This window comes from Gluconobacter albidus (assembly GCF_002723915.1).
GTDB lineage: Bacteria > Pseudomonadota > Alphaproteobacteria > Acetobacterales > Acetobacteraceae > Gluconobacter > Gluconobacter albidus.
In genome coordinates this window covers 1-57671 of the sequence record NZ_BEWL01000010.1, presented here as the reverse complement: position 1 = coordinate 57671, position 57671 = coordinate 1, and the positions used below count along the sequence as shown (strand labels likewise).

Sequence of the window (57671 nt, the reverse complement as noted above, 5' to 3'; positions counted from 1 at the left end):
GCAGGGCAAAGCTGTGCGACAAAAGCCGCGTCGTGACCCGCGCTGGATACTATTTGACGGTGTTTCAGTCCAAGCTGGCCGGCAGCCTGTTCGATCATGCGGATGAGTGTTGCATCGCAGGTAACCGGTTTCGTATCCGACAGACACCTGAATCGCTCTAACCGGACATGCGCCTCGGAGGCCAGTCTGAGGCTGGTTGTTTCAAGTTCCTTCAGAAACGCCTCGACGACGGCGCGTTCCGAAACCCGGATGTCCACCACGATCCGGGCGGAGCGGGGCACCACGTTGGACGCATTCGGTGAAACCCCGACGATCCCACATGTCGCGGTCATATGTCCCTGACCGGACCGAGCCAGTTCCGTCGCCCGGCGGCTGACGAATGTGATGACACCAGCCGCAGCGACGGCGGCATCCTGTCGGCGGTCCATTGGGGTTGTTCCCGCGTGGTCCGCCCGGCCTTCAAAGAGGATTTCAACGCGCGTGACACCGGCAATTGCCGTGACCGCCCCGATCGGCAGGCCGTCCTGTTCGAGAACGATGCCCTGTTCGATATGCACCTCCAGAAACGCCCGCAGATCTGTACGGCGCGGCGTATCAAGACGCTCCGGACGCCCCCCCATCCGTGCCAGCGCCAGCGCCAGCGTTTCTCCCCCAGGAGCGGCAAGCGCGCGCTGATCGGTTGTCAGCGCGCCTGCCATGCCACGGCTGCCGATACAGGACAGGCCGAAATCACTTGGCTCTTCAGCAAGGAAATCAACGATTTCGAGATCGTGCCGCAGGACCAGCCCCGCATCCCGGAAGGCGCGGGCGGCTTCAAGCGCGCAGAGCACGCCCAGAATGCCATCGAAACGCCCACCGTCGGGGACTGTATCGGAATGTGATCCGCTCATGATCGTTCCAGCCCCGTCAGCGGAACCGAGACGTCGGCCGATGAGATTGCCTGCATCGTCCAGATGGCAGGTCAGCCCGGCCTCGGTGAAGCGCTGCTCCAGCCAGCGGCGACCATCGAGAAACCGGTCGGAAAAGGAGCGGCGGGTATGGGGACGTTCCGGATCAGTGATGTCCGCAAGCGTCATGAGATCGGACCAGAGGCGATCGGGCTGGACGAATTCTGCGGCGTTCATGGCTGCTCCGGTTTTACGAAGCGCCCATGCCCCGGTTTTGCCAGTATGGCGCCGTCGGCAAAAATCCGCTCTCCCCGAAGCCATGTCTCGGCAATGCGCCAGTCCAGCGTCCGCCCTTCGTAAGGGCTCCAGTCTTCAAAGGCGTGGCCACTGGCTTTCGGATCGTAAATCCAGTCTTCACGTCGGGCGACCGTAATATCCGCGTCGCGTCCTGCGGCCAGACCGCCCTTGCGAGAGGTGAGACGGAACAGCCGGGCCGGATTTTCAGCCAGCAGACGTGCGGCATGTGTCCATGACAGGTTACGCCGCCCCAGCTCCGTGAGAAACAGGGGATAGATGACTTCCAGCGAAGGGGCGCCCGACGCATTTTTCAGCATGTCAGGATCGGATTTTCGCGTCAGGCTCCATGAAACATGGTCGGTAGAAACGACGGTTACGTTCTCGGCAGCAAGATGGTGCCAGAGCCCCTCGACCTGCGCCCGCGGACGGATGGGCGGATTGATCTTGGCGCGACCGCCCAGGCGGGCGACGTCATGCTCTTCATCAAGCACCAGGTAATGGATGCAGGCCTCGGCGGTCGTCTCGAAACCCTGCTGGCGGTAGGACGCGCATAAGGCATAGCCGCGCGCTACGGAACAGTGAACGACATGCGCCGCGCATCCCGTACCAGCCGCCGTTTCATAAATCTGCGCCATCGCCAGAGTTTCGGTCAGGGGAGGTCGTGACAGTCCGTGCGCGCGCCAGTCCGTAATGCCTGCTTCCGTTACCTGTGCCAGCCTCGCCCGGACCATTTCGTCGTCTTCATTATGAACGCCCGCAATCAGCCCGGTCTCGCGCACGGCGTCGAAACACCGAGCGAGAAGATCGGCCGGGATCCGTGGAAAGCGTTTGGGGTCCGTCCCGAACGTCGAGAACTTGAAGCCGCAGGCTCCGGCTGCCGCCATCTCGCCGATATGATGCAGACTGTCGCCGGGAGCGATCGTGCCCCAGAGCGCGAAATCGACGCGGGCCTGCTCTCCGGCTTCGGCGGCTTTCTGTTTCAGGCGGCCAGCGGTGTTGACAAGAAAATCCTCGTCATAGGGCATGTCTGCAATTGTCGTGATACCGCCTGCCGCTGCGGCGCGGGTGGTCCAGATGAAATCTTCCTGTCCTTTCTGGGAGCGCGAATGCACCTGCGCATCAATCCCGCCCGGCAGGATAAGACTTTCTCCATAGTCACGTATGTCCTGCACCGCAGGAGGCGTGCCCTGACCCAGTCGGCTGATTTTCGTGCCGTCAATGGCTACCCAGCCGTTTTCCAGAACGGCTGAAGGGGTCACGACCGTTCCTTTCAGCAATACGTCATGCATACAGGCACTCCATCGGATCAGGCTGGGAAGAATCAAATTCCGGGGCAGGAGGGAGGGGGAACTCGGCCAGAACAGCCTCGGTCGCCCGCAGTACGTCTCCCACCGCATGGCTGTCGTCGAGCCAGGGGATATCCTGCGACAGAGCCGCGATGATTGCGCCGGGCAGGCCTTCGGGCGTTGCGCCCGAGAGACGGACGGCCTGTCGTCCCGCCATGGCTTCCAGGGCCACCAGAGGCTCCAGAAGCGTGCATTGCAGACGCAGCGCGCGTGCAATGGACGGCAGATAGCTGGCCTCGTCCTCAAAACCGTTGGCGACGGGGACCTGATAAAGCGAAGCCGGCGTAGACTCCCGCAGGATGGACGTCGCCAGATCCGCGGCGAGCTTGGTCGCAGCTCCGAAGGCGACCTGACGCCCCGGTTCGAAGGTCAGGTTGCGCGACAGGCCGGACAGGTCGTTGCGACAGAGCGCCAGAATACGTCCCAGAACGCCCCGGACATAATGGCACAGGGCAAGAACGAAAGCCTGCGCATCCAGTGCCAGTGACAGCGGCAGCGAGGCTCCGGATGTCAGCGCCCGCCCATCCAGCAGGATCGGGTTGTCGTCGCAATGGCTGAAACTGTAGGCGAGGGAGGCCTCGACCCGCTCCAGCGCGGCCAGAAACGCCCCGCCGATCTGAGGCATGCAGCGGAAGCTCAGCGGGTCCTGAAGGTTCCTGCGCGGCGTCCAGCCTCCGTCCCCGCTGACGCGCTCGAGGAAACGCGCGATCCGCTGTTCCGTTGGCATTCCGGTACGCCGTGCGGCTTCCCATGGAATCCTGAACGCACCGAACCCTGCACAGGACACCGTATAGATCCCGAGCCAGAGCGGTAGACGGGCGCGGATTTCCGCCACGACCAGTGCTACGCCCGCCACACCGAGCGCGTTGCTCGACAGGACGGTCATCATATCCTTCGGGCCGGGGACAAATGCTCTGAGACCGCAACGCTTCAGAAGGACTGCGGCACTCAGCCGTTTTCCATCCGGCCCGAAGGCCTCGCCTTCACCCATCAGGACCGCGCCGACATGGCCCATCAGACCCACATCCGCGCAGCCGATGGAGCCGTATTCCGGAACGACTGGCGTGATGCCGGTGTTGAGCAGCGCCTCCAGGGCACGAGCCAGATCCGGCCCTGCGCCGGTATGACCGCTCAGGATACCGTTCAGGCGGATGAGCATGGCTGCGCGGACGGTGCGGACCGGAAGAGCTTCACCAAAGCCAAGCTGATGCGATCGCATCAGGCGCAAGGTGTGGTGTGGCCTGTCTTCCGGCGTTACAACAGCGTCCTTGAACGCGCCGACCATACTGGTCGTCCCGTAAACACCCTCGCCACGCGCCAGCGCATCGGCGAGAGCGCGTTGGCCCGCGCGTACCTGTCGCAAAGCTGCCTCTGAAAGCCTGATCCGTCGGCCGTCGGCAATGCTCACGAGATCGGCGAGCGGCAGGGTTTTGCCCGTCAGTGTGATATCGTTCACAACCGCTCTCCCCTGAGTGATTCTGCGATAACTGTCCCATCATCCGGCGATGCAGGCGTTATGCTTTTTACTGCATGTCCCATAGCTCCGGCTTGTTGAGGAGACGTGGTGCCCTGTCGCCACAACGGAAATCCCAGAGCCAGCGCAGCCGGAACTGCGGCCAGCAGGATGTAGAGTGCGGGCGAGGGTATCCCATGCCAGTGCGACCCGATTTCTGTCAGGAACATGGGGGCAAAACCTCCAAACATGGCAGCCGCCACGTTGTAAGACGCCGCGATTCCGGTCGCCCGCACTTCGGGAGGAAACAGGCTGGCCAGTCCTTCGGGGGCTGCCCCGGCAAACAGCCCGACCACTCCAAACAGCCCCATTATTACCAGTGTGATAACTGGCGGATCAGTGAATGCTCCTGCCAGCAACAGAAGAGGTGTGGGAGCAAGGAGCACCATCAGCATCCCGGCAAGAAGGACGAGGCGTGCGCCATATTGATCCGCAAGTTTTCCCGAAAGAAGCGAGGTTAGAACCAGAACGACATTCGCAGCCAGATAGGCCGCGTAGCTGACATGGGACGAAATGCCGAACGCCGTCTGCATTTAGAGCGGCAGATAGATCACCAGCGCGTATGGAGCTGCCGTCCACAGGATCGAGACCCCGAAAGAGACGCGGAGAGACGGGCGATACTTGCGCAGAAGGGTTTTGAGTACCGGCGTTTCGGACTGTTGTGGCGTTCGCGCTGATCCAGCAAAATCGGGAGAACGCCGCAGGATCAGTCCCATGGGAACGATCAGCAGCCCGACGATAAAAGGAAGGCGCCATCCCCAGGCGGTCATCTGCGTCTGATCGAGGCAGAGTGTTGCGAGGGTTGCCACCGTGGCGCCCAGTATATTGGACAGCCCCATTGTGGCCTGAAGGAAGGAGGCTGTTACACTTCGGGCGCCGGATGTGGCCTGCTCAGTCAGGAACGCTGCGGCTCCCCCGATTTCACCTCCTGCCGACAACCCTTGCAGCACACGCGCCACGCAGATGATGACGATCGACAGGCGCCCTCCTGTTTCATAAGGCGGGTCGAAGACGATCATGAGCGTTCCGGCCCCCATCAGCAGGCAGGTGAACGTCAGTGCAGCGCCGCGCCCGTTCCGGTCTGCGAAGCGTCCGATCAGGATGGCGCCGAGCGGGCGGACAACGGCCCCTAGCCCAAAGACCAGAAGGCTCTGGGCCAGTTGTGAAAAACTGTCGGAACTGTGGAAGATGGATGCAGCGATATAACGCGCAAACAGCGCATAGACCGCAAAATCATACCATTCCAGCAGATTGCCGATGCAGGCCGCTGCAATCAGCCGCCTGCGTGAGGACATGACCCTGTTTTCAGAAATGCGCACTGACGGTTCCGAAGAACTGACGCGGCGCGCCCATCAGGAAGTAATTATATCCGGTATCGACGAAGTTGTTTCCAAGCTCGTTGGTTGTCGAGACATAGGTCTTGTTGGCGAGGTTGTAGATATTCAGGCTCGTCGTCAGTCCCTTCAGGACGCCGATATTACCGAAATTGTAGCGGCCCCCGAAGTTGGCGAGGAAATAGCCCGGAACATGCAGGTCATTGGTATAGGTCAGCTGCCTGCTGGACAGGTAAGTCCCATCGACATGCACCTCGAAGCCGCCGAGGCGGTAGGTGATGTTCCCTTTGTACATGAACTGCGGATAGTTCGGCACGAGCTTGCCGCGCGTTGCCTGCACGCCGGAGGCTGTCGTGACATCCTGATCGTAGGTGGAATGCGCATAGGAAAAAGAGTTGTAAATGGAGAGCCCGTCGAGCGGCCGGATCGTGACACTCGCTTCCGCACCGTTCGTGGTGACACCGCCTACATTTTCAACCGCGGTGATCGGATTGATGCCGGACTGGCTGTTGATCAGCTGAAGACGGTTGGAGAAGTTAATCCGGTAGAGCGAGGCCAGCGCGCTCAGGAATGGCGTCGTATAGCGGTATCCCCCTTCATAGACCCAGTCTGTTTCCGGCCGCAGGGTGTTCTTGGTGCTCTGGAACGCTGTCTGTGACGATGTCCACGGCGTTGCGGAGACATTGGTCCCGTATCCGTCTTCGGGAAAGGAGCGCATGTTGTGCGAGACATCGAAGAACAGTTCATGATGGGGCAGGAAGCGCCAGTTTGCCGAAACCTGCGGCAGGAATGCATTGGAGGCTTCAAGCCGTCCCTGCGCGACCTGCGTCCCGTTGATGGCAAGGCTCTGCGTCGGAACACTGTTTCCCGCATTGACGATCATGGACTTGAAACCTGCATTGACCGTCAGGTTTTTCGTAATGCGGTAGGTATCCTGAAGATGGAAGACGAACGTGTTGGTCGAAAATGCTTCCTGCCAGGGCTGGGCAAAAACCTTGCTGGTCGGGAAACCCGTTGTCGGATTGCCCAGTGTTCCCTGTCCCAGAAGTGGCGCTTCCGTGAAATAGCGGCTCTCGTTGAAGTTGCCGTACTCGTACCAGACACCGGCATTGATCGTATGACGTGCGATTTTGTAGGTGAGTGCGGTCTGAAAACCGCCACGAGCGATTTCCGGCGTCTGAATGCGTTGTGACAGCGGCGCTCCGTTTGGAGACGGCATGTAGGGCGTCGTCCAGGTGCTGTAGCCGGTATCGGCATGACCATAGAGCGTGGTCTTCCAGTTCAGACGGTCCGTGAAGTTTTCGTCCAGGGTCAGGCCCCCCAGATAGTCAACCCGGTTGGCCGTACCGGCATAATAGGCCGCGTCATAGGGATCGTTGGTCTTGAGATATTCCGGCCGATAGATCCCCTGTGCCGCATGATAGGCTGCCGTATAATCCGGATAGTAATTCGCAAGGTTGAGACCGACCGTATGCAGGTAATTCATGGTCATGTCCTGGTAGTCGAACTGCTGTGTCGAGCTCCAGTCGAAGAAGGCCTTTATTGAGGAGCCCCGAGCCAGCGGCTGGACGATCTTGGCATTCACCTGATCCGAATAATCATAGCCGCCACCCTTCCACAGATTCATGTTCGTTCGGGCATAGGCGACATAAAAGCGCGTGCCGGACTTGTTGAGGTCTCCGCTGTCCAGTCGCACATAGGTCCGCATTGCAGAATTGCTGCCAAAGGTCTGGCTGACGGTGCCGCCGCGTTTGTGATCGGGGTCGAGAGAATGGATCTGGATTGCACCGCCCAGATTGCTGGTGGAAGCTACGTCGATCGCCCCCGCCCCCTGCGAAACATCCACGCCACCGACATCATCGGAGATGATCGAGCGCGTAACGCTGAGTCCGTTGTAATTATTGAACTGCTGGTCTCCGAGAGGGATGTCGTCAAGCGTGAATCCGAGCTGGGACTGGCTGAAACCGCGCATGAAAATCTGGCTGGAATATTCATAGGCTCCGAACGGATCGGCTGACTAGTAGACGACGCCGGGCAACTGGCTCAGGACCTTGAGCGGAGAGGTTCCCGGCGCGCTCTGCAGCATCATGCTGTGCGTGATGCTGGTCATCTGGCGCGTGGAGCCATGACCGAAGACGGTAATGGCCTCATCGCGTCCGAGAATTCCGGGTTCCTTTTTCGCAGAAACTCTCGGAACGCTCTTCTGAGCGGCCGGAGTATGTGCCTTCCGGGCTGTACCATCCGGAACCCGGTCGGCCGCCTGCGCCCCAGCAGACAGTATTCCCGAAAAAAATACGGGAATGATTGCCACGCCACTGAGAACGGTCGAAAGCGTGAGAGCCTGTCGCGTGATCATTTGATTGTTCCTTGGTTTGCCCGATCAGGCAGGGAGAAAGTGGACATCGGGAATGGAGCGTGGCTGCTCGACGCATCCGTTTCACGAAGTCCGAACTGGTAGATGGCGGCGCAGATGAGCCCTACGCCGCAGGCAACGAGCATCGAGGGGGCGAAGGATCCGAAATGGTCCACCATGATGCCGGTAATGACGGGGGCAAGCGCGCCACCAAGTGAGCCCCCCGTATTCTGGATCGCCTCAAGCGTCGCGACGCGATGCTCTGCGGCAATGACGGTTCCAAGCGTCCATGCCGCGCTCATGGCGAGACCTCCGGCAAACAGGGCGGTTGCCATGAAAGCCATCGAAATGATCAATCCGGTATGGAGTGTGGTCAGGCCCGTCATCACAGCCGCCGCGAGCATCGCAAGAACGACCGGCCGCCGGCAGGCTTCCAGCCGGCCCATGCCCCTTGCCATCAGGCGGTCGGAAAGCAGCCCGCCCGTCAGGTTACCGGCAAAACCGCAGATCTGGGGAAGGGCCGAGAGCAGTCCTGCCTGTGCGGCAGTGAGATGGTAGGCGGACTGAAGCCACGCGGGCAGCCAGGTCGCATACAGCCAGGTCAGGTAGATAATTCCGGCAAAACCCGCTGTCACAACCCAGCTTGACCGCTGGCGTAGCAGATATCCCAGGTCATCGCGAAGCACGGATGGCGCCTGTGCGGGAGTAGTAACAGGGCCTGTCGGATCACGGTAATAGAGTACCCAGATCAGCCCGAGCAGCAGGCTGAGGATCCCGATGCTGACGGACATTCCCCGCCATCCCTGAAACGCCATGATTGCCAGAAGCACCGGTGGCGCAAGAGCCGGGCCGAGGGCCGCAGACCCGTTGAACAGTCCGATAACGGTCCCTCGTTCCGCAGGCGGAAACCAGCGCACGAGAACGCGTGTTCCAGCCAGGAACAGCGGGGATTCCCCCATTCCGAGCAGAATTCGGCATATGAACAGTCCCGCCACGCCCGACACGAAGCCAAAGCCGATCTGTGCGCAGGACCACAGGCACAGACCAGCCCCAAGCAACAGCCGTCCACCAAGGCGGTCCGCCAGAAGTCCCGCGGGAATCTGGCTGACCAGATAGGCCCATGCGAAGACGGACAGCAGCCAGCCCATGCCGGTGTAGGACATGTGCATGTCTGACATGATGGCGGTATTGCCGATGGAGAGAGCGGACCGGTCAATATAGCTGATGCAGCCTGCCAGCACGAGCAGAGCGACACTCAGGCGGCGGCGCCACCCCGGAACAGCCGGAATGACTGTCATGCCGCAGACTTCCGGTGACGTCTGTTTTCCAGCAGGCAGGATTTCAAACGTTCAATGCTGGCGGGATTGGAATGGGTCTTTTTCCAGATCAGGCGCGTGATCATGCGATAGCGTGAGGGCAGCGGCAGAGAGTCCACATCCTGCGGGCGAAAGGAGCCGGCAGGCATGATGGCGCAGCATGTTCCATCAATGACGAGGCGAAGCATGAGAGAGATGGACTGCGTTTCAAACACCGATGCTGGTACCAGCCCTGCATGTTCCAGAAACTGGTCTGTCAGGCGTCGTAACCCCGTACCGAACGCGGGTATGGCCAGCGTGCCACCTTCGATCAGTGAAGAGAGCGTTACGCCGTTCAGAGTATGCCCCCGGGCAAAGACCAGATGCAGGTCCGATATTTCCAGATCCACGTGATCAAGAGTGGGGGGAACATCCAGAAGGTCGGTCAGACCAACATCGTAAGTATCTTCCAGAAGTCCTTCGACCATCGTGGGGGCTGCCAGCGTGGAAACCGTCAGGGCGGGCTGATAACGGCGTTCACGCCACAGACGCACAAGTCTGGCCAGTGTCAGCGTCAGGGAACTGTCGCTGCTGGACGGCATCATGGAGGCCAGTCGCAATGTGCGGAATTGGCGGAAATAGCTGAAATTTTCGTCCCGCATGATGCTGCGATAGGTTTGATCGGCCCGCTGGCATCCTTCCAGCAGCAATTGTGCTTCAGGCGTAAGCTGCATTCCGAAAGGAGAACGTATCAGAAGCTTCCGATTGAGGATTGTCTCTAGTTTCTGGATTTGACGCGACAGGGTTGGCTGGGAGATCGAAAGCTTTCGGGCGGCTTTTGCGACGCTCCCGACCTCGCAGACCGTCAGGAAATAGCCAATCATGCGAAGGGTCAGGCCCGTCTGCAGGAGCATCCGCAAGTCCGTAAGACTTAGGGATATTACTGATTTTTCCGGTGCGTCCTGCGGAGGTGACACGAGTTCAACACCCCAGTAAAGCAGAGACAGGGCAGATCGATAGAGGCTCTGTCCGCAAGCCGTTGGAACGGCTTCGGGGTATCGCCGCTTTGACGTGCGAAGGAGAAGCGGAAACTCCATCGACTGTTCAAGACCCTGCACCGCATGGTTGACGGTCGAGGAGCTGACGCCCAAGGCTTCAGCCGCTTTTGCCGGTGAGCCCACGTCAATCAGAGCCACAAAATATGTGAGCGCAGGTAATTCCATCGCCAACAGCCCTCACAAGACCCGGAATATATTGAACAATATAAAATAGTTCAATATAAAAATTAACTAATCAGATTGTATGAGAACACTGTCGTCACGGGGCTGCAATAAAAAAATGCTTTTATGCATACCTTATGCAAAAAAAAGCATTCCATGTTGCGCTATTCAGCAACGGCAATCCCGACTGACGACTGCTGAGGTCGGGTTATGGAGTGCATTTCACCGGACAGGTTTGTAGGGAAGATGCCTTTGGCAGGAGGCTGGTTCAGATATATAATATGATGTTGTCTAGAAGACCTATTTTGAAAATAAAACGTGTTTGTGGGACCGTATACTTGGAGAATGTATTTTAGATTCCTGTAGGCCTCATGGGATCTTTAAGCCCGACCTTGGCATGAATACATTGCTTTGCAAATCCAATCTGGGACAAATCGACACGTGAATAAGAATGCGGTTGTCTGAATGTTCGAAACAAAGATTCGCCATAGCGACATGAAGCGCCTGTTGAAGTCTGTCAGTCCGCTTTATAAAAAACATCCTGAAAAGAAGGTTTCTCTTCAGGATGCCTGTAAAATAAAAATGATTATTGCGGCGCTCTGAGGGTTAATCCGTGACGCCGGTGTCTGGTCCGAATGTTTCGTACCGAAGATGGTCGGCGGGAATACCCGTTTTGGAAAGACCCTGGATCGTATCACGCATAAAGCCCACCGGGCCGCAGAGATAGATCGTGGCGCTGTGCGGAATACGCGCGGCAATCCACTCCGCATCCGGGCGACCATCAATTGATGTCAAGCGTGTATCAAGGGTGATGCGACCGCCAGAATTACGAACGACCTCAGCAAGTCGGGTGGCAAAAGGCGCCGTCTCGCGGGAGTGGGCGATCTGTACGATGCTGACGGCAGGGCCTTGGGGACGGGCAGCCAGATCCTCGATCATGCCGATCATGGGTGTTGCCCCAATACCTGCGAAAACGAATGCCACCGAGGTATCGAAATGTTCAGGCAAAATGAAGTTGCCTGCAGGTGGAGAGAGCCGGACTTCATGCCCTTCGCAACTCTGGCTGTTCAGCCATGACGATACGGTCCCATCCTGAACATGGCGCACGCTGATGGTGTAGGAATCATGGTTCGGGCGGGACGTGATGCTATAGTTTCGGCGCGTCCGGCCATGATCCGGAATATCCAGATCCACACCGACATACTGTCCGGGTACAGCCTTGATAACAGGCTTGCCGTCCGTCGGCCTGAGTTCCAACGTAGTGACATTTTCACAGAGTGGGATGGCCTGAACGATCCTGAAAGTCCTCCATCCTGTCCAGCCCCCTTCAGCATGGGTACTGACATCGTAAAGCTGGTGTTCGCGGCCCATCAGGATATCTGCCAGAGCCCAGTAGGCGCGGCCCCAGGCATCGAGAATGGCGGGCGTTGCGGCGGCACCGAGGACATGCTGGATTGCCCCCAGCAGAGCGGTTGCAACATGCGGATAGTGTTCCGGCAGAATTTCCAGACTGACATGCTTCTGTGCAATCCGTTCTACGGCGCTCCCCATGACACCAAGATTGTCGATGTTCTTCGCATAAGCGAGAACCGCCATCGCAAGGGCGCGGGGCTGCGTGCCTTTGGACTGGTGGGTGGGATCAAACAATTCCGAAATGGCCGGATCCGCCAGAAGGCGATGATACATTTCCGTAGTGATGGCCAGTCCGTGCGCTTCAAGTGCAGGCACGGTAGCCTTGATGATGGCGATAACGTCTGGAGTAAGGCTGCGATCTGAAGTGGACATGATGGGCCCCCTTAAAGGTGTATATAATTTACATCTTTAAGGTCGTGACTTCTGTGTGTCAATCTGTCAAATGACTCGTATGCGCCTGACCCTTCATACCGATTACGCATTGCGGACCCTGCTGTATCTGGGCGCGCGCCCTGAAGTGCGGGTTTCGATCCGTGAGATCGCGCATGCTTACGGAATCTCCGAAAATCATCTTGTTAAAGTGGTGCATCGTCTGGGGCAGGGGGAATTCATCAAGACAATCCGTGGTCGAGGCGGCGGTCTGATGCTGGCGCGCCCTGCCGAAGAGATCAGGATCGGGACTGTGGTGCGGTTTACGGAAGAGGACATGATGTTGGTGGACTGCGATGGTCTGTCCTCAGGAGGCCGGCCCTGCATCCTGTCACCAGCCTGCAGGCTGCGAGGGGTTCTCGGTGAAGCGCTGGACGCTTTTATGGGTGTGCTCGACCGCTATACGCTGGCGGATATCCTTCAACCCACCGATCTCGCCAGGCTCTTTCCAGAACTCGCCAAGCCGTCTTCATAAAATACTTTCTGCTCTGGTTTTACGGGGCGCGTTGCATGGAAATTGGAGCGCGAACCAGCAGGAGTGAGAGCAATCCGGCTCCTATCAGGGCCGCCGAACACATATACCACGCCATATCGAAACGCCCGGTGTAGGACACGATATAACCCGTTACGATCGGTGCAAAAAGACCAAGAGAGTTGCTACAGGTCAGGGTAACGCCCGTCACCGTGCCGATTTTGTCTCCGTCTTCGACCAGGTCTGTAAGCAGAGCCGTATTCGCACCGTTCGCTGCAATCAGGCAGGCCAGCGAACCTCCAAGGATCAGGAGAATGGGTGTCATGGTATGGAACCGGGGGAGAAAGCCGATCGTGGCGGCTCCTCCAAGGCAGGCTGCAACGATGAACCTGCGGCGTGGTGGATGGATGCCGTTCCGGAAAGTGAAATGTTCAAGAATACGGCCGATGACGATCGCACCGGCAGCTGCGGCGAGATAGCAGAGTGCTGTCCGATTACCTGTTCCGGTAATATCAATATGAAGTTCGTGAATGAGGTAAAGGGGCATCCAGGACATGACCAGAAAATTCAGGTAGTTCTGGGTACACTGGACAACGAGAATACCCAGAAAAGACCGTGATCTGAAAAGGTTCCGGATTGATTCAAGGGAAAAGGGCGCGCGGGCAGGGAGAGACGTCCTGTGGGCTGGGGCGCGATAGACCAGCCACCAGATTGCGGCCCAGACCAGCCCGATCACCCCGAGTGCCATGAATTCGAAGCGCCAGCCGAAGAACGCGATCAGATAAGCCCCGGCGATCGTACCCCCGGCCAGTCCAAGCTGCATGCCGGTCAACAGGATCGTCATGACGGAGCCGCGTTCTTTGGGGAGCGCCCAGTTACGGACAACCGTAGCGCCGACACCAAAGGTCGGTGCCTCTCCGACGCCGAGCAGAACACGCGTCATCAGGAACTGGGTGATGTTGTGAGCCATTCCCCCCAGCAACATTGCAAAAGACCATATCGATACTGCGAGACTGCCGATCAGTCGCGCCCCTTTGCGGTCGAGGAGCATGGTTGAAGGAAGATTCAGCAGGAAATACGACCAGAGAAAGCTGGAGGAGACCCAGCCCATCTGTACAGGAGAAAGTGTGAATTCTTTCCCGAGCGTGGGCAGGGCGATGGAAAGCGCTGCACGGTCACCGTAGCTGATGACGTACATCAGAAAGACCAGAATAAAAAATATGTATCGAGACGGAATGTTCCGTTTCCGGGATATGAACGTTGTGGCTTGATCGGGTGTCACGCTGTCATTCTCCGGGAATTTTTGCTGTTGGGTACGGTGATAGGTATGGAAAGACGAGGAAAGCTCAGGAGCCCTCGGCGGCTTCAACTGTTGCGACGACTGCCGCTCTGGCTTTCGATGCCCGGTCATGGCGCAGCATCCAGACGCCTGACCCGATGATCAGAACTGCGCCGGCAGCCATGGCGGAGCTGGGAATTTCGCCAAAGCCGAGCCAGCCGATCAGTGCCGCCCAGAGCAGACCCGTATAGGCGAATGGACCAATGGCAGAGACCTGCGCCGAAGCAAAAGCCTCGGTCTGAAGAACCTGGGCAATTCCGGCAAAAGCGCCCACAACCACCAGACACAAACCGTCCTGCCACCCTGGTGTGATCCAGATGAAAGGGAGGGGCGCAGCCGTCATGACTGTCATGAGAATGGCCTGCCATAACGAAATCGTCGTACTGGCCTCGGTGGCCGAAAGCTGGCGGATCTGCATGGTCGTCAGCGCACCGACCGCTCCCTGTGCCAGCGCCAGCAGATAGATGATGGTGGACACCGATGTAGCGTTCGTATTGAGAAGCCCTTTTCCAAGAGCAACAACCACGACACCTGAAAACCCGATCAGAACCGCAATCCAGCGCTGAAGGGAAGGCCGCTCCTGCAGCAGCGGGATTGAAAGCAGCACAAGAAACAGGGGCTGGGTGTAGGAAAGGACCTGCTGTTCTGCCAGCGGCAGGCGTGTCACGGTGATGACGACCATGATCATGCTGATCAGTCCGACGACAGATCTGATCAGGTGACCACCAAAGTGATGCGTTCTGAGGACAATACCTGTTCTGGAGGCGATCAGAAGTACAAAAGGCAGAGAAAAGAGGTTACGAAAAAAGATGATCTCAAGAGCTGGAAGCCGCGTTCCGGTGAGCTTTTGAAGAGCATTGAGCGCCGCAACAAAAAACGTGGCCGATGCCAGAAGCAGGGCGCCGCGTTTCAGATCATGCTTCATTTTAACTCATACCTCGATGCACGATACTGACGCAGCAGTGTCTGAAGGACTGGTCAGGGGCATTATGATTGTCAGTCGTGAAGCCGGAACGCCGGTGTCAGGACTGCCCCGACAGCTTCAATTTCTGAGCGGATGGCTTTTGCCAGTTCCAGTGATCCCGGCGTATCGCTATGCACCAGAATGGACTGTGCCTTGACCTGAAGCCGCGATCCCACAGAGGTCGTGACAGACCCGTCTTCAAGAAACTGCCTGACACGCGCTCTGATGGCAGCCAGATCGTGGATGACGGCGCCCGGCTGGTCGCGCGGAACAAGCGTTCCAAGGCTTGTATAGGCCCGGTCTGCAAGAAACAGGGTCTGAACACGAAGCCCTGCCGTCTCGGCTGCACGCTCCGTCAGCTGTCCGGGCATACAGAAGACCGTCAGTTCACGATCCAGCGCGGCGATGGCGCGGGCAAGCCTCAACGCCAGATTAGCATCGGCATTGGCCATATTTCCGAAGGCGGCGTGATAGCTGACATGCGTGACGCGATGTCCATGCAAGGCTGCCACGGCCTGCAGCGCACCGATCTGGTAAACCATCATGGCCTCCATATCCGCATCCGAAATGGACATGGAACGGCGCCCGAAACCCATCAGATCCGGCAATCCCGGATGTGCACCAATTCCGACACCTTTTGTTTTCGCGCGCTGAACGGTGCGGTTCATGATGGCGTAGTCACCGGCATGAAAGCCACAGGCGATATTGGCTGACGAGATAACGTCCATCAGCCCGTCATCATCAGCGATACGCCAGCGGCCAAAGCCTTCGCCCATGTCGGAATTTAGGTCGATCTTCATGCTGTGCCTCGGGAGTTTGTGCCATTTCGTGACTGACAGGAGGCGCGGTAATGGGCGACCATCAGGCGGAGATCATCAAGGTAACTGTCGATTGGCTGCTGGGCCACGATGCCTGTCTTATGGCTGCATTCGACAAAGCGGATAGATGTTCCAATCCGCGCCTGGGCCAGACGCCACAGATCGGCCTCGATCACGGTTGCGATGCGAGGGTAACCCCCAGCGGTATTCGCATCTGCGAGCTGGACGATAGGCTCACCCGCCGGAGGAACCTGTACGATGCCCGGAATAATGCCGTATGATCGCAGCTCGATCCGTTCGAGCAGGGTAAGTGGGGTGCCGTTCAGGCGATATCCTACGCGATTGCTCTGGGGCGTGATGCGCCAGCCCTGATCCCAGAAATGCTCCCGGGACTCAGGTGTAAAACGCGCATAATCCGTTCCGGGCACCGCGCGCAGCAGAACGGTTTTCCCGTCGCCAGACTGATTTTCAAGAACGCGCGCTGGTGGAACCGCGCCATAACCTGAGAGCGAAGCCGACACGGGTTTCGTGGCAAGCTCATCACCGGCCTCGAGAAAGCGTCCATCCATTCCGCCGAAACCGCCTCGAAGTTGGGTGCTGCGTGAACCCAGCACTACAGGAACGTCGATGCCGCCTTCCACACAGATATATGCCCGGGCACCTGTTCTGGGGATGCCCACCCGCAGCACCTGTCCGGGAGCCGCGGTTTCCACAGACCACGCAAGAACAGGCCTGTCGTCCAGTGTTAGAGGTGCGTCAATCCCCGTGACGGCGAAGCTGCTTGGGGTGTCGAACCGGATTACGAAAGGATAGGTCTGAAGCTCGATGCAGGCTGCCTCTAACGCGTTTCCCAGAAGAATATTGCCAATTTTCAGGGCAAGCGGATCCATGACGCCCGAGCTTCCAACCCCGAGATTACGATAGCCCGGACGTCCCTGATCCTGAATGGTGTTGAGCGGTGCGGTTTCGAGGATCGTGATCACAGCTCAATGCTCTCCGGGCAAAAACGGATGCGATCGCCTATGGCGAACAGGGAAGGAGAGCAGCGATACGGGTCAAAAAGACAGATTTCGGTATAACCGATCGAATTCCAGCCATTGGGGCCAGTCAGTGCGGAAATCCCTGCCTGCATCCCTCCGATCGTTACGGTTCCTGCGGGCATGTTGAGAGAGGGAATGGATTTTCGCGGCGTTGCGATACGCGGATTCAGGCCATGAAGGTAGCCGAACCCGGGCGCGCTTCCGACCGCGCATACGGTATATTCGCCTTCATGATGCAGCCGGATAACCTCTTCGGGAGACAGCCCGGTATGAGCGGAGACCGCGGCCAGATCCTCCCCCAGTGCGCCACCATAGCGAACATTCACTTCAAAGAGACGTCCGGCGATCTGGCGGGGTGGAAGGCTCTCCCAGGCGTTACGGAGCCAGTCAGCAATCTGTTCCGGATATTCCGGGGCGTGGGTGAAGATCAGAAGCAGGTTGGTGACGCCGGGAACGAGTTCCTGAATGTCAGGACGGTTTTCGGCGTACTCAATGAGCGCCCAGATCCGCTGCTGTTGCTCCATGGTAAAGGCGCCAGGTGCTTCGAACAGTATGGCGCGCGTGCCCATCATGCTGATGACTGGCGCGCTGCTGGCGTGATGCCGGTCAGATGTGAGAAGCGTGTCTGCGGTCAAAACATGCAGTTCCCGGGCTGTGACGGATCCGTCTCATTGTCTCAAAGGCCGTTTTTGAGGCGGCATCGAAACGATATGACTGGCACGGGAATGATGACCAGAGGAATTCGGCGTTTGAGGTCATCGGATAATCTTATGGTTGAGTAAAGGAGTACGAGTTCCATCGGATAATGTTATGGGGCAAGAACGAACGGCTCTTGGTGTTTGTACACTAACTCCATTAGCGTCAGGCCGACATTCCGGTCTGATGCTCCGTCTTGCGGATGAAGCTGATGGCAGTCTTTTTTCATCTTCCAGCAATGGGTTTTCTTCGCATGAGCAATACTCCTTACCGCACAGCCCTCGTCACAGGTGCTTCTTCAGGCATCGGCGCTGCCATTGTCCGGCGGCTGAGCGAGAGCGGCATTGAAGTTCATGCTCTGGCGCGTGATGCGCAGCGCCTCGAAACGCTGGCAAGTGAAACAGGATGCATCCCCCATGCCGTCAGCGTATCGGATCAGGCGGGGCTCAAGGCTCTCATCGCCAGTCTGGAAATCGATGTTCTGGTCAACAATGCGGGTCAGTCCCGGACTGGGAACATCACAAGCACGACCCCTGAGGACATCGACGCGCTTGTGGACGTGAATCTGCGTGCCGTCCTGCAACTGACGCGTCTGGTGGTGCCGGGAATGATTGAGCGCAACCGCGGGCATATCGTGAATATCAGTTCGATTGCCGGTCACTACGCCTTTGCAGGCGGCAACACGGTCTATCATACCACGAAGGCCGGCGTGCATTCGCTGTCCCAGCAGTTGCGGTGCGATCTGTTCGGCCGTCAGATCCGGGTGACGGAAGTCTCTCCCGCACGGGTGGAGACCGAGGTTTTCGGCCGTCTGATCGGGGATATGGCCGAAGCGAAGAAGCGCTTCTTCGACGAGTATGATTCTCTGCTGCCAGAAGACATTGCCAACTCCGTGGCCTTTGCGGTTCTGGCGCCGCAGCGCATGAATGTCAGCTTCATGGAAGTGCTGCCGACGATGCAAGTCGTGGGTGGTCTGAACTTTGCAAAGAAAACTTCTGCTCCGGGCTGATATCAGTGGATCTCTCACAGATCAGACGTCTGATCGATCTCATGGCTCAGGCTCCGATTGCGGAGCTTGAGATTGAGGAAAATGGCCGCAGGATCCGCCTTGCGAGAGCGCACAACGGCCAGGGGGCTGGTGTCGTCTCTGTTGCTGCAAAGCCAGCAGAAACGGTACCAGCCGTCCCTCAGCCCTCCGTGATGACATCCGCCTCAGATGCGCAGGAGACCATTACCGCGCCGTCTTATGGCGTCTTTCACCTTGCGCCTTCACCGGATGCGCCGCCTTACGTTGCTGTCGGACAGAAAGTGGAAGCAGGGCAGCAGGTCGGATTGCTGGAGGCCATGAAGGTTTTCAATCCAGTCCGTGCGGGTGTTGCAGGAACGATTGAAGCAGTTCTGGTGGCGGGTGGCACTGAAGTCGATATGGGAACGCCTCTGTTCCGTCTGGTATGAATGAAATGCAGCGTTTCAAAAGAGTTCTGATTGCCAATCGCGGGGAAATTGCCTTGCGGATCCAGCGCGCCTGCCGTCAGCTGGGACTGGAGACTGTGGCCGTATATTCGGAAGCCGATGCAGACAGCCGACATGTCCGTGAAGCGGATGTGTCTCTGTGCATCGGCCCTGCGGCCGCATCGAAAAGCTACCTCGACAGGGACGGGCTGCTTCTGGCGGCGAAAGTGACGGGAGCAGGAGCCATCCATCCGGGATATGGGTTCCTTTCGGAAAATGCGGATTTTGCAGATGCGGTTGAAGCGGCGGGTCTGACATTCATCGGCCCGACCGGAGACTCCATCCGCATGATGGGAGACAAGATTACCGCCAAGCGGGCCATGCGGGAGGCAGGGGTGCCCTGCGTGCCGGGTTCGGACGGACCACTTCCGGCTTCTGCGGAAGAAGTTCGGGCTATTGCGCTCGAAGTCGGTTTCCCCGTGATCGTCAAGGCCTCCGGCGGCGGTGGGGGGCGTGGCATGCGGGTTGTGCATGGTGGAGACGAGCTGGAGAACGCCGTAGCACTGACGGCCAAGGAGGCCCAGCAGGCCTTCGGCAACCCAACGCTGTATCTTGAAAAATACATGCAGAAGCCGCGCCATGTCGAAATCCAGGTCCTGTGTGATACGCATGGGACGGCTCTCTGGCTTGGCGCAAGGGACTGCTCTTTGCAGCGGCGTCATCAGAAAGTTCTGGAAGAAGCCCCCGCACCTGGAATCCCGCCCGAAACCATCGCCGGGATCGGAGAACGCTGTGTTCAGGCCTGCCGACAGATTGGCTATCGCGGGGCAGGGACCTTCGAGTTCCTGTATGAAGACGGGATCTTCGCGTTCATCGAGATGAACACACGCGTGCAGGTCGAGCATCCCATTACGGAAGAAACGACCGGCATTGATATCGTGGCCCAGCAGATTCGGATTGCACAGGGTGAAACACTTGACCTGCGCCAGAACGATATTCTGATGCAGGGTCATGCGATTGAATGTCGTCTGAATGCGGAAGATGCGGCAACGTTCATGCCGTCTCCGGGAACGGTGACACGGTGGGACCTGCCTGGCGGTCCAGGCATTCGCGTGGATACGCATGTGGTCAGTAACTATACCGTCCAGCCTTACTATGACTCTCTGATCGGGAAAATCATCAGCTACGGCGCAACACGCGAACAGGCGATTGCCCGGATGCGCGTGGCGCTGGCTGAAATGCGGGTTGAGGGAATTTCTACCAATATTGCCCTTCATCAAGCACTTCTGGCCGATCCGCAGTTTCAGGAGGGAGGCGTCGATATTCACCATCTCGAACGCTGGCTTGCAGAGAGGTCGCCCTCATGAACGCCGTAGAAAATCAGGTTCCGGAGTTTGAAGGCATTCCGTCTGCAGAGGATCTTGCACGGATTGCGGATCTGCTGATCGAGGCCGGGCTGGAGACAATCGAGCTTTCCGATGGCAAGGGTGCACGCTGTTTTATGCGTGTAACGTCCTCTGTCGCGAAATCGGATAAGCAGGTTGCAGAAAATGTTACGCCTGTCGAGGATCTCTCGAGCCGTATTGCAGTCAGTGCGCCATATTTTGGCACTCTGGTCCTGACGGAACTGGCGAAAGTCGGAACATCGGTGCAGCCGGGAGATGTGGTGGCGCAGATGCGGATCGGAGCCTTGCAGATCCCGGTTCTGGTTCCGGTGACGGGGACGATCGTTGACGTCGCCGGGGAGGATGGTGCGCTGACGGGGTATGGAGCTCCGGTTGTGCAGGTTGAACCAACAAGCCGATAGCCACGATACCTTAAAGGGACGGGGAGGCTTCAGCTGCTTCCCCGCCGTCTTTTTCAGCTTAAAGAGCTTACAAAATCCGAGATAAGTCGGCAGCCTTCCTTCAGGGTTTCCCGGTCGGTTGCATAGGAAATACGGAAGAACGGACTCATGCCGTAAGCTCCCCCCTGAACGGATGCAACCTGCTGTTCTTCCAGGAGAGCCATGACGAAATCTGCATCCGTGGCGAGATGACGTCCCTTGGGCGTGGTCTTGCCCAGGCAGGCGCCGATTTCAGGGTAGACGTAGAATGCGCCCTGCGGTGTATGGCACGTGACGCCCGGAATGGCATTTAGCAGACCAACGACCAGATCGCGGCGGGACTGGTATTCGGCAGCACGCTCCTTGAGAAAATCCTGCGGACCTTCGAGAGCGGCAATGGCAGCGGCCTGCGCGATGGTGTTGATTCCGCTGGTGGACTGCCCCTGCATGTTGTTCATGGCGGCAATCAGGTTCCGTGGGCCGCCACAATAGCCGACGCGCCAGCCCGTCATGGCATAGGCCTTGGAGACGCCATTGACCGTCAGAACACGCTCTTTCAGGCGCGGTTCGACTTCGGCAATGGTGCAGAAGTCGAACCCGTCATAGATCAGGTGTTCGTAAATATCATCCGTCATGATCCAGACATGAGGATGCTTCAGCAGGACGGCCGCGATTTCTTCCATATCCTCGCGCGGGCAACATGCGCCGGTCGGATTGTTGGGGAAGTTCAGCAGCAGCCATTTGGTGTTGGGTGTAATGGCGGCATCCAGCGCTTTGGCAGACAGGCGGAAATTGTCTTCGGCCGGGCAGTCGATCTGCACAGGCCTGGCGCCACACAGACGCGCGATATCCGAATAGCTGATCCAGTATGGAGCGGCGAGAACAACCTCGTCGCCTGTGTTACAGGTCGCCATCAGGGCGTCGAAAATGATCTGTTTGGCGCCATTGGCGACGAGAATTTCGTCAAGGGCGTAATCGAGATGGTTTTCGCGCAGGAACTTGGCCTGAACGGCCTTTTTGAGCGCGGGTTTTCCATCCTGCGGCGGATATTTGGTATCGCCCCCACGAGCGGCCGCGATGGCGGCCTCCACGACGTGGTCGGGGGTCGGGAAATCGGGTTCGCCGGAAGACAGGCTGACGATTTTGAGGCCTTCTGCCTTGAGTTCGCGGGCCTTGTCGGTCATGGCGGCAGAGGCCGAGACTCCAATTCCGTTCAGTCGATCAGCAAAACCGGGCATTGATGTCTCCATTGCCGCATAAGGGTAGCGCATACGCGAATGAACGTATCGTAAATCGTTTCGCAGGCGTCGAGATACTGCCGAAAATTGTCTGACCCTATATCACAATCATATGGGGTTGAATCGAAGTCGCAATAATAGGCTCGGGGTCCATCACAGCTCTGGATACCCGAAATGACGACATCCGCATCCCGGTCCGACGTTGCGGCAGACATGATGCCGCCACTGGATGGCTTCAGGGTCGAGAAAGACCTGCTGGGAGAGGCTTGTATCCCGAAGAATGCCTTGTGGGGGGTTCATACCAGCCGCGCAGCAGAAAATTTTCCCATCAGCGGGGAGCCTGTCGGAGCATTTTCCGATTTCATCCGGGCATTTGTGACGGTCAAGCAGGCTGCCGCACGGACGAACAGGGCGCTCGGCTATCTGGATGAAGATCGGGCCAGTCTGATCGAGGCGGCCTGCAGGGCCCTGCTGACCCGTGACGATTATTGCAACCATTTTATTGTGGACGTCATGCAGGGTGGGGCAGGGACATCCACCAACATGAACGTCAACGAAGTCATCGCCAATGTCGCGCTGGAACTGGCCGGCCAAAAGCCCGGTGATTACCAGATCCTGCATCCAAACGACCATGTAAACATGGCGCAGTCCACAAATGATGTTTACCCAACTGCACTGCGCCTGGGGCTTCTTACAGCAACTGCGCCTCTGCTTGAGGCCCTGGAAGAACTGGCCCGGGCTTTCGGAAAGAAAGCCGATGAATTCTCGGACATTCTGAAAGTCGGCCGCACGCAGTTGCGCGATGCGGTACCCATGACGCTTGGACAGGAGTTCAGGGCATTCCAGCATGCGATGGAAACGGAAATCCGTCACATACGCAGCCAGTGTGAAGCTTTTCTGACGGTCAATCTTGGCGGAACGGCGATCGGGACAGGCCTGAACACTGATCCCCGTTATGCGGACGCCGTCATCCGGGAGCTTGGAAAACTGACTGGTCTGGCCGTAACGGGAGCCGCTGACAGGATTGAAGCGACATCGGATGTCGGAGCTTTCGTCCTGTTCTCCGGCGTGCTCAAGCGGCTGGCGCTCAAACTGTCCAAGATTTCAAGCGATCTGCGCCTGCTGTCGAGCGGCCCGCGGGCGGGCATTGGAGAGATTACCCTGCCGTCCGTGCAGGCAGGGTCTTCGATCATGCCAGGCAAAGTCAATCCGGTCATCCCGGAAGCCGTCAATCAGGTGGCCTATCTCGTTGCAGGTTATGATGTCACGCTGAGCATGTGTGCTGATGGGGGACAGTTTCAGCTCAATCCTTTCGAGCCGATGATCGGATACTGTCTTTTTTCGTCCCTGAAGACACTCACGGCAGCTATTAGTCTTCTGACCACAAAATGCGTCTCCGGAATTGCAGCGGACGCCGAGCAGTGCCGGTTTCTGTTTGAACGGAATATTGGTATCGTCACCGCGCTGGTTCCGCTTCTTGGCTACGATACCTGTTCCCGGATTGCCCGCCGGGCTCTGGCTGAAAACCGGAGCGTTCCGGAGCTTGTCCTTCAGGAAAAACTGGTGACTCAGGACGTACTCGCAGGTCTGCTTCGTCCGGAATTCCTGACGCGGCCCAATGTCGGACAGGTTGAAGCGGCTTTCAGGTAGATGCCTGCGTCCCCGGCCAGTTGCGTGATGATGCCATGGCCCTGGCCAGCTCGATGAGCCGCTCCCGGACGGCCACGGATGCCTCCGTTTCAGGAACCAGTTCGGGAATGCAGAGGGAGACATTCTCGCTGATGACCGGGTTGCGCAGGGCGTATATGCGCGACTGGCCTTCAACGGCAATTCTGCTCGCGACCGACCAGGGAAGGATGGTGCTCCCGATCCCTTCCTGAATGGCTCCCTGAAGCGTTGTCAGAGCTTCAATTTCCGCGACGATGTTCGGCTCCAGCCCTTTGCGCATGAATGCCATGTCGATCGCCTTGCGGACAAAGTTGTGCTTGGGCGGTACGAGAAGGGGAATCTCCGTGATATCTGCGAGCTGAACCGTGTTTTCGCCGTCGTGAGGAATGGCAAGCGCCTCCGGAGCAAGCAGGAAGAATTCCTCCTTCATCAGAGGCGTGAAGCTGACACCTTTCATGGGCCCCGAGCCATGTATGACGGCCATGTCCAGGCGTCCGGTCATGACGAGTTCGCTGTAAATGTCGTCAAAACTTTCGGTCAGATGCAGGACGATGCCTGGAAGTTCTTCCCGGATACGGCGCAGAAGCTCCACGGATAGCGTCGAGCCTGCGCTGTATGGAGACAGGCCGACCGAAACCTTGCCGACAAGGGGGCCAGCCCCTTGGGTGATTTCGACCATGGCCCGGTCGAACTGTTTGCTCAGGATCTGGACGTGACGGTACAGGACGGAACCGGCAATCGTAGGAGTGACGCCACTTTTGCTCCGGATCACCAGTTTCTGGCGGAACGCGCTTTCAAGGGCTGCCAGTTGCTGGCTGAGCGCGGGCTGGGCGATGTTCAGCAGATCGGCGGCGCGGGAAATGCTGCCAAGATCAATGATCTTCACGAAGGCCTGCAAACGCCTGATATCCAACGGGCCAATCTCCTGGTGTGACGAACTGTGAATCCAATACTCTGCCGATTGGGGAAAATGGTCAATGAATCCATCGGAATGCGATTGAACCCGGCCACGGTAGCAGCAGAAGGATTCCGGAAAATTCTCGTTGCGGGGTTGGAATATAAATAATCCATATGACGCCAAAACATAACGCATCCGTACCATAAACTCATACTTCGTATCGGAATTCCGGCGACTTGAGAGGGATGCAATGTTGATTGGGTCAAATTGGAAACTCTGTCTGGTCGCAGGAGCTGCACTGGGCGCGTTCATGCCGGACAGGGTTCTTGCGGCATCGGCTTCAGCAACGGCTCCAGTGAAACATCACAGGGTCGTTGCCAAAAAAAGGGCAGGTGCTTCTCCCGCCCAGAGCGAGCCTTCGGTTCATCGTGTTCCGACGTCGCTTCAGGCGATATCAACGGAAAGTATTCAGGTCGGTGGACGGCAGACGAATTCGGTTTTCTCTCCGGTTACGGCGCGCCACAGCACGACGCAGGTGACTGTGGTGACCGGCGCTGAACTGCTCAAGACAGGCCAGACGAACGTGCTTTCCGCATTGGCGCAGGCCAACCCGGCCATCACAACGGCCGCGCTTCCAGGCGGTGGAGCGAGTGCATTCGTTCAGACGATGCAGCTTCGTGGCCAGTCTCCTGATGACACGTTGATTCTCGTCAACGGGCATCGCCGTCATATCGGCGCCAACTTCAACTCGAATGCCGGAACGAACTGGGGCAGTGAACCGAGCGATATTTCGCTGATCCCGGTCTCTGCCATTGACCATATCGAGGTGATTACCGAAGGGGCATCTGCCCTTTACGGACAGGATGCCATTGCAGGCGCGGTCAATATCGTCCTCAAACGCGACACCCATGGCGGCAGCATCAATTTCAAGAACAATGGTTATTACGCTGGCGATGGGCAGGGTCTCGACGGATCAGCCAATTATGGCATGGCTCTGGGCAATAATGGCGGATACCTCGATCTTGCCGCGCAGGTTACCCATCAGCTCCCCACAACGCGTGGTGGTGATTTCTATGGCACGCTCTTCAGCGATTCCCGAAATGAGACGGCCAATCGGGATGTCCAGCGGGGGCTTGGTCTTCCAAAATCAACGCTGGAGACCCTGAGCGAGAACATGTCCCTGCCGCTTGGGCACGGCTTTAGTGCCTATAGCACCTCGACATTCTCGCACCGTCGCGCCAATGTCGCCGAGACGTATCGCAGTGCGGCCGATACGGACACCTGGATCAACACCAACCTGTATCCCAACGGCAACCAGCCCTATATCACGATGGACCAGTATGACTTCGAGACGGATAATGGCATCCGGGCTCACAAGTTTGGATTTGCCTGGGACGCCTATGTCACGTTCGGGCGTGATGCGCAGAAATACGGGACCAAGGATTCAGAAAACGTTTCCATCCCCGACAGCACGCAGACGTCCTTTTATGATGGAGCGTCCATCGCAACAGAACTGACGAGTGGCATTCGCGGCTCCCGGTCGTTCCAGACAGGTTTCCTGCCGCGACCGGTTGATCTGAAATTTGGCGCGGAATACCGCCATGATACATTCCAGATGACCGAAGGTGAGACGGCATCCTGGGAAGGGCTGGGAGCTACGGATCATCCGGGGAACGTGCCGATGGCCGTCACCAACCAGAACCGTGACGTTTACGAGGGCTTTGCGAATCTGGACTTCTACGTCACTAAAAAATGGGAGTGGACACTGGGTGGCCGCGTTGCGAGCTACAACAACCTCGCCACTGTCGAAACGGGCTCGGTCGGCACACGATACAACTTCAACAAACGATGGGCTGTGCGCGCCAACGTCAATACCGGTTATCGTCCGCCAACGCTGGGTGAGATGTCCTATTTCTATTCCGCGCCTTACCCCGGCTACACGGTGGATCAGGTTCCCGCAAACAGCACCATCGCCAGATATCTTGGTTCCGGCACGATGAAGGGTGAATATTCCCGGAGTTACAGCATTGGTCTCGATGCTACGCCGGTGAATAATTTTCATGTCACCGGAAATCTTTATTACATTGCCATCAACTCCCGTCTGGGAAGCACGAAAACCTATAGCGTTGATAAAGACGATTCCGTCCTCATGAACCTGCTGGCGCAGAACAATCTTGAGAGCGCGACATCGCTTTCCTATTACGCGAACCTCTATAATACCCAGACATTTGGCGGCGACTTCAGCGCAGATTATACGCTGCACACGCAGCGTCTGGGGCAGTTCCGGTTTGCGATGGGAATCAATTTCTCGGATACCGAAATCCGCTCCGCGAAAGACAGCTTCGTCAACGAATATACCAAGGAAATCGTCCTGCACGCTGCTCCAAAAAACCGCGAGCAGATCAGCGTGAACTGGACCTATGGCAAATGGTCCGCATTCGTGCAGGAAATGCGTTACGGCTCGATCATCTACATGGCGGCTCCAACGGGGCCGGGCAGCGTGCCGTTCATGCAGAATCCGGCACTGCTGACCAATCTTGAAGTGGATTACAAAATCCTGCCACGCTGGAGCATCGGAGTGGGGGCCAACAATGTCGGCAACAAGTATCCGACGCATGTGCCGTCTTCGATTTCCCATACGCAGCAGGGCCTGACGAAATATGCCTCTTATTCGCCTTACGGCTTCAATGGCGGCATGTATTACGTCAAAACATCCATCGACTTCTGAGTTACAGACAATCTGAAGCGGATTTCCCGGGAATGGCCTGAAGCAGGGTTCGGGTATAGTCCGATGCGGGGTGCGAAAAGATGCTTTCCGCACGCCCGTATTCTTCCTGCTGTCCGTGTCGAATGATGGAGAGGGTATCAGAGATCTGTCTGACAACCGCAAGATCATGGGATACGAAAACGAATGTCAGGCCAAGATCATTCTGTAACTCCGTCAGGAGTTCCAGAATGCGGGCCTGTACCGTGACGTCCAGTGCGGAAACGAATTCGTCCAGCACAAGAATGTCGGGTTCCGCAGCAAGAGCCCGCGCCAGAGCCACACGCTGGCACTGACCTCCGGAAATATCGGAAGGATACCGCTCAAGGATGTCGGGCTTCAGATGCACCCGCTCCAGAAGTGTGTGGATCCGCTGGAGACGCCATGAACGGTTTTCATCAAAATGGTTACGCAGGGGCTCCTCTATGATCCGACGAACCGTCAGCCGCGGGTCCAGCGAACTCCAGGGATTTTGATAGACAAGCTGCATGCTGCGGAACGGGCCCCGGTCGCCGGGGCGGCCACCAAAAGCATCGGCCCCATGGATCCGGACGCTTCCTGAAATCGGAGCAATCAGTCCCATAAGACAACGCAGGATCGTGGTCTTGCCGGAGCCGGATTCTCCGATAATGCCGTGGGTCGTGCCACGCTGCACGGTAAAGGAAACATTCCGCACGGTCGGACTTGTGCGCCCTCCGTGAGTCCTATGGGTGATGGTGAGGTTTGAGACTTCCAGGGCCGGAACCTGCGCCGGGGCGACCTTTCGCGCGGGAGGAATTCTGGGATGAAAGGCAGGAGAATCCCTCAGGAGTCTGCGGGTATACGGAGAATGGGGTGCACTGAAGAGGCTGTCTGAAAGACCGCGTTCCGCGACCACGCCGTGTTGCATGACAACGACGTCATGCGCCCTGTCACGGGCGATGGCGAGATCATGGGTAATCATGAGAACCGAACAGCCGTTTTCCTCGCGCAGACGGTCGAGCAGGTCCAGAATCTGACGCTGGACCGTGACGTCCAGAGCACTCGTGGGTTCGTCGGCAATAATGAGCCCGGGAGCGAGGGCAACGGCGATGGCAATGAGCACGCGCTGCTTCATGCCTCCCGAGAGTTCATGGGGAAACTGCGAAAAGCACCGTCCAGGATCGGGCAGCCCAACCTTCTCCAGAAGAGTCAGCGCATGGTCACGACGCTCCTGCCGACCTTCGGAGGTGTGCAGACGCAGAATTTCCCCCACCTGTCGGCCGATGGGAATGCAAGGATCAAGCGAACTGCCCGGATCCTGAGGGATGAACCCGATCTGACGTCCACGGATGGTATTGAGGGTGCGTGACGATGCCGCAAGCAGAGACTGCCCGTTCAGGGTGATACTGCCACGATCAATACGCGCGGAAGGCGGTAACAGGCGGATGACAGCCTTGGCGATGGTGGATTTTCCGGAGCCGGATTCTCCGATCAGGGCTGTCGTCTTTCCAGGCAGCGCCGTAAACGAAATGCCGTTCACGGCGATCCTGTCACCATAGAAAATGGCCAGATCGTTTACGTCCAGAACAGGGGCTGGAGAGGTCATGGCCGTTCTTCCCCTGCGTTCGTCATGGCCTGGCTCAGGCGGTTGGCTGCCAGAGCGACGGTCAGCAGGGCGAGGCCGGGGAATGTGGTCATCCACCACGCTGTGGCCAGATAATCCCGTCCTTCTGAAATCATGAGCCCCCATTCCGGCGTTGGCGGAGGCGCGCTGTACCCAAGAAAGCCCAGAGTGGCGAGGGACAGGATGGCCGTGGCATAGCGCAGGATCCCCATCCCGAGCAGCGGACGAAAGGTATTGGGAAGGATATGCCATCCGACTATGCCCCAGAAACCGGTTCCTGACAGGCGGGCGGCCTCGACATAGGTCTGCGACCGTAGCGTCCGGACGAGGTTGCGGACAATGCGCGCAAAGCCGGCCGTCTGGCTTATACCGACGGCAAGAGCGGCATGAACCGGGCCAAAACCCGTCAGAATGACGACCGTCAGAGCCAGAAGAAGTTCAGGAATAGCGAGAAGGACATCAATGACACCCGAAAGCAGCGTGTCCACCGCAGGCCCTGACAGTGCGGCAAATCCCCCGATGACCGAGCCAAGCACAATCCCGGTCATGGTCGCCACGAAAGCGGCTGGCAGCGTTTCGCGCGCGCCGTAAATGATGCGGGTCAGGACGTCGCGCCCGAGCTGATCGGTTCCGCACCAGTGCGCGCTGTCTGGCGGCAGAAGATGTTCCGGAGCCACGCCTGTCGCCGGATCTCCGCTTGTCAAAGCGGAGGGCCACAGGATTGCAACCACACAGATCCCGATGACAATGGCGGAGAGGACGGAGAGGGGAGAAGGAATGGAAAATCGCTTCATGATCCGGACTTGCCGCCTCCGATCCGATGGGACATGCGCAAAGTCGGGTCAATCAGGGGAATGAGAAGGTCAACAGCGAGGTTCGCGCCTACGAAACCTGCCGCACCAATCAAGACGACAGCCTGAAGAACGGCCACGTCCTGCCCCGAGACGGCATCCCGCGTCATCTGGCCCAGACCGTTCAGACCAAAAACGGTCTCGGTGACGATGGCGCCTGCAATCAGTTCCCCCAGCGACAGCCCTGCCATCGTCAGGGACGGAATGACGGAATTGGGGAGAATATGACGGAAGAAAACAGAAACCCGACTGGCCCCGCGTGTCCGGCTGGCCATGACGAAAGGAAGGCGCTCCGTTTCCTCGATTTGCTGGAGCAGAAGTTTGGCCTGAGGGGCTGCAACCGGCAGACTGACGGCCAGCCCTGGTAAAAGCACACCTTCCCATGCCCCCACTCCGACGACAGGCAGCAGGTGCAACCTGAAGGACAGAACCTGAATGATAAGAATGCCGGACCAGTAGAGTGGAATTGCGCTCCAGAGTCCGGGGAGGGCATGAACGGCCTGTCGCAGGGCCCGGAGCGGCAGAAGACTGGCCCCTACGGCAATCGCTAGGGTCCAGACGAGAGAGAGCAGAAACCCGACGCCTGCCAGCCGCAGAGTAACGGGAAGTGCCGTTGACAGCAGTTTCCCGACAGGAACGCCAAGCTGGACGGAATATCCGAAATTGCCATGCAGAACCTGCCAGAGGGTGTGAAAATACTGAAACACAGGGTTTGACGACCCGCTGTACAGAACGCGCATGGTTTCGATCTGCTCGGGCGACAGGCCGAGTTCAGGGTCCATGAAGCGGATCATGACGGCATCTCCCGGCATCATCTGCAACAGGATAAAAGTCAGCGTGAAGGCGCCCCAGAGGATCAGAAGAGCCCGACCGACCTGCACCAGGAAATGTCCGGCAAAGCCACGGCGTTCAGGGAAATGAGAGACATTCATGGGGCCGCAAACTCCAGATCCCGCAGAACCGGTCGGCCGACAGCCTCAAAGTGCAGGCCTTTCAAGTCCGGGGATGCGGCATAGACCTGTGGCTCTTCGAAAAGCGGGATGTCATAGGCATTGTCGATCAGATATTCCTGAACCGCGACAACCCGTCTGAGGCGTTCCTCACGATCGGTGATGGAGGCGATATCAAGCAGCATCGTGTCAAGAGTCTCGTCCCTGAAAGCACGGACTTTCGTGCTTTGTCCTCCCTTCTGAAGAAGGGAATCGCGGTTTCGTGGAAAGAATTCGCTCTTGAGAACATCGGGATCGGCCCGTCCCACTTCCGAAACGGTCAGGGGCGTTCTTTGCGGGTTGAGGTTGTCCAGAAGAACCCCTGCCGCAGCCCCGGACATGATGTCGAGCTGCACGCCCAGTCGACGCCATTGCTGGGCAATCAGTTCGAGCATGGTCTTGTTCTGGGGATGGGGCAGGGAGACATGAATTCCCAATCGTAACGTCTGTCCGTTGCGATGACGCAGGCCATCTTCGCCCATTCTCCAGCCCGCGCTGTCCAGAAGACTCGCAGCAAGGGCAGGATCATATTTCAGTTTTTGGGAGAAATCGGCATATCCTGCGGCCTGTGAGGACAGGATCGAACGGGCTACGGGATAGTTCCGCGAATACAGAACACTCACGATTTCCTGCCGGTCCGTTCCATGGAGGAGCGCCTTCCGAACCCGGATATCCGCTACCAGAGGGTTATCGGGCCGGAAGGCAAGGCCGGTGTTCACGCCACGAGTGGATGGTGCAAAAAGCCTGTATCCCGCACGGCGTATCTGTTCTTCGTCATAGGCTTCGACCTGCCGGATAATGTCGGCCTGACCTGCAAGAAGCGCTCCCACCCGAATACTGTCCTCAGGAACGACCAGAATCTTGATCCGGTCCACCGTGGCTCTGCCCTCTTCTGCTTTTGGCCCCCAGCGATAGTCTTGACGCGCGACAAGATCGACCTCCCGCCCCGGAATATCAGCTGAAACGACGAAAGGACCGGAGCCTATGATGCCTGTTGCCGTTCCCAGGTCATCGAACGGACGCCCCAGTGTCGCGGGAGAGACAATCCCCGAACCCAGAACAGACGTAGCCTGCAGAAAGCCGGGGGCAGGGTGCGTGAAATGGAAAATGACGGTTGTGGGACTGGCAACTTCCGCATGATCGAAATTGCTGATGGCTTCTGAAACCGGGAAATGAAGTGCCTGATTGCCTTTGCCGTATGTCTGGAAATTCAGGGCTACAGCCTGCGCATCGAGCGGCGTCCCGTCAGAAAACGTGACACCGGAACGCAGGTGGAATGTGTAAATCGTACTATCGGCATTCACGGACCAGTCGGTTGCCAGCCATGGTTTGATTTCAAGCGTTTCAGGATCCTGCCAGGTCAGACGATCCGTGATCTGGCTCAGAATGCCGCCGTTTGGGTAGAATCCGCCAGCGGGAGGGTAGAGATTGGTATGCTCCTGTGGGTCCAGGTAGATGATCGTCCGGTCCGGGACCCGGCTCCGGGCCTGCGGAAAAACAGAGAGCCCCGCAAGAAACACGGTTGCCAGCGCAGATCGTCGGACAGACACGGAGTGATGAACCGGCATTATCACCTTCAGGAGGGACTGCGTTGAAACGCGGGCGGGGAATAATAACTTAAATAAATAGTTGTTAATATGTATATCCTTAAATTCCCCATTTTGGAAAGATGTTTGATGAAAATATTTGTTGCGCTCCCAGAGCGTCATTAGGCGTCTTACCCACAGGACAAGAAGGGCGGAGCGTTTTTCCTGAAAAACAGGAAGCGAATCACAGACAAGAATAAACTATATATAATAGTTGTTATATTCATAAAACATTTCGGGTTGTTGTTTATGTCGAATCATGTTTATCAACATTGAAGACTGGTGATTCATCGCTGGCACAAACATCATATCCGATGGTGAAATAGCTATGCCGTATAGACGGACTCATGACTCTCTGCGGCGTTCCGGTTCAAGACCCGTATGGATTGCCACGACTCTTCTGCTGTCTCTGGGGGCGACCGGCGCCGCGATTGCCGCAGACGCAACAACTGCGTCGGAAAGCGAGCGGGACACACGGAAATACGTCAAGGCCAGACGCCCACAGTCTGCGGAACACAAGGCAAGTTCCCCCGCCAAATCACTTTCGCACACTGCGTCGACGGCGCCCGGAGGTGTTGAAGACCACAGCGGGGTCGAGCGGATCGTCGCGACAGGAAGTCAGGGCAATATCGCGCCTGCGTTCAGGGTTGCGACACCCACGAAAAGTACGGTCAGCGTCGCTATTGTTTCAGGGGCACAGCTTCTGCAGACAGGGCAGACCAATGTCATCGCAGCTCTTCAGCAGACATCGCCCGAACTGAATGCTCCGCCGGGAGGAGGTGGGGGCGCCTATTCCACAACGCCCACCCAGACGGTCATTCTTCGCAATCTCAATGCTGATGAAACGCTCGTCCTTGTCAACGGTGTGCGGCGGCATATCAGCGCTCTTGGTAACTGGGGCGATGGTCCCGCCAAAGGAACCGAGCCTGCGGATCTGAGCCTCATCCCGCTGAGCGCCATTGATCATATCGAAATCATTACAGAGGGTGCGACGGCTCTTTACGGGCAGGATGCAATTGGTGGTGCCATCAATATCGTTCTGAAGAGCGGTACAAAAAATGGTGGCACGGTCAACCTCATGAATAGCGGATTTTATGCGGGAGACGGACAGGCCGTTGAAGGCTATGGCGATATCGAGCACAAGATCGGTAATCAGGGGGGCGGAATTGATGTCGCCTGGCAGGTCCTGAACCAGCTTCCAAGCCATCGGGACGCGCTCAACACGGCCAAACTTTACGACCTGCCACAGGATGCCGAAATGCAACAGCGGGTCGGGCAGGATGTCAATCGTGTCGAGGGTGTCAGCAAATCTCTGGCTGAAGTCTTCAGCTTCAATGGTCATGTCCCCATTACCGACCGTGTGGAAGGCTATGCGACTGGCACTCTCGGACATCGCTCGACCGTGCGTGTCGGATTTTTTCGCGGGCCGGCTAATAACAATACCACCCGCGCTCTTTACCCTAACGGATACTCGCCACTTGAAACATTCGATGAACTGGATTTTCAGGTCAATGGCGGTTTGCGTGGGGTTCTGGCGCATGGGCTCGCCTGGAATACCTACGCCTCGTTCGGACGTGAGCGTGTAAACGAAAATGTCGAAAACGACGAAAACCCGACTTTCGGCGTGGATAGCCAGACGAACTTCCATCAGGGACAGATCATCGCATCCGAACTGATCGGGGGGGCGAAATTCTCAAAGAAGTTTGTAATTCCGCAGCTTGCGAAACCTGCCGAACTTAATTTCGGTCTGGAATATCGTCACGATACCTACCAGATCGGGCAGGGAGACTATCAGTCCTGGGCAACCGGACCTGTTCTTGTTGGACAAACGGGTGTCCAGCCGAGTTCAGGCGCCGCCGGTTATGCCGGCTTTGAGCCGCAGAACGCTGGCAACTGGTCCCGCGATATTTTTGACGGTCATGTCGGCCTCGATCTGTTCCTGACCCGGAAGTGGGAACTGACGATCGGCGGCCGTGCAGTTAGTTATTCCGACAAAGGGGCTGCTCCGACAGGTTCGATCGGGATGCGTTACAATTTCAACAAGCGCTTTGCTCTGCGCGCCAGCATCAATACAGGCTATCGGGCGCCGACCCTGGGAGCGGTTCATTACAACGCAACGTCAACTGGCCCCGGACAGGTGACGGAAAACCTGTCTTCGTTTGATCCGGTTGCCAGACTTCTCGGTGCAACCGGCGTCAAAGGAGAAACCTCCCGCAGTTATGACATCGGTTTTGATTGGACACCCATCGACTCTCTTCGCGTGACGCTGGACGGTTACCGGATCGACATCAATGACCGGATCGAGAGCACGACGGAATTTTCAGGCACCCGGATGAATGAATTCCTGTACAGCCAGGGAATTACCAGCAGTCCAACCGACAGAATATTCGTCAATTACATGACCAATATCGGCAACACGACCACCAATGGCTTTACGGCAAAGCTCAGTTACCAGTTTCCTCTCGCAAAACGCTGGGGCGTTCTGACAGGAAGTGTACAGGCCAATGTGGCGGACACCGAAGTGACGCATTACGCCGACACTCCCGGCGTTCTACAGCAGCTTGGGCAGACGTATTATGACAGCCTGTCGCGAAACAATCTGCTGAGGGCATCTCCAAAGAACAAGGAATCCTTTGCGCTGGACTGGAGCAGGGGGCGCTACAATCTCTATGTTCAGGAACAGCGCTATGCGGGGGTGGAATGGATCAATTATAGCGGTGATCCCTCCTCAACCTGGACACATATAAGACCACAGGTTCAGACCAACCTTGCTTTCAGCGCCCGCGTTGGGAGCGGTTTTACGCTGACGGCAGGGGCCAATAATCTGTTCAACAAGTTTCCTACCCGCGTAAAAACCAGTACCATTTCCGAAACCCAGGGCACAATCAAGTATCCGGAGACGGCCCCTGGCGGGTACGAGGGCGGATATTATTATGCCCGGATTGGCTATGTCTTCTGAACTTTCCCAGATACTTCAGATATTCGGATAGACTGATGACTACAATTTTTTCTTTCAAAGCAGATCCACCCCTAGATCTTATTGATTACGTGGTCGGAATTGATTCAGATTCCTGGCTGGATACCCTCAGGCGGGGGCGTGAGGTTTTGCGTGACAATGCGCAAAAGAGCGCTGAGCTGCTCCTCAATCCCCTGGAGGACGGAGAATTCCTGCAGACGCATCGACTGGCCGTCGCCGCCTTTGTTGCGGGGCTACATGGCGATACGGCGATCTATCGCCTTTATCTGGACCTTCTTGAACGATCGGAACAAGAAAAGGAGCTGTCACCGGTTATCGAAAATCTGTCCCGGCAGGGAAGAACACTGGGGCCTTATGGAGCTTATCCAGCCGGTCCACTTTCAGGTGAGGAACTCAAGGGCTCTGGATTTGAAGTTTCGGACGTCAATGTTGACAGATCATTGGCGCGGGCTCTGGAGCACGCTCATTTCCTGACATTTCATCCCCGGGACGCCTCGGTACAGGCACTTGAAAGACTGAAAGAAGCCGGGTGGACTGACACGGGCATCGTGACGTTATCCCAGCTCATTTCATTTCTGGCGTTCCAGATCCGCGTTATTCATGGCCTGAGCGTGCTGCGCGATGTCGGCCCGGCAGCAGGTGCCACCCTTTCGGAGAACCCATCATGAGCGTGACAGAACAGACTGTTTCAAAGACAGACACTCAGGAACCCGACCGTTTTACAAAGGCTCAACTGGACTGGCACCCGTGGCTTGAGCCTCTTGAAGAAGGCAACCTGACTGAGGCCCATTACGAGGGGCTTGTAGACCGTGCACGGGCTAAATCTCCATATTTCAGGCTGTTGGCACGGGACCCCGAGATCCTTGGAGCCCGGACACGCAGCGACAAGGATATTTTCTACAATGTCGCAGGAGGACTGCCACGCAGGGAACGGGAGCTTGCGGCCACTGCTGTTTCGCGATTTAACGGATGCATCTATTGCGCTTCCGTCCACGCACGTTTCAGTGAGCGTCAAGGCGGTTCCCCAGAGGCTCTCGCCGCATTGCTAGAAACGGGGCAGCTTCCCCAAGACACAGATCTGAAATGGCAGCTCGTGGAGGAAATCGCCCGACGTTTGTCTGAAACACCAGTCGGATTTTCGCATGTTCATATCAGAGTGTTGAGACAGGCCGGGTTTGAAGACGCGGAAATTCTGGATCTGATCAATGCCTCTTCATTCTTTAACTGGGCAAATCGTCTCATGCTTTCTTTGGGGTATCCGACACTCCCGTCAGAGTAATCAATCGGCATTCCCTGCAGGAGATACCGATTGATTATGGAATATTTCATAGAGCACCAAACCATACCCTGAATCAGACTGAAAGTTATCTGGTCCGTGTCACAAAAACAGTTCGGTTTTTTTACCCGCCTTCTGGATGATGTCCCTGCCGCTCAGCGATATGCGCTTGCGCTGGAGCAGATCAGGGCTGCTGAAGCTTATGGCTTTCAGAGCGCCTGGGTTGCGCAGCACCATTTCCATGGGGATGAAGGCGGCCTTCCGTCTCCTTTTCCCTTTCTGGCTCATGCTGCTGCCCAGACGTCTCGAATTCGTCTGGGAACCGGCGTTGTCACGCTCGTCATGGAAGATGCTGTGCGGGTTGCGGAAGATGCTGTTGTTACGGACATTTTATCAGGAGGGCGACTGGAAGTCGGTTTTGGCTCTGGGGGAACCCCGACGTCTTATCCGGCATTTGGTGAGAATTTTGCGGATCGACATGCCGTCTTCAACCGAAAACTCCATACGGTGAAATCGGCATGGACCGGAGAAGAATTACCGGACGGCAACCGTTTGTGGCCGGGTGGCACGGGGCTTGAGAACCGTAGCTGGCAGGCAACGTTCTCCGTATTCGGGGGGGAGCGGGCAGGGAGCGATGGTGACGGATTGCTACTGTCGCGTACGCAGCCCCGCCGGCCGGAAAAACCGGATGCTTCATTGTGGGAATTGCAGGTTCCAATGGTGGAAGCCTACCTCAACGCCCTTCCTGACGGTCGGAACCCGCGAATTCTGGCGTCACGGTCGGTTTTTGTTGCCGATGATCGGGCCGAGGCCTTGCGACTGGCGGAAAAAGGCCTATCGCGTCAGGTGAGGAAATTCCGTGCCGCAGGCCATACGATAGATGATACGAATATTGATACCCTGATCCGCACCTTTGACGTGCACATTGGCACACCGGAAGAAGTCGTTGCTTCCCTTCTGCGGGACAGGACATTGGAGCATGCGACCGAAATTGCCATTCAGGTGCATTCCATTGATCCGGAACATACGTATATTCTGCGTTCTCTGGAGCTTTTCGCTACTCAGGTTGCACCTGTGCTGCACGAATATTTTTCCCGCACGAACTAACCTCCGGATCCCATCCCGCAAAGACGTGAGGCAACGCTTGTCCGCTTCGGCAGTTAAACGGAAAGGAAGTGTTTTCTTCTGAAAGCACCTGAACCCTTTCGGAGCGTTGTCCCATGCCTGATCATATCTCTCCGCAGTCCCAGACCCATCAGCCTGGTCTTGAAGAGCTGATGCAGCCCAAGGCCATCCATATCCGCCCTGATTACCGCGGAAGTGGCAAACTCGCAGGAAAGAAGGCCCTGATCAGCGGGGGAGATAGCGGGATCGGGCGTGCTGCGGCTATACATTTTGCCCGCGAAGGTGCGGATGTTGCGATCCTCTATCTGGAAGAGCATGAGGATGCCAAGGAAACGGTCCGTCTTATTGAAAAAGAAGGACGTAAAGGGCTCGCCATCGCGGGAGATGTTTCTTCCAGTCAGATCTGTAACGACGCCGTGGAGCACACGGTAAAGGAACTTGGCGGACTGGACATTCTGGTCAACAATGCCGGAGTTCAGATCGTGGAACAAGACATCGAAGCCATTTCCGATCAGGAATGGCAACTTCACATGGACACCAATATCAACGGCTATTTCTATCTTGTTCGCGCGGCACTTGCACATCTGAAAAAGGGCAGCGCCATCGTCAACACATCGTCCATTAATGCTTTTGCAGGAAACAAGGCTCTTCTGGCCTATTCCACGACCAAGGCAGCGGAAATGGGGATGACGCGGGCTCTGGCGCTTCAGCTGGTGTCGAAGGGCATCCGGGTAAATGCCGTGGCTCCGGGACCAGTGTGGACGCCGCTCCAGCCGGCAAGCTGGGGTGTTGTTGACCCGCAGGCGGTTGCCGACCTGGGGAAGGATACGCCGATGGGGCGTTGTGGTGATCCGGCCGAGCTGGGCCCAGCTTATGTTTATCTGGCAAGCGAGGATGCGTCGTTCGTAACGGGCCAGACACTGCATGTGAATGGTGGGATGATCATCAACGGCTGATAAATCTCCTTATGTGCCTCTTGCAGCGGTTTGACTGCAAAAAGAGGCACAGACAGAGCGGTCTCGGTCGTCTCAATCCTTCGAACTGGAGTGTAGGTTCAAGGATCATCGGCCAAGGTATCAGCTTCACGCGGTCATTCTGGGTTTCACCATGAATAACTGACACGCCCATAAAAATAGCTCCCATCCAGCCCATATGCTGAAGCATAGCTGTAGTTCGGGTTCACCTGAAGGAGAGACTGGGCACCCTGCGCCAGTTTGCTGAGGGTCTGTGGACGGTGGTTGAAGACATTATTGCCGCCTGCTGAAACGCGGATACGGTTCGGGAAAGTATAGGACACATCAAAGTCCATCAGCCATGCGGGAGCTACCGTTTGATCATAAGCGGCCCCGCGATCGCTCCAGAGCTGAGTTTTTGAATAACGTGAGACCCGGACGGTCGTGCTCCAGTTGTCTATGTTCCAAGTTCCGCTGAGACGAAGGGTATTGCGGGGATAAATCGCGGTAATGTTGCCGATCTGGCTGCGGTAGAGTGCCGTAACGCCAGAACCCAGGTTCACGTTCAGAGGATTGACCCTCATGATCTGGTGCTGTTGCTGGTTCATCATGACAGTCCACAGAACGCTTCCGGCTCGTCCGAAACTGCTGAGATAGTGCGCCTGAAGGTCAAGGCCCATGGCACGGGTATGAGCTGCGTTCCGTTCGTAAGTATAGCCGTAGTAGCGACCGTCGTTCGGAACGATACCCTCCTGATGAAGGATATTCAGTACGGTCGCGCCGGAAACGCCTGCGCCGGAGACAGAAATGGGAACGATCTGGTTGAAAATGTCGATACGATAGGCGTCCAGAGAGATATCAAGCCGTTTGAGAGGCGTGAGAACGAAGCCAGCACTGAAATTATGTGAGGTTTCGGGTTTGAGAGGCGTTGCACCGAGAGCCCGTGCACCAGCATTCGTGACGGAGGCGTAGTTCGTATAGGATTGCACGAGCTGGTTGGTGCTGGGCAGAATGGAATAATAAAGAGCCGTGCTCTGGTAATATTCCTGCTGGAGCGTCGGAGCATGAAAGCCATTACTGGCTGATCCGCGCAGTGCGATCCAGGGCGTGACCTGGTAGCGAAGTGAAGCTTTCCCGCTCAGTGCGTTGCCAAAATCGCTGTACTGTTCATCTCGACCGGAAAGGGCAACCGTTATTTTGTCCGTCACTTTCTGGGTCAGATCGAGATAAAAAGCGCCATTCATCCGGGAATGGGTGCCCGCCTGAGAGGGAGAGGTTGCGCCCAGACCGGATGCGAAGGGAAGGGCGGGAGTCGCATTGGGGAAGACGTAGCTGGCAGGATTGATGTAGCCGCCATCCGCCCAGGCTGAATGCTCACCTGCGTCCACCTCGTACTGCTGGTAGCGATATTCAATACCGGCTGCGACCTGAAGAGGGTTTTTGAAGAGGCCTGTCCGGAATGAATGACGAATATCGAAATCCGCTGTCAGCTCAGAGTTCGCCAGAGATTGCAGGTGAAAATTGTGCGGACTGTCCGGGCCGAGCGAATTGTTGATGGTGTTCTGGATGCCGATGCTGCTGTCGTTACGACCGTAATTGACGCTGCCGTCCCAGTGCCAGCCGAAGAAGTCATCCCCTTTCAGCCCACTCGTAAACTGGAAATCATTATCCTCAGTCGTATCGGTCGGCAGATAGCCGTCCGGATAAACACTCATGATATTCTGTTGGGAGTTTGACGGCCGGTACCAGGCGGCGACGAAAGACGTGCGGTGGGTATAGGTGGCATAAGAATAAAACCGGATTTTCTCGTTCAAGGGAATTTCAAGATTATACGCCACACTTTGCCGCTCGGACTCCGGACTGCCTGAAATCTGGCGGTAACGGTTACCGTTTTCCCGAGGATCCTGCGATCCGTCAGCAAGGAGCGGGTATAGCAGAACCGGGCTTCCACCCTGCGTCTTGGGGACATAGCCACCATAATTCGTGGACTGGTTGCCGACAAATTCTGCCGTCAGATTCAGGTAGCCGTCCCGGCCTATTTTGAAGCCCTGATTGTAATTCAGGTTTCCGCCTTTGCCGTAATCTCCTAGCGACCCAACGCTTGAGCCGTACTGGTTATATCCGACATCCACAGTACCTCCGTGATCTGCGGATTTGAGGATGATGTTGATCACGCCAGCGATGGCGTCGGAGCCATACTGGGCAGCCGCACCATCCTTGAGGATTTCAATATGATCGACGGCGCTCATCGGGATCATGTCGAGATCGACGGGAGACTGCCCCTGCATGGCGCCCCCATAGAAAACAGACGACATGGTATGCCGACGTTTCCCGTTGACCAGTACGAGCGTTTCATTCGCCCCAAGACCCCGCAGAGACATCGTCTTGGTAGTGAAGCCAAGCTGGCCCGGATAGCCGGGTGTGTTGTTGGCTGAAGGATCAAGGGCCACGAGAGCATTCTTCAAGCTGGTCTGACCGGTTTTTTTCAGGTCAGCCGCCGTGAAAATGGCAATAGGAGACATGCTTTTCGAGGCTTTGACGGAAGATCGTGTACCCGTAACGATTACCGCTTCAGGTGTCTGGGCGGTTGTGCTCCTTACAGTCTGCGCCCAACCTGTTACAGGTGGCAGAATGCCGGAAACGAGGCTTAACGGGACTGCCACATGTCTATTCCATCGAAGGATAGAGAACGAAGCCTTCATTTCGAATTTCCAAATATTTGGGTGAGTTCATAAGTGTATAATCAATATGATTGATCCTTTTTTTAAGTAAAATGAGTTTATTAAAAACCAGAGTTTTAAATTATTGTTTTATGTAGACGGTATTTTCAGGTTTTCCCGCAAATTTCTGCTTTTGTAAGCCTGTTGTGTTAGGCCTCTCCTTCGAAGCTCTGGAACAACGAGCTCCACGAAATCATTGATTCCATCGGGTGCGGATGTGAACATGATGTTGAAACCATCGCAGGCACCTGTGCGATACCATTCCTCGATTTCATCGACGATAGACGCCGGAGTTCCCACCAGAAGGCGGTGTCCGCCACGCGTGAAATTCTGGAGGATGTCTTTGACTGTGGGGCGGGTTTTCCGGATCCAGTCCACGATCAGGGACTGACGGCTTTTGTGGGTGTTGGTTTCTTCGACCAGACCCAGTTCGACGGGTTTGTCTTCCGGCCACTGGGACAGGTCTGTTCCAAGGCTGGAATAGGATGAAATGGCCTGCAGGATATCGGCCTTGTCGAGATAACTTTGATAACGCTCAAATTTTTGGCGTGCTTCGCTTTCCGTCCTTCCGACAACAGGCGCGAGACCCGGCAGAATGCGGATATGCCGTTCATCACGTCCATAACGCGCAGCTCTCTCAAGAACATCGGCGCGGTAAGCGCGGGCGGCATCGATATCGTATTCGGCAGTATAGATGACTTCGCCTATGCGCGCGGCGAGCTCCTTTCCCGCGCCTGAGGCACCCGCCTGTGCCAGAATGGGAGGGTGTTGAATGGGAGGCGGCGCATTGAGCGGCCCGGCGACCTGAAAGAATCGGCCTTTGTGATTCAGGGGGTGCACGCGGGAGGGATCGAGCCACACGCCAGTGTGTTTGTCCCGGATGAAAGCTTCCGTCTCGGTGCTCTTCCACAATCCTTTGACGACATCGACAAATTCATGGGCGCGTTCATAGCGTAGAGCATGATCAACATGGGAAACGAGGTTGAAATTTTCGCCGCCGCCCGTAGCTGTCACGACGTTCCATCCCGCTCTTCCGCCACTCAGCACATCAAGAGAGGCGATACGCCGCGCGATGTTGTAGGGTTCGTTGAAAGTGGTTGAGGCCGTGCCGATCAGGCCGATATGAGAAGACGTAACCGCCAGCGCGGCAAGCAGGGTGAAAGTGTCCCAGCGCGCGAGGGCGGGAGTGCGGGCAATACGCGAAGGATCAGGGACGGGCAGGACGTTGTCGTAAAGAAAAATGGCGTCGAAGCGCCCTTTTTCCAGAGTTGCGACATAGTCACGATAACGTTCGAACGAGAGATCGGCGTCCGTGTCCTCACCCGGCGCACGCCAGGCATCTCCGTTGGTGGCTGAACCCGTAAAATAAGCCCCAAGAACAAAGGGCGCGCGCGTGCTGCGTAAAGCCGTCATGCAAAAGTCTCCTAAAAGGCCACGCCCGGATCGGTTATGGCTTTTGCGTTCCACGATCCGGAGATCATTTTGGTTGCGGTCATAAAATCGGAAACGCCCTGCTGTTTCCTGATGATGTCGGGTGTGATGGGCACGACGGTTGCCATCGAGGTCCGGACGACTTCGTGCGCGACGGGAAGGGAGAGCCCCGTCTCTTTGCCCCATGCGGCGGCGTAGTCCTCCGCATGGGTGAGCATCCACTGATGCCCCTCGCTGAGAAGGCGGTTGTAGGCGCCTATGGCGTTCCGCTGATTTTGGAGCGCCTCATCCGTTGCGACAACATAGCTCAGACCACTCATCAGGCGGCCCCCGTTCACGATTTCCCGCGCCCCGTCATCAATCTTGGCGTCTGCGATATAGGGGCCCCATGTTGCCCAGGCATCGACATTGCCATTTTGCAGGGCCATTTTTGCAGCTGTGGGAGGAATGAAGACGAAGTGGACATCATCATCCTGCAGTCCTGCATCGCGGAGGGCTGCAAGCGTCAGATAATGTCCGGTCTGGCTTTTCAGGGTGGCGACAGAACGCCCTTTGAGATCGCGTACGCTACGGATGGGGCTGTCCTTACGGACGACGATCGCCGTCATCGTGCCATCTGTCTGGATGGCCGCAACCGCTTTGATCGGGCTGCCGCCGGCCTGTGCGAAAACGAGCGGGGCATCTCCGATCACGCCAACATCCACAGCACCTGCCGTCAAAGCCTGAATCAACATCGGAGCACCGGCAAAGAGGCTCCATTGCAACGGCACCGACGACCGCTCCGTCAGGCCCGCTGCAGTGAGGAGGGCTCTTGCCCCGCCTTTCTGGTCGCCGACATGCAGGGACGTTGCGGCAAGGGCACGAGAGGCGGAAAGCAGATTTGCGCCAGCCGCTGAGGATAAACCCGCAAGAAAGATACGACGACTGAATGACATGGGCGATCCTTGCTGAAAGAGGAATAACCAATTTCAACAGGGAGAGCAGACGGTGCAAAACGAGTTAGCTTTATCAGTATATTTAGAATTATTTGATAGTCTCCCGGTCTGCTGAAAAGGCGCAGCTCGACAGACTGCCTGTCAGGAAGCAGCGATGTTGGAAATGCCAGTTTCAAGCTGTTCAAGGATATGAGCGCGAAGCTCCTGAAGACGCGGATTTTCGCGATGCCGCGGCTCCGGCCAGTTCACGTGGATATCAGCCAGAATACGGGCTGGTCTCGGGCTGAAGACAATGACGCGCGATGCCAGAAGCAGTGCTTCCTCCACATCGTGAGTGACCATCAGGGCCGTAAAGCCCTGCCTCTTCCACAGCCGGAACAGCTCGGTCTGCATGGCAAGGCGGGTCAGGCTGTCAAGTTTGCCGAGAGGTTCGTCAAGAATGAGCAGACGGGGGCTGTTGATAAGGGCACGGGCCAGCGCAACGCGCTGTGCCATGCCGCCGGACAACTGGTGGGGCCAGGCTTTCGCGAAGTCTTCAAGGCCCACAAGACGGATGGCTGCGGCAACAGCTTCGGGATTTCTTTCTCCACGGATATCCAGTCCAAGAGAGATGTTGCCACGGACTGTCCGCCAGGGATAAAGCGTCGGGTCCTGAAACATGATGATGCGGCTGGGATCCGGTTCGGTAACCAGGACGTCCTCTGCCAGCACCTCGCCTGTGTCGGGTGTTTCAAGCCCTGCGACTAGACGCAGGAGCGTGGATTTCCCACAACCCGAAGGACCAATCAGGGCGACGAACTCGCCGGGCGCAATATCAAGGCTGACATCGTCCAGAACAGGGCGAGTTCCTGAAGGCATGTCATAGCTATGGCTGATATGGGACAGGGTCAGGCCGAGGGGCGAAACGGGATGAGGTGAGATTACCATTTGAGACCGTTTTTCTGCCATTTGAGGAAATGATCGCGCAGTTTGAAGAGGAGCGTCATCAGGGTCGTGCACATCACAGACATAACGAGAAGCGCGGCATACATGTTGGGATAAGCCGCCCAGCCCTGGGCCCATTGCATGTAAAAGCCTAGGCCTGACTTGACACCCAGCATCTCTGCCACAACCAGCATGGCGAAAGACGAGCCCAGCCCCATGAAAAGCCCGACAAAGATCTGCGGCGTGGCGGCGGGGAGGGCGATGCGCAGGACAAGAAAACGATTGCTGGCGCCCATCGTTCTGGCAACGTCATAATAGGCCGGATCCACAGCCGAAACGCCGGACCAGGTCAGAACAGCGGCGGGAAAGCCAGCAGCGAGCGCCATGAGGACTTCACCAGTCAGACGGGTGGAAGGAAAGATCACGAATGTCAGGGGAAGAAGAGCGACGGGCGGCAAAGGCCCGATCAGTCGCATGAGCGGACGCACCCAGTAGCGGACGTGATGCGATCTGCCCAATGCGACGCCCGTGATAATACCGAGAACAGAACCGGAAGCATACCCGATGGCAAGCAGGAGCAGGGAGTGAAAGAGGCTGTCTCCAAGACGTCTCCAGTCTGTCAGGAAAACGTCCAGCAAATCCTGCGGTGTTCCAAAAAATGGTCGAGGAAGCAGAAGGAATTTGGCCTGCACCACTTCCCATAGGCCCAATCCGAGACCCAGAGCCAGAGCCCACGGGGCACGCCCTTTCAAGCGTCTGGTAGCCGTGAGGATCAGGAGACACAGGCCTACCGCAAGAAGCAGGAGAGCGAACCGATCCGTATCCGGGAAGTCATCCCCGTCCGGCAGCTTCCATGTCAGCAGTGCAGCCAGAAGCCAGGCAGGGCCAGCCAGCCAGGGCCAGAACGGTGCGGGCACAGGGCCTGGATTTCCGGTCTTTGTACGGATGGCAGAGGTTCTAGTGGGCTCTGATATCGTCTGGCTGTTCTGCATCAGATGAAGAGATCCTGTGTGATGCGCTTTGCATAACGTTCACTGTCGAGGGAGGAGCGGAAAACGCCCACCTGTTTCAGAGCATCGGCATAACGGACGATTTCCTGCCTGAAATCCTGCGTCAGTGTCTGGTGATGATGGCCCTGCATCTTCAGCATGGCTGCAAGATCTGCGGCGTTTGCCCTGGGGGCGTAAGGCTGAAAAATAGTGGCGGCTTCTTCCGGATTGCAGGCGAGCCATGCACCGGCTTCCAGAATGGCGCGAGTTACGGCCGCAGCGACCTTGGGTTCGTTGCGGACCAGACTGCCGCGCAAGCCTATGACGCAGCAGGACAGGCTGGCCCATTCTCCTTTCATGTTATTGTCAATGTCGATAAGGCCGAACTGGCGCCGCTGAGGGTAGGAAAACGGATCGGCATCCGAAAAGGCCTGAATATCGCCGCGCTGGAGGGCAAGTGGCAGAAGATCGGCCGGAAACTGTCGCCACTGGACGTCGGTTTCAGGATCAATTCCGGCTTCTTTGAGTCGGATACTGAAAAAATTCCGGTCGGGGCCGCCTATATCCGTGACGCCGATGGTTTTGCCCTTCAGGTCCGGCAGGGTTTTGATCCCTGTTGGGGGCGTCGTCATAAGATACATGCATCCTGCATGCAGGCCCGCGACCAGCTTGACGTCGAAACCCTGCTGGAGGGGTTTCAGCCAGCGCAGGGCCATGCCGGGGGCGCCATCGGCTTTGCCGGTGGACAGGGCTTCAAGAAGCTGATCCGTGGCACCGGCAAAATTGACGTAATCAATGTCGAGATTGTATTTTTTGAAAAACCCCTTGGCCTTTGCAACCGGCACCGCAGCAGTGCAGATCGAGGCTTCGTTCCAGGCGATTGTGAGTTTGCGGGCCGGCCCCGGAACGGGTTCGACCGTCGCCGGGCCAGCAGCCTGACGCCGGGTGCTCATATCCATCGGCGTTGCGGACTGCGCAAGAACGTTCCGGAAAAGGCCCGAGACAGCAAGCCCTGCAAGAGAACCCGTCAGAACAGTGCGGCGGGACGGGAATGGAGTGATGGACATCGGAATTGATCCTGCAGGAGTGTCAGGGACGTTTGACCGGAAGGTGATGAAAGCCTCGCGAGAACCATGCCAGGCCGTGTTCAGCTTCGGAATTGGTGGTAATGGCTCTGACGCCACAGAACAGGACGTCATGTGTCCCGGCGCTGTGTATGGCTTCAATAGTACAGTCGAGCGTGACGAGAGCATCTGAGAGGAGTGGCGCCCCTGTTTCTGCCGTGACCCACGGGGCGCTGGAAAACTTCTTGTCTGCACTGATCGAGCGGCTTGCAAAAGAAGAGGCAAGCCTGTCATGGGCAGGGGAGAGAATACTGATCCCCACGACACCATTCTTCAGAAAAGCCTGATGGGACCGGTTGCTGCGATTAAGACAGACCAGAACGGTTGGAGGGGTATCGCTGACGCTGCTGATGGCTGAAACAGTCAGGCCCTGTCGACCGCCGGGACCGTCAGTGGTGACGAGCACAACCGGCGCTCCCAGAAGGCTCATGGCCTCACGGAAGTCTTCCTGCCTCACAGGCTGTACGTCTTCAACGCGGGCAAAGGAGAGGGCGATCGCGTTATGCGGCATCGGAAACGCCCTTGTCCGTGAGGTCAAGCGCTTTCAGAATCGTCTCTGTTTCAGGTCGGTTCATCCAGTCCGGCGAAATCTCCACGAAGCTCACGATGCGCCCCGGCTCCAGAACAAGGATCGTCGGTTTTGGGAGTTCCCAGCTTTCGGTACCATTCAACGCTTGGCTACGCTCTCCCTTGCTCAGGGCGGTATCGCGCGCCGCGTCGTCAAAAACATAGGTAATGCCCAAAATCCGCGCGAGCGTCAGTCCCGGGTCATTCAGGACGGGAAATGGAAGATCATGGCGCGTCCTTATCTCTTCCAGCACAGGGAAGGGTTGTGCAGAAACCGCGACCAGAGAAATGCCGGCAGTTTTAAGGCTGGGGGCTAGGGTTTCGGCATAGTAGGGAAGGGCGATGTTGCAGGCGGAACAGTCTGAAAATCTGAAAAAAACAAGGACTGCTGCCCCGGAGGCGGTCAGGTCATCCAAAGAAACCGCTGCTCCGCTCGCGTCCAGGAACGCGTGGTACGGCAGAACATCCCCAACCTCGACATGGGAGGTTCGGGCGTGGTCACGCGCAATGGCCTGCCTTTGTGCAATATTTCGGGATACGTCTTCCGGAGGCCATGTCTGACGTCGTTCAGCCTCAAGGCTCCTGTATCGGCTTTGCAGGGAAAGAGGTGAAAGAGTGCTCATGCTGGAAAGACCCTGATGGTAACTGGACCCGACAAGCATGGGTGATGGGGCAGCATGAAGGCCAAGGAGTTTTCCTGATGGAACAGTTTACGACCCGTCATTGATCTGAGGCGGCCTGTTCGAGAAGGTCCGCGAGATCCAGAGCTGTGTCGGGAATGCCGTTCCTCTGGACGAGGACGGTTTCGATTTCAGGGACTTCCGGAAGAAGACCCGGCGGCAGAATGGAAAGTCCTTCGGCAGCGGCAAAGCGGCGCGTCCGGCAGCTGGCGCCCAGTCCACTGCGTACGCCTGCCCGCATGGCAGGAAGATGCGGCGTTTCCAGCACGATCCGGTAATCACGGCGGGCTTTGGCAAGCGTTCGAAGGGCCGCTTCCCGGAAACGGCAGGGTGGTTCCAGAAGCACAAGGGGAATTTCCGGCTGATCCAGTGTTCCCGGATCCCCCAGCCAGGCCATCCGGTCATGGCCGACAATGCGTGAGGACGAATTGGGGCGGTCGCCGTGCTGACCAAGGCACAGAACGATATCCAGCCGGGAGCGATCAAACATTTCCAGCAGTTCCGCCGACCCGCCAACGCGGATTGTCAGGCGGCAGCGGGGATGTTCAAGCCGGAAACGGGCAAGGACATCCGGCAGCAGTGTGTCGGCAAAATCCTGCACCATCCCGATGGTGATCGGCTCAGGCTCTGAGACGTCACCCAGCTTGTGCATGATCCGGTCGTTGAGTGCGAGAAGCTGGCGTGCGTATGCCACAAGTTCCTCGCCGGCGGGGGTCAGGACCAGCTTGCGCCCGTCACGCCGGAACAGTTTCTGTTGAAGGACGTCTTCGAGCCTCTTCATCTGGAGACTCAAAGCTGACTGGGTCAGAAAAATGGTCTCTGTGGCCTGTGCCATGGACCCGGCTTCCACGATCGCGACAAAAGAACGCAGAAGCTCGGTAGGGACATTGCGAGCCATGCGTTGCGGGAGAGAAGGGCTGGACATGGCGACACTCCACGCTGGGATAAATAACTATATAAAAGTGTGTGTTTTGTGTTTCTTGTTGGAAGCACTCTGTATGAAGAGTGTTATGTCGTGGATGCAATAGTCAATCGTGTTTTATTTGGAGGGTTCAGACATGCCCGTGGAATTCATTGGGTTCGTAAGCAGCCGGAATCATTCTGAAACCATTCCCCCCTCAGGGCCCGTCATCGATCTCGACCATATCGAGACCGCTGCCAAAATTCATGAAAATGGCCGTTTTGATCGTGTGCTGATCGCTTTCCATTCCAATTCGCCCGAAAGTATTCTGCTGGCGCAGCACGTGGCGGCCAGTACCCGGGATCTGGGGCTGATGGTAGCGCACCGTCCCGGGTTCACGGCGCCCACGCTGGCGGCACGTCAGCTCGCAACACTTGATCAGATTTCTCGCGGGCGGGCAGCGGTGCATATCATCACGGGCGGAAGCGATGTCGAACTTGAGGCGGATGGCGATCATACCACCAAGGCTGATCGCTATGCCCGGACACGCGAATATCTGGAAATTCTGCGCAAAGAATGGGGCAGTCAGGAACCTTTTGATTATGCAGGCCGGTTTTACACCGTAAAAGGCGCCAGTTCTCTGGTGAAGCCCTATCAGGGGGAGGCGATCCCGGTCTATTTTGGCGGCTCGTCAGAGGAAGCCATTGCGGTGGCGGGTGAGCAGGCAGACATCTATGCTCTGTGGGGTGAAACCTACGAACAGGTTCGTGAAACCATCGCCCGCGTCCGGGCCTCAGCGGAAAAAGCCGGACGCGCTCCACCACGTTTTTCGCTCTCCCTGCGCCCGATTCTGGCGGAAACGGAAGAGGCAGCCTGGGCAAAGGCGGATGCGATCCTTGAACAGGCCCGGCAACTTCAGGACAAGACGGGATATACCCGCTCTTCCGTTATCCCGAATGAGGGATCACGGCGGCTTCTGGCTGCGGCGAAGCAGGGCTCGCGGCTGGACAAACGGTTGTGGACAGGCATCGCCGAACTGACGGGGGCCAAGGGGAATTCAACCTCTCTTGTCGGAACGCCGGATCAGGTGGCCGAAGCACTTCTGGACTATTATCGCCTGGGAATTTCGACGTTCCTGATCCGTGGGTTTGATCCGCTGGCCGATGCCTATGCCTATGGACGGGACCTGCTCCCGCGTGTTCGCGCGCTGGTGGCGAAAGAAGACCAGCGCGTCGGCCAAAAGGCTGCGTGAGGCATTGGGCAGACATTCCCCTGACAGGTCCGTCAAAAAACGCCCCCTCATCATCCGGAACATCGAGAATTTTTTCACGGCCGGCCGTTGGACTCCCTTCTGGCTGCTGGCCGCGGATACTGACTTCTAGGAAGATCGTCATGAGTGCCACGCTACAGAACATCTCCTCCCTGCAGGAGGTCCGCGCACGGAGCCATCGCCTTCAGCCCAGACAACCAGCCGCGACTTTTGAAGAAGAGCGGCTGCACCGCAAGCAGCGTCTGGCTGCAACGTTCCGGCTGTTCGGTCGATATGGTTTTGACCAGGGGCTGGCGGGCCATGTAACGGCTCGGGATCCTGAATTTCCAGACCGGTACTGGATAAACCCGCTGGCAGTGCATTTTTCCCAGATCCGCGTCTCCGATCTTCAGCTGGTGGATCATGAAGGCAACATCCTGATTGGCGAACGTCCGATCAACACGGCCGGCTTCACCATTCACTCCGCCCTGCACCGGGCGCGGCCGGATGTCATCGCGGCAGCCCATACACATTCGACCTATGGAAAGGCCTTCTCAGCGCTCGGAACGGAGCTTCTGCCGATCACGCAGGATTCCTGTGCCTTTTACGAAGACCATGCCGTTTTCGATCCGTTCAGCGGTGTTGTGCTGGATGACAATGAAGGCGACCGTCTTGCCACAACACTCGGAAGCCGGAAGGCTCTGATCCTGCAGAATCACGGCCTGCTGACGGCAGGGCCAACGGTGGAGGCTGTGGCCTGGTGGTTCCTGGCCATGGACAACGCAGCCCACACGCAGCTTCTGGCGCAGGCCGCAGGCCCCCTGAAGCCGATCGCACCGGAAATTGCCCGTCTGACAGCCAGTCAGGTCGGAACGGCGCAGGGAGCCTATTATTCTTTCCAACCCCTCTGGGACTGGATCGTCACCCTTGAGCCTGAATTTCTGGACTGAGGGGGCCCCATTCATGACGAGCATTGAACCCCTGCGCGAATTCGTAACCCTTTTTACGGGGCTGTTTGACGAACGCTCCACTCCTGTGGAAATCCAGAAGACAGGAGCCAAACTGCTGAAAACGCTTGTGTCGCGTGATGACTGGCTGCCCGAGCCGTATACGCGGCCCCATCCGGAACGCTACAGCCAGTATCTGCTTCATTGTGATCCTTTGGAGCGTTTTTCCGTCGTCAGTTTCGTCTGGGGGCCCGGGCAGAAAACGCCACTGCATGATCATCGTGTCTGGGGGCTGATCGGCATGCTTCGGGGCAGGGAAAGCGAGACGCAGTTTACCCGGCGCGAAGATGGAACCTTCGCAAAAGGGGAGACCGGCTATCTCGAACCGGGTGAGGTCTCGTTTCTGCTGCCGGGCGTGAACGACTATCACCTCGTCGCCAACGCTCTGGCGGATCGGACCTCCATCTCCATTCACGTCTATGGCGCCAATATCGGCGGTGTTTCGCGCGCTGTCTATGAAGAGGGCAGTGGCGTCGAGAAGACCTTCATTTCCGGATATTCGAGTGAGGATGTTCCAAATCTCTGGGACCGCTCCAGGAGCAAAGCTGCATGAACACCATCACCCGTCTTCAGCCTTTGACGACTTCCGAAGCCGTCCGGGCGAAACTTAGAAGCGGCGAGGAAATCGCCCTGCTGGATGTGCGGGAGGAAGCTTTGTTTGCCTCGGCTCATCCCTTGTTTGCGGTTAATCTTCCTCTGGGACGGATTGAAGAACGGATTGCAGGACTTGTGCCGCGCAGAGACGTTCCTGTGGTCGTCTATGACAATGGGGAAGGGCGGACAGTGCAGGCGGTCCGTCTGCTCCGCGCCCTGGGTTACACGGATGTTTCCGCACTGGAGGGTGGGCTGGAAGGCTGGCGTCGTTCAGGCGGAGAAATCTTCATTGACGTCAATGTGCCGTCCAAGGCTTTTGGCGAACTGGTCGAACATGTCCGCCATACGCCGTCGCTTCCGGCCAGGGAGCTTCATGACAGGATTGAACGGGGAGATGATCTGGTCATTCTCGATGCCCGTCGGTTCATTGAATACAATGTGATGTCCATTCCCGGAGGGCGTTCGGTCCCCGGGGGGGAGCTCGCTCTTCGCATCAGGGATATCGCGCCATCTCCCGAAACAATGGTGGTGGTGAATTGTGCGGGGCGCACCCGTTCCATCATCGGCGCCCAGTCCCTGATCAACGCTGGAATTCCCAACCCCGTCTATGCCCTGCGTAATGGAACCATCGGCTGGACGCTCGAAGGTCTGTCGCTGGCACATGGGGCGGACAGGACGGGGCCGGATATCTCAGAACCCAATCTTGAAGCTGCCCGAAACCGTGCGGAACATCTCGCCGGGAAAACGGGAGTTCGTTATGTCGATAAACCCGGCCTTGAAGCCCTGCTGTCAGATCCCCACAGAACGGTCTATCGGCTGGATGTGCGTTCTCCCGAAGAATACGCCACGGGGCATCTGGCTGGTTTCAGGTGTGCTCCGGGAGGGCAGCTTGTTCAGGCTACGGATGAATGGATCGGGGTGCGTCATGGGACTATTGTCCTGACGGATGACGATGGTGTCCGTGCCCGCATGACGGCTCACTGGCTCAGACAGCTCGGCTGGAATGAGGTGTATGTTCTCATCTCATGGGCTAGCCTGCCGTCAGAAACAGGCTCGGAAGCGCCACATCCTGCGCGGCCTTTACCGAAGGTGGAAACCATTTCCGCCGAAGAACTGGGGCGTCTAATTGCAGATGCACAGGCCCTCATTCTGGATCTGGCGAGCAGTTCGGTTTTCCGGAAAAATCATATCGCCGGGGCCCGTTTCGTGATTCGGCCGGATCTGGTGTCTTCGCCAGTTATTCAGAAAGCAAAAGATATCATTCTGGTGTCTCCCGATGGCATCGCCGCACATCTTGCTACGCCGGATCTGACCGAAACAGGAGCGCGGGTGCGGGTTCTGAAAGGCGGTACAGACGCCTGGAAGGCGGCGGGATACCCGATTGAAACAGGGCTTGATGAAGCGATGGCTCTCTCTGTTCCAAATGACGTCTACAAGCGTCCTTATGAGGGAACGGATAACGCAGCGGAGGCCATGCAGGCCTATCTGGACTGGGAGTTCGGACTGGTTGCCCAGCTCGAGAAAGACGGAACGCACGGCTTCAGGGTTCTGGAGCACACCTGAATTCTTCCTCAGCCGCGCAGAATGTTGCAACCCGGCCATTTTTTGCGAAGTGGTCGGGCCTTTCTGTTTCAGACCCCCAGGGTTTTCCGTCCGGCAGCAAGGAAAGCACTGTCGGCCTGCGGGGTATGTACTCTTCCACACAGAACGTCCCTGTAGTGACGTTCCAGCGGGTTATTCTGGCTGAGACCGGGGTTGCCGATGGCCGCGACGGCTTTATCGACAGCCGCAATGGCATTTTCCGTGATGACCTGCTTGGCCAGTCCAGCGGCTGCTTCGCTTTCCCCTCCCAGCTCCGTCAGGCGGATTGCATGTTCGATCAAGGCTGTATTGGACAGAAGGAGCGCATCAATTTCTCCAATAAGGATCTGAAAGCGCGGCAGGGTTGCGAGGGGCGCGCCGAGATTAGCGGGAGCACGCTGGTGAAGGAATGTCACCAGCCAGTCCCGTGCGGCCTGCGCGATACCATCATACAGGGCAGCCACAACGACGGCGTGCCAGCTTGCGATTGCAAGCGGATTGTTTTCAGAAGTCGCAGGCGTGGTCAACAGGCCCAGATAGCGCTCAGGAACCTCAACATCATCGAAAATGATCGTGTGACTCCCTGTGGCGCGCATGCCGAGCTGATGCCAGCTTTTCTCTATCCGCACGCCCCGCAGATCCAGCGGAACCAGAACGGGGCCTACCCGCGGCTCGGTTTCATCTGTTCTGGTCCAGACAATGCCCCAGTGCAGCGCGGTTGAGCCCGTTGAAAAGATTTTGCGGCCGTTTAGGCGCCATGTATTTCCCTGCCGACGGACTGTGGTCGCTGGCAGGCCGCCACGGGCGGGCGTTCCGAGATCCGGCTCGACCCGAAGGGCATTGATGAGTGCGCCTTCCTGTTGAATGCTTTCGAAGACTTCCTGCTTCACCGTATCCGACCACAGGCATGAGTGTGCGAATGAGCCTGACTGGAGATACTGCATGGCCAGGATGAGGGCTGTAGACGGATCACCCTGCGCCAGCCGACTGACGATCTGCACGATGGTCTGAAGGGAGATATTCTGTCCACCGGCGGATTTTGGAAGAGCGAGAGACAGTAAGCCTGCATCCTGAAGATCACGCAGGTTTTCTGTCGAGATGTTGCCGCTCCGATCATATCGCGGGGCACGCTTTGCAAAAAGTTCTGCCAGATTTTCGAGAACGTCATCCAAAGATGAAGACCCGGCTGCTTCTGAAAAAGGAATGTCACCCATGGCGGATCTCCGCTCTTCCAATTTTACCTGTCTGTCAGGAACACATACCGTCTTGGTCGAATGTTTTTGTGAGATCCGGGCCAGCGAAGATGACAGAAACACACGCATCGTGCCGCTCCATTAAGGCAGAGACAATCAAATCCCGTCAAACAGAAGCATTGAGAATACTCACCTGACATTCGGACCCGGAAGCTGGAAAACGGTTTTCTCAACATACCGCCTGTGGGAGTTAACCCGATGTCAGACACCATCATCCTGACAGGAACACACAAGACGGGAGACTCCCGAAAAAAGAAGCTCACTCTGGAAAAGCTCGTTTTTGTACGGCGTTATGCGTCTCCGCTTCTGCTTGTCTGTTTTTGGCAACTTGCCTGCTCTTCAGGAATGATTTCAACGCGGCTGGTGGCGTCACCCGCGCAGATTGCCGTGACGGGCTGGTCGCTTCTGCGCGACGGGACGTTACCCTACAATCTGGGTGTCTCTCTTCTAAGGGCGGTGAGCGGTCTGGGCATTGCCATCAGCACAGGTGTCGTACTCGCTCTCATTTCCGGTTTGTCCCGCCTGGGAGAAGACATTGTCGATGCGCCGCTGCAGATCCTGCGGACACTGCCGGCGCTCGCTTTGGTGCCTCTGTTCATTCTCTGGTTTGGAATTGGTGAGACCCCGAAGGTTCTGCTTGTGGCTCTTGGAGCGACATTCCCGATCTACCTGAACCTTCACAAAGGCATCCGGACCATCGATCCCAAACTGCTGGAAATGGCCTCAACGCTGGGCCTGACGCGCTGGCAGACCATCAAAGATGTATTTCTCCCCGGCGCCCTGCCGGACTTCCTGACGGGTTTGCGCTACGCGGTTGGCGTTTCGTGGCTGATGCTCGTCGTGGCCGAACAGGTCAACGCGGAAAGCGGCATCGGTCACATGATGATGGATGCTGAGGATTTCCTTCGTACAGACATCATCCTCGTCGGTCTGCTGGTTTACGGCATGCTGGGCCTGCTGTCCGACCAGATCGTCCGCTTTCTCGAAGCTGCACTACTTGCATGGCGCCCGGACAGAAGGAAAGGGCAGCAGGCATGATGAAGAGGGCAGAGGAGGAAATCGGACGCGGCACTGCTGTTATCGTTGAGCAACTGACAAAGCGGTTCAATGGCGGGGCTCCCGTACTGGATGGACTGGATCTGGCCATCGCACCGGGAGAGTTCGTAGCCTTGCTGGGACATAGTGGGTCGGGAAAATCCACGCTTTTGAGAACGCTTGCGGGCCTTGATCCGGTGACGGAAGGATCCGTGAAACGGCCTCGGGATGTCTCGGTGGTTTTTCAAGAACATCGTCTTCTGCCATGGAAGCGTGTGTGGAAAAACGTTGTTCTGGGGCAGGAGGACAAAGACATCCGCCAGAGGGCGGAAACCGTTCTGGATGAAGTCGGCCTTTCACACCGCAAAACCGCATGGCCCCTCACGCTCTCCGGGGGAGAGGCGCAGCGTGCGGCACTTGCACGGGCGCTGGTGCGGGAACCAGCCTTTCTGATGCTGGATGAGCCCTTTGCGGCGCTGGATGCGCTGACGCGTCTGAAAATGCAGCAGCTGGTGGCGGATCTGTGGGAAAAACATCGTTGTGCAGTTTTGCTCGTCACTCACGACGTCGACGAAGCGCTCCTTCTGGCGGACCGGGCAGTCGTGCTGGAACGTGGCCGGATCCGCGTGGATGTTTCCATTCCGCTACCGCGCCCGAGACGACATGCCGATCCCCCATTCGAAGCCCTCCGGACATTGCTTCTCGATGCCCTTGGGGTTCACGCTTCCTGAAATCCGGCACAGCGTTAGGTCAGTGTAAGCCCATCATCCCCGATGGGGGGCGAGGAAAATAACTGCGGCGCCTGCCAGACACAGAGTCAGTCCGAAAATGTCCCAGCGGTCAGGACGCACGCCCTCCGCGCCCCACATCCAGAGCACCGCAAAGAGAATGTATATCCCTCCGTATACAGAATAGGCGCGCCCTGCTTCCACGCTTTCAACGCGCGTGAGCAGAAAAGCGAAGATGACTAGAGCAATGAGACCGGGAATCAGCCAATAAGGCGATTTAGACATCCTGAAGCATGCCCAGAAGGCGTAACACCCGGCGATCTCTGCCACCGCGGCACAAGTGTAGAAAATGAATGATTCCATAGGCAGCATCCTAAAAGGCAAATTCGCGGATGTCAGGCCTGTAAAAGCTGCTCGCAGAACGCCTGGCAACCATCCGCCACGACGAGACTTTATGTCCTCAGCAACACAGGGACATTATTCATGCCTATCCATGGGTTATCACGCTTTGAAGGTAAAAAAGTCCTCGTTACAGGTGCCGCTTCAGGAATTGGCCGCGCAACGGCGCTCCGGTTCCTCGAAGAGGGCGCGCATGTCGTGCTTGTTGACCGGGACAGGGTAAAACTTGATGACGTCATGAAGACGCTGGACCCGAAATACGCAGTAGCATCACTGACAGATATTTCTGTTCCGGAGCAGGTTGAGGCGCTCTGCACATTCGTCAAAAAGTACTTCCATCAGCTTGATGTTCTGGTGAATAATGCTGGTGTAACGGCTATGGGCACCGTTCTGGACTGTGATCTGGAAACCTGGGGCGCTGTCTGCGCGACGACCCTGACTGGCACCCTGAACGTCAGCCGCACCTTTCTTCCCCTGCTGATCACGACCAAAGGCAATATCGTCAACACTGCCTCCGTTTCCGGCATGCGCGGGGACTGGAACACGGCATATTACGATGTTGCCAAAGGAGGGGTTGTAAATCTCACCCGTGTCATGGCCATGGACCACGGTAAAGATGGTGTGCGTGTCAATGCGATCTGCCCCTCCGTTACACGTACGGCCATGACGGCAGAGGCGGTGAAGGACGAAGCCTTCGTGAAAAGCGTTGAAGACCGGGTCCCATTACAGCGTCTGGGGGAGGCGGAAGACATGGCCGCCGCGATCACATTTCTGGCCAGCGGTGATGCCGCCTATATTACAGGCCTCATCATGCCGGTAGACGGGGGCGTAACGGCTTCCAACGGCCAGCCCCCGTTCCCGATGTCTTGAGCTTGTTAAAGTTTCCGGAGAGGGAAGATCGAGTTTTTTTACTTAAAACCCGGTCAACCTTTTTCTGAATTGAGATACCCT

General features: G+C 57.2%; 51 protein-coding genes (1 of these 51 running past the window's edge). 19 read left to right on the top strand and 32 right to left on the bottom strand.

What is annotated here, in order from left to right; translation table 11 throughout:
- The 10 genes from GAL01_RS11645 to GAL01_RS11605 all read right to left on the bottom strand — a co-directional run.
- Nucleotides 1–1124 carry the 5' portion of a Zn-dependent hydrolase gene (locus tag GAL01_RS11645; protein WP_062029040.1) on the bottom strand. It extends 130 nt beyond the left edge of the window, so the window shows 1124 of its 1254 coding nt (coding positions 1–1124); it begins with the start codon at nt 1122–1124; the stop codon falls past the left edge of the window.
- Complete coding sequence (locus GAL01_RS11640; protein ID WP_197458973.1) at nt 1121–2443, bottom strand: dihydroorotase; 1323 nt, start codon at nt 2441–2443, stop codon at nt 1121–1123. The genes GAL01_RS11645 and GAL01_RS11640 overlap by 4 nt, the downstream gene beginning before the upstream one ends.
- A gap of 22 nt (nt 2444–2465) precedes the next feature.
- Nucleotides 2466–3986, bottom strand: a complete 1521-nt coding sequence (locus tag GAL01_RS11635; protein WP_062029043.1) for an aromatic amino acid lyase — start codon at nt 3984–3986, stop codon at nt 2466–2468.
- Entirely contained in the window at nt 3983–4576 is a 594-nt protein-coding gene (locus GAL01_RS11630; RefSeq protein ID WP_062029045.1) for an MFS transporter, read from the bottom strand. The genes GAL01_RS11635 and GAL01_RS11630 overlap by 4 nt, the downstream gene beginning before the upstream one ends.
- Nucleotides 4577–5338 (bottom strand): MFS transporter, encoded by a 762-nt coding sequence (locus GAL01_RS11625; protein ID WP_099253289.1) that lies wholly within the window; start codon nt 5336–5338, stop codon nt 4577–4579.
- A 10-nt stretch (nt 5339–5348) separates the two neighbouring features.
- On the bottom strand, nt 5349–7349 hold the full coding sequence (locus GAL01_RS11620) for a TonB-dependent receptor (RefSeq protein WP_231865282.1): 2001 nt from the start codon (nt 7347–7349) through the stop codon (nt 5349–5351).
- Nucleotides 7350–7394: 45 nt separating this feature from the next.
- Nucleotides 7395–7733: a hypothetical protein gene (locus tag GAL01_RS16055; protein ID WP_231865283.1), complete on the bottom strand. Its 339-nt coding sequence runs from the start codon at nt 7731–7733 to the stop codon at nt 7395–7397.
- A complete protein-coding gene (locus tag GAL01_RS11615) occupies nt 7730–9028 on the bottom strand; it encodes an MFS transporter (protein ID WP_062029049.1) in 1299 nt (432 codons plus the stop codon). Before GAL01_RS11615 ends, GAL01_RS16055 begins: the two co-directional genes overlap by 4 nt.
- Entirely contained in the window at nt 9025–10248 is a 1224-nt protein-coding gene (locus tag GAL01_RS11610) for a LysR family transcriptional regulator (RefSeq protein WP_082790675.1), read from the bottom strand. Before GAL01_RS11610 ends, GAL01_RS11615 begins: the two co-directional genes overlap by 4 nt.
- Nucleotides 10249–10851: 603 nt before the next feature.
- Complete coding sequence (locus tag GAL01_RS11605) at nt 10852–12030, bottom strand: globin domain-containing protein (RefSeq protein WP_062029053.1); 1179 nt, start codon at nt 12028–12030, stop codon at nt 10852–10854.
- A gap of 79 nt (nt 12031–12109) precedes the next feature.
- On the opposite strand from GAL01_RS11605, the gene GAL01_RS11600 reads away from it, so the two are divergent.
- Nucleotides 12110–12562 carry an RrF2 family transcriptional regulator gene (locus GAL01_RS11600; RefSeq protein ID WP_062029055.1) on the top strand — a complete coding sequence of 151 codons (453 nt, stop codon included), beginning with the start codon at nt 12110–12112 and terminating at the stop codon, nt 12560–12562.
- Nucleotides 12563–12581: 19 nt separating this feature from the next.
- On the opposite strand, the gene GAL01_RS11595 is transcribed toward GAL01_RS11600, so the two are convergent.
- The 5 genes from GAL01_RS11595 to pxpB form a co-directional block, all read right to left on the bottom strand.
- Nucleotides 12582–13757: an MFS transporter gene (locus GAL01_RS11595; protein ID WP_099253306.1), complete on the bottom strand. Its 1176-nt coding sequence runs from the start codon at nt 13755–13757 to the stop codon at nt 12582–12584.
- 148 nt (nt 13758–13905) lie between these two features.
- Nucleotides 13906–14823: a DMT family transporter gene (locus GAL01_RS11590; protein ID WP_062029060.1), complete on the bottom strand. Its 918-nt coding sequence runs from the start codon at nt 14821–14823 to the stop codon at nt 13906–13908.
- A 71-nt stretch (nt 14824–14894) separates the two neighbouring features.
- Complete coding sequence (locus GAL01_RS11585; RefSeq protein ID WP_062029061.1) at nt 14895–15662, bottom strand: LamB/YcsF family protein; 768 nt, start codon at nt 15660–15662, stop codon at nt 14895–14897.
- The gene (locus GAL01_RS11580) at nt 15659–16663 is read right to left on the bottom strand and encodes a 5-oxoprolinase subunit C family protein (protein ID WP_062029064.1); all 1005 of its coding nucleotides are present in this window, start codon (nt 16661–16663) and stop codon (nt 15659–15661) included. The genes GAL01_RS11585 and GAL01_RS11580 overlap by 4 nt, the downstream gene beginning before the upstream one ends.
- Nucleotides 16660–17292 (bottom strand): 5-oxoprolinase subunit PxpB, encoded by a 633-nt coding sequence (pxpB, locus tag GAL01_RS11575; RefSeq protein WP_082790677.1) that lies wholly within the window; start codon nt 17290–17292, stop codon nt 16660–16662. The genes GAL01_RS11580 and pxpB overlap by 4 nt, the downstream gene beginning before the upstream one ends.
- 377 nt (nt 17293–17669) lie before the next feature.
- Here pxpB and GAL01_RS11570 point away from each other — a divergent pair, with 377 nt between their 5' ends.
- From GAL01_RS11570 to GAL01_RS11555, 4 genes are read left to right on the top strand one after another with little or no spacing between them, the layout of a single operon-like run.
- Entirely contained in the window at nt 17670–18425 is a 756-nt protein-coding gene (locus tag GAL01_RS11570) for an SDR family oxidoreductase (protein WP_062029091.1), read from the top strand.
- Nucleotides 18426–18466: 41 nt separating this feature from the next.
- Nucleotides 18467–18871: an acetyl-CoA carboxylase biotin carboxyl carrier protein gene (locus tag GAL01_RS11565; RefSeq protein WP_231865284.1), complete on the top strand. Its 405-nt coding sequence runs from the start codon at nt 18467–18469 to the stop codon at nt 18869–18871.
- Nucleotides 18868–20235: an acetyl-CoA carboxylase biotin carboxylase subunit gene (gene accC / locus GAL01_RS11560; RefSeq protein ID WP_062029070.1), complete on the top strand. Its 1368-nt coding sequence runs from the start codon at nt 18868–18870 to the stop codon at nt 20233–20235. Before GAL01_RS11565 ends, accC begins: the two co-directional genes overlap by 4 nt.
- Entirely contained in the window at nt 20232–20675 is a 444-nt protein-coding gene (locus GAL01_RS11555; protein WP_062029072.1) for a hypothetical protein, read from the top strand. Before accC ends, GAL01_RS11555 begins: the two co-directional genes overlap by 4 nt.
- Nucleotides 20676–20728: 53 nt before the next feature.
- Here the strand turns inward: GAL01_RS11555 and GAL01_RS11550 are convergent, their stop codons facing one another.
- Nucleotides 20729–21931, bottom strand: a complete 1203-nt coding sequence (locus tag GAL01_RS11550) for a pyridoxal phosphate-dependent aminotransferase (protein ID WP_062029074.1) — start codon at nt 21929–21931, stop codon at nt 20729–20731.
- Nucleotides 21932–22105: 174 nt separating this feature from the next.
- On the opposite strand from GAL01_RS11550, the gene GAL01_RS11545 reads away from it, so the two are divergent.
- A complete protein-coding gene (locus tag GAL01_RS11545; RefSeq protein ID WP_099253287.1) occupies nt 22106–23581 on the top strand; it encodes an aspartate ammonia-lyase in 1476 nt (491 codons plus the stop codon).
- Here GAL01_RS11545 and GAL01_RS11540 read toward each other — a convergent pair.
- Nucleotides 23574–24512 carry a LysR substrate-binding domain-containing protein gene (locus GAL01_RS11540; RefSeq protein WP_062029076.1) on the bottom strand — a complete coding sequence of 313 codons (939 nt, stop codon included), beginning with the start codon at nt 24510–24512 and terminating at the stop codon, nt 23574–23576. The genes GAL01_RS11545 and GAL01_RS11540 overlap by 8 nt on opposite strands.
- 235 nt (nt 24513–24747) lie before the next feature.
- Between GAL01_RS11540 and GAL01_RS11535 the strand changes: the two genes are divergently transcribed.
- Nucleotides 24748–27225 (top strand): TonB-dependent receptor plug domain-containing protein, encoded by a 2478-nt coding sequence (locus GAL01_RS11535; protein ID WP_062029078.1) that lies wholly within the window; start codon nt 24748–24750, stop codon nt 27223–27225.
- 1 nt (nt 27226) lies between these two features.
- On the opposite strand, the gene GAL01_RS11530 is transcribed toward GAL01_RS11535, so the two are convergent.
- Genes GAL01_RS11530 through GAL01_RS11515 form a run of 4 tightly spaced genes read right to left on the bottom strand, consistent with a single transcriptional unit; the run spans nt 27227 to nt 32236 of the window.
- Nucleotides 27227–28828, bottom strand: a complete 1602-nt coding sequence (locus GAL01_RS11530) for a dipeptide ABC transporter ATP-binding protein (RefSeq protein ID WP_062029080.1) — start codon at nt 28826–28828, stop codon at nt 27227–27229.
- On the bottom strand, nt 28825–29640 hold the full coding sequence (locus GAL01_RS11525; RefSeq protein ID WP_099253285.1) for an ABC transporter permease: 816 nt from the start codon (nt 29638–29640) through the stop codon (nt 28825–28827). Before GAL01_RS11525 ends, GAL01_RS11530 begins: the two co-directional genes overlap by 4 nt.
- The gene (locus GAL01_RS11520; RefSeq protein ID WP_099253283.1) at nt 29637–30629 is read right to left on the bottom strand and encodes an ABC transporter permease; all 993 of its coding nucleotides are present in this window, start codon (nt 30627–30629) and stop codon (nt 29637–29639) included. Before GAL01_RS11520 ends, GAL01_RS11525 begins: the two co-directional genes overlap by 4 nt.
- Nucleotides 30626–32236 (bottom strand): TIGR04028 family ABC transporter substrate-binding protein, encoded by a 1611-nt coding sequence (locus GAL01_RS11515; RefSeq protein WP_231865237.1) that lies wholly within the window; start codon nt 32234–32236, stop codon nt 30626–30628. Before GAL01_RS11515 ends, GAL01_RS11520 begins: the two co-directional genes overlap by 4 nt.
- Before the next feature lie 364 nt (nt 32237–32600).
- Here GAL01_RS11515 and GAL01_RS11510 point away from each other — a divergent pair, with 364 nt between their 5' ends.
- From GAL01_RS11510 to GAL01_RS11490, 5 genes are all read left to right on the top strand, one after another.
- Entirely contained in the window at nt 32601–35231 is a 2631-nt protein-coding gene (locus tag GAL01_RS11510; protein ID WP_231865238.1) for a TonB-dependent receptor plug domain-containing protein, read from the top strand.
- Between the two features lie 35 nt (nt 35232–35266).
- On the top strand, nt 35267–35917 hold the full coding sequence (locus GAL01_RS11505) for a CMD domain protein (RefSeq protein ID WP_062028077.1): 651 nt from the start codon (nt 35267–35269) through the stop codon (nt 35915–35917).
- A complete protein-coding gene (locus GAL01_RS11500) occupies nt 35914–36528 on the top strand; it encodes an alkylhydroperoxidase domain protein (RefSeq protein WP_062028079.1) in 615 nt (204 codons plus the stop codon). The genes GAL01_RS11505 and GAL01_RS11500 overlap by 4 nt, the downstream gene beginning before the upstream one ends.
- Nucleotides 36529–36624: 96 nt before the next feature.
- Nucleotides 36625–37632, top strand: coding sequence for a putative FMN-dependent luciferase-like monooxygenase (locus GAL01_RS11495; RefSeq protein WP_062028081.1), 1008 nt, complete (start codon nt 36625–36627; stop codon nt 37630–37632).
- Between the two features lie 113 nt (nt 37633–37745).
- On the top strand, nt 37746–38606 hold the full coding sequence (locus GAL01_RS11490; RefSeq protein WP_062028082.1) for an SDR family oxidoreductase: 861 nt from the start codon (nt 37746–37748) through the stop codon (nt 38604–38606).
- A 146-nt stretch (nt 38607–38752) separates the two neighbouring features.
- Here the strand turns inward: GAL01_RS11490 and GAL01_RS11485 are convergent, their stop codons facing one another.
- From GAL01_RS11485 to GAL01_RS11445, 9 genes are all read right to left on the bottom strand, one after another.
- Nucleotides 38753–41266, bottom strand: a complete 2514-nt coding sequence (locus GAL01_RS11485; protein ID WP_231865239.1) for a TonB-dependent receptor plug domain-containing protein — start codon at nt 41264–41266, stop codon at nt 38753–38755.
- 147 nt (nt 41267–41413) lie between these two features.
- A complete protein-coding gene (locus tag GAL01_RS11480; RefSeq protein WP_062028084.1) occupies nt 41414–42736 on the bottom strand; it encodes an LLM class flavin-dependent oxidoreductase in 1323 nt (440 codons plus the stop codon).
- 11 nt (nt 42737–42747) lie between these two features.
- Entirely contained in the window at nt 42748–43689 is a 942-nt protein-coding gene (locus tag GAL01_RS11475) for an ABC transporter substrate-binding protein (protein ID WP_062028086.1), read from the bottom strand.
- Nucleotides 43690–43830: 141 nt separating this feature from the next.
- Nucleotides 43831–44616 (bottom strand): ABC transporter ATP-binding protein, encoded by a 786-nt coding sequence (locus tag GAL01_RS11470; protein ID WP_062028089.1) that lies wholly within the window; start codon nt 44614–44616, stop codon nt 43831–43833.
- Complete coding sequence (locus GAL01_RS11465; protein ID WP_231865241.1) at nt 44610–45530, bottom strand: ABC transporter permease; 921 nt, start codon at nt 45528–45530, stop codon at nt 44610–44612. Before GAL01_RS11465 ends, GAL01_RS11470 begins: the two co-directional genes overlap by 7 nt.
- 74 nt (nt 45531–45604) lie before the next feature.
- A complete protein-coding gene (locus GAL01_RS11460) occupies nt 45605–46669 on the bottom strand; it encodes an ABC transporter substrate-binding protein (protein ID WP_062028092.1) in 1065 nt (354 codons plus the stop codon).
- A 22-nt stretch (nt 46670–46691) separates the two neighbouring features.
- Nucleotides 46692–47237: a flavin reductase gene (locus GAL01_RS11455; RefSeq protein WP_062028094.1), complete on the bottom strand. Its 546-nt coding sequence runs from the start codon at nt 47235–47237 to the stop codon at nt 46692–46694.
- Nucleotides 47227–47916 carry a peroxiredoxin-like family protein gene (locus tag GAL01_RS11450; RefSeq protein WP_062028120.1) on the bottom strand — a complete coding sequence of 230 codons (690 nt, stop codon included), beginning with the start codon at nt 47914–47916 and terminating at the stop codon, nt 47227–47229. The genes GAL01_RS11455 and GAL01_RS11450 overlap by 11 nt, the downstream gene beginning before the upstream one ends.
- A gap of 97 nt (nt 47917–48013) precedes the next feature.
- Complete coding sequence (locus tag GAL01_RS11445) at nt 48014–48898, bottom strand: LysR substrate-binding domain-containing protein (RefSeq protein ID WP_062028096.1); 885 nt, start codon at nt 48896–48898, stop codon at nt 48014–48016.
- A gap of 133 nt (nt 48899–49031) precedes the next feature.
- On the opposite strand from GAL01_RS11445, the gene GAL01_RS11440 reads away from it, so the two are divergent.
- The 4 genes from GAL01_RS11440 to GAL01_RS11425 all read left to right on the top strand — a co-directional run bounded on the left by GAL01_RS11440 (nt 49032) and on the right by GAL01_RS11425 (nt 53287).
- Nucleotides 49032–50126: an LLM class flavin-dependent oxidoreductase gene (locus GAL01_RS11440; protein WP_062028099.1), complete on the top strand. Its 1095-nt coding sequence runs from the start codon at nt 49032–49034 to the stop codon at nt 50124–50126.
- A gap of 140 nt (nt 50127–50266) precedes the next feature.
- Nucleotides 50267–51073 carry a class II aldolase/adducin family protein gene (locus GAL01_RS11435; RefSeq protein ID WP_062028101.1) on the top strand — a complete coding sequence of 269 codons (807 nt, stop codon included), beginning with the start codon at nt 50267–50269 and terminating at the stop codon, nt 51071–51073.
- Nucleotides 51074–51086: 13 nt separating this feature from the next.
- Complete coding sequence (locus GAL01_RS11430) at nt 51087–51683, top strand: cysteine dioxygenase family protein (RefSeq protein WP_062028103.1); 597 nt, start codon at nt 51087–51089, stop codon at nt 51681–51683.
- Nucleotides 51680–53287, top strand: coding sequence for a rhodanese-like domain-containing protein (locus tag GAL01_RS11425; protein WP_062028105.1), 1608 nt, complete (start codon nt 51680–51682; stop codon nt 53285–53287). Before GAL01_RS11430 ends, GAL01_RS11425 begins: the two co-directional genes overlap by 4 nt.
- Nucleotides 53288–53355: 68 nt before the next feature.
- Here the strand turns inward: GAL01_RS11425 and GAL01_RS11420 are convergent, their stop codons facing one another.
- The gene (locus GAL01_RS11420; protein ID WP_062028108.1) at nt 53356–54519 is read right to left on the bottom strand and encodes an acyl-CoA dehydrogenase family protein; all 1164 of its coding nucleotides are present in this window, start codon (nt 54517–54519) and stop codon (nt 53356–53358) included.
- 237 nt (nt 54520–54756) lie between these two features.
- Here GAL01_RS11420 and GAL01_RS11415 point away from each other — a divergent pair, with 237 nt between their 5' ends.
- Together GAL01_RS11415 and GAL01_RS11410 are read left to right on the top strand one after the other, a co-directional pair.
- Entirely contained in the window at nt 54757–55596 is an 840-nt protein-coding gene (locus tag GAL01_RS11415; protein ID WP_062028110.1) for an ABC transporter permease, read from the top strand.
- Nucleotides 55596–56324, top strand: coding sequence for an ABC transporter ATP-binding protein (locus tag GAL01_RS11410; RefSeq protein ID WP_062028122.1), 729 nt, complete (start codon nt 55596–55598; stop codon nt 56322–56324). The genes GAL01_RS11415 and GAL01_RS11410 overlap by 1 nt, the downstream gene beginning before the upstream one ends.
- Before the next feature lie 33 nt (nt 56325–56357).
- Here the strand turns inward: GAL01_RS11410 and GAL01_RS11405 are convergent, their stop codons facing one another.
- Entirely contained in the window at nt 56358–56684 is a 327-nt protein-coding gene (locus GAL01_RS11405) for a YnfA family protein (RefSeq protein ID WP_062028112.1), read from the bottom strand.
- Between the two features lie 120 nt (nt 56685–56804).
- Here GAL01_RS11405 and GAL01_RS11400 point away from each other — a divergent pair, with 120 nt between their 5' ends.
- Nucleotides 56805–57590, top strand: coding sequence for a meso-2,3-butanediol dehydrogenase (locus GAL01_RS11400; protein WP_062028114.1), 786 nt, complete (start codon nt 56805–56807; stop codon nt 57588–57590).
- The last annotated feature ends 81 nt before the right edge of the window (nt 57591–57671 follow it).

Excerpts from the sequence above, each read along its gene's own strand:
- GAL01_RS11510 (WP_231865238.1), top strand. The coding sequence starts at position 32,601 with ATGCCGTATAGACGGACTCATGACTCTCTGCGGCGTTCCGGTTCAAGA.
- GAL01_RS11490 (WP_062028082.1), top strand. The coding sequence starts at position 37,746 with ATGCCTGATCATATCTCTCCGCAGTCCCAGACCCATCAGCCTGGTCTT.
- GAL01_RS11590 (WP_062029060.1), bottom strand. The coding sequence starts at position 14,823 with ATGAAGCATGATCTGAAACGCGGCGCCCTGCTTCTGGCATCGGCCACG.
- GAL01_RS11430 (WP_062028103.1), top strand. The coding sequence starts at position 51,087 with ATGACGAGCATTGAACCCCTGCGCGAATTCGTAACCCTTTTTACGGGG.
- GAL01_RS11535 (WP_062029078.1), top strand. The coding sequence starts at position 24,748 with ATGTTGATTGGGTCAAATTGGAAACTCTGTCTGGTCGCAGGAGCTGCA.
- GAL01_RS11455 (WP_062028094.1), bottom strand. The coding sequence starts at position 47,237 with ATGCCGCATAACGCGATCGCCCTCTCCTTTGCCCGCGTTGAAGACGTA.
- GAL01_RS11480 (WP_062028084.1), bottom strand. The coding sequence starts at position 42,736 with ATGACGGCTTTACGCAGCACGCGCGCGCCCTTTGTTCTTGGGGCTTAT.
- GAL01_RS11445 (WP_062028096.1), bottom strand. The coding sequence starts at position 48,898 with ATGTCCAGCCCTTCTCTCCCGCAACGCATGGCTCGCAATGTCCCTACC.
- pxpB (WP_082790677.1), bottom strand. The coding sequence starts at position 17,292 with ATGATGGGCACGCGCGCCATACTGTTCGAAGCACCTGGCGCCTTTACC.
- GAL01_RS16055 (WP_231865283.1), bottom strand. The coding sequence starts at position 7,733 with ATGATCACGCGACAGGCTCTCACGCTTTCGACCGTTCTCAGTGGCGTG.
- GAL01_RS11500 (WP_062028079.1), top strand. The coding sequence starts at position 35,914 with ATGAGCGTGACAGAACAGACTGTTTCAAAGACAGACACTCAGGAACCC.
- GAL01_RS11570 (WP_062029091.1), top strand. The coding sequence starts at position 17,670 with ATGAGCAATACTCCTTACCGCACAGCCCTCGTCACAGGTGCTTCTTCA.
- GAL01_RS11595 (WP_099253306.1), bottom strand. The coding sequence starts at position 13,757 with ATGTACGTCATCAGCTACGGTGACCGTGCAGCGCTTTCCATCGCCCTG.
- GAL01_RS11505 (WP_062028077.1), top strand. The coding sequence starts at position 35,267 with ATGACTACAATTTTTTCTTTCAAAGCAGATCCACCCCTAGATCTTATT.
- GAL01_RS11435 (WP_062028101.1), top strand. The coding sequence starts at position 50,267 with ATGAGTGCCACGCTACAGAACATCTCCTCCCTGCAGGAGGTCCGCGCA.
- GAL01_RS11530 (WP_062029080.1), bottom strand. The coding sequence starts at position 28,828 with ATGACCTCTCCAGCCCCTGTTCTGGACGTAAACGATCTGGCCATTTTC.
- accC (WP_062029070.1), top strand. The coding sequence starts at position 18,868 with ATGAATGAAATGCAGCGTTTCAAAAGAGTTCTGATTGCCAATCGCGGG.
- GAL01_RS11620 (WP_231865282.1), bottom strand. The coding sequence starts at position 7,349 with ATGCGCGGTTTCAGCCAGTCCCAGCTCGGATTCACGCTTGACGACATC.
- GAL01_RS11615 (WP_062029049.1), bottom strand. The coding sequence starts at position 9,028 with ATGACAGTCATTCCGGCTGTTCCGGGGTGGCGCCGCCGCCTGAGTGTC.
- GAL01_RS11450 (WP_062028120.1), bottom strand. The coding sequence starts at position 47,916 with ATGAGCACTCTTTCACCTCTTTCCCTGCAAAGCCGATACAGGAGCCTT.
- GAL01_RS11630 (WP_062029045.1), bottom strand. The coding sequence starts at position 4,576 with ATGCAGACGGCGTTCGGCATTTCGTCCCATGTCAGCTACGCGGCCTAT.
- GAL01_RS11610 (WP_082790675.1), bottom strand. The coding sequence starts at position 10,248 with ATGGAATTACCTGCGCTCACATATTTTGTGGCTCTGATTGACGTGGGC.
- GAL01_RS11415 (WP_062028110.1), top strand. The coding sequence starts at position 54,757 with ATGTCAGACACCATCATCCTGACAGGAACACACAAGACGGGAGACTCC.
- GAL01_RS11555 (WP_062029072.1), top strand. The coding sequence starts at position 20,232 with ATGAACGCCGTAGAAAATCAGGTTCCGGAGTTTGAAGGCATTCCGTCT.
- GAL01_RS11550 (WP_062029074.1), bottom strand. The coding sequence starts at position 21,931 with ATGCCCGGTTTTGCTGATCGACTGAACGGAATTGGAGTCTCGGCCTCT.
- GAL01_RS11460 (WP_062028092.1), bottom strand. The coding sequence starts at position 46,669 with ATGTCCATCACTCCATTCCCGTCCCGCCGCACTGTTCTGACGGGTTCT.
- GAL01_RS11425 (WP_062028105.1), top strand. The coding sequence starts at position 51,680 with ATGAACACCATCACCCGTCTTCAGCCTTTGACGACTTCCGAAGCCGTC.
- GAL01_RS11470 (WP_062028089.1), bottom strand. The coding sequence starts at position 44,616 with ATGGTAATCTCACCTCATCCCGTTTCGCCCCTCGGCCTGACCCTGTCC.
- GAL01_RS11410 (WP_062028122.1), top strand. The coding sequence starts at position 55,596 with ATGAAGAGGGCAGAGGAGGAAATCGGACGCGGCACTGCTGTTATCGTT.
- GAL01_RS11585 (WP_062029061.1), bottom strand. The coding sequence starts at position 15,662 with ATGAAGATCGACCTAAATTCCGACATGGGCGAAGGCTTTGGCCGCTGG.
- GAL01_RS11400 (WP_062028114.1), top strand. The coding sequence starts at position 56,805 with ATGCCTATCCATGGGTTATCACGCTTTGAAGGTAAAAAAGTCCTCGTT.
- GAL01_RS11525 (WP_099253285.1), bottom strand. The coding sequence starts at position 29,640 with ATGAAGCGATTTTCCATTCCTTCTCCCCTCTCCGTCCTCTCCGCCATT.
- GAL01_RS11520 (WP_099253283.1), bottom strand. The coding sequence starts at position 30,629 with ATGAATGTCTCTCATTTCCCTGAACGCCGTGGCTTTGCCGGACATTTC.
- GAL01_RS11605 (WP_062029053.1), bottom strand. The coding sequence starts at position 12,030 with ATGTCCACTTCAGATCGCAGCCTTACTCCAGACGTTATCGCCATCATC.
- GAL01_RS11565 (WP_231865284.1), top strand. The coding sequence starts at position 18,467 with ATGGCTCAGGCTCCGATTGCGGAGCTTGAGATTGAGGAAAATGGCCGC.
- GAL01_RS11405 (WP_062028112.1), bottom strand. The coding sequence starts at position 56,684 with ATGGAATCATTCATTTTCTACACTTGTGCCGCGGTGGCAGAGATCGCC.
- GAL01_RS11440 (WP_062028099.1), top strand. The coding sequence starts at position 49,032 with ATGCCCGTGGAATTCATTGGGTTCGTAAGCAGCCGGAATCATTCTGAA.
- GAL01_RS11625 (WP_099253289.1), bottom strand. The coding sequence starts at position 5,338 with ATGTCCTCACGCAGGCGGCTGATTGCAGCGGCCTGCATCGGCAATCTG.
- GAL01_RS11420 (WP_062028108.1), bottom strand. The coding sequence starts at position 54,519 with ATGGGTGACATTCCTTTTTCAGAAGCAGCCGGGTCTTCATCTTTGGAT.
- GAL01_RS11545 (WP_099253287.1), top strand. The coding sequence starts at position 22,106 with ATGACGACATCCGCATCCCGGTCCGACGTTGCGGCAGACATGATGCCG.
- GAL01_RS11600 (WP_062029055.1), top strand. The coding sequence starts at position 12,110 with ATGCGCCTGACCCTTCATACCGATTACGCATTGCGGACCCTGCTGTAT.
- GAL01_RS11475 (WP_062028086.1), bottom strand. The coding sequence starts at position 43,689 with ATGTCATTCAGTCGTCGTATCTTTCTTGCGGGTTTATCCTCAGCGGCT.